This is a genomic window from Chitinivibrionales bacterium, from assembly GCA_014728215.1.
Taxonomy (GTDB): Bacteria; Fibrobacterota; Chitinivibrionia; order Chitinivibrionales; family WJKA01; genus WJKA01.
The window spans coordinates 57,672-115,342 of the sequence record WJLZ01000185.1; the positions used below are offsets into that span (position 1 = coordinate 57,672).

The following is a 57,671-nucleotide window of genomic DNA, read 5'->3' on the forward strand; positions in this document are numbered from 1 at the left end:
ACCTCAGTATGAAACGCTCGACCGTATTGCACGTCATTCAATGCTACCGTCCTTTGCTTACTATACGCAACCCGGTGAGTTGCTTGAACGGGGGCCGTCAAGCGAGGCCGCAGATAAAGTTGTGGGCGTCTTCGCCCGGTCGGTCGCCTCGAATCGTCCAGAGCGGGTTGTCCATTCTGCAAAATCGTGGCTTTGTCATATGGGAATTGACCGGGAAGCCGGAATTCTTCCGTGGCAATCCGATGCTCTCGATCAGCATGACAAATTATCACCGATCGAAGCAAGCGCCTTGTTTCTTGGTTATCTTCGGAGGGTCTGGAATGAAACCATGGCTCGGGACAATGACGATTACCGGTTCGATAACCAACAGATTATTATTACTGTGCCAGCATCCTTTGATCAGGATGCCCAGCGGCTTACTCTTGAAGCAGCATATCTTGCCGGCTTTCCCCGTACGGTCCGTCTTTTAGAAGAACCTCAGGCTGCATTCCATGCATGGCTCGAGCAACATCCCGACAGTGAGGCACTGCAAAAGGCAGTCGGCGCCCAGAAAAGCAATCGTCCCTACCGTGCCCTTGTCTGTGATATCGGCGGGGGGACTACCGATATGAGCCTCTTTTCCATTACCTTTTCCGAAGATCAGCAGCCCAAAATAGAACGCACCGCAGTAAGCGAACATATCTTATTGGGTGGCGACAACGTGGATATTACCATTGCGCAATTGATGGAGAACAGAATCAGCAGCGAGCAGAAAGCCCCGGCATCCTACCGTTTCTGGCAAAGTCTGATCAACCGCTGCCGAGAGCTGAAAGAACAGGCTCTGGCAGATACGGGCAGAGAAGATGCCGAATTCAAGGTGGCCGTGGCCGAACCCGGCGCCTCGCTTTTTACAGAAACCCGCCAGGCAGTGATCAGCCGCAGCGAAATACTCGAAATTGTTAATGAAGGCTTTTTTCCTCGATGTGAAATTTCCGACCGACCACGGGCCCCCGAAGGCGGGTTGCGGGAAGCCGGATTACCCTATGCCCATGATCCTGCGGTCACGCATTATATTGCCGATTTTCTTAGTAACCGCCTTCCGGTAGATGTTGTTTTATTCAACGGGGGAACATTAACGCCACTCCATTTACGTGACCGGCTGATAGACCAGATCGCCCATTGGCAGGAGGGGCAACGCCCTTCAGTGCTGGAAAACAGCGAACTCTATTTTTCAGTCGCAAGAGGCGCGGCTCATTTCGGGCGTGAAATTGCCCTGGGGGAATTCAGACTCATAACTGCAGGTGCCTCCCACGGCTACTATCTGCAAATCAACCCAGAACAGGATAAGGAAGCCACCTATCTTGTGTGCATCCTTCCACTGGGTACCGATATCGAATCTCCCGTACGTGTTCGCAAGCTCGACCTGCACCTCCTGGTTAATCAACCGGTCGAGTTCAAAGCACACTCGACGGTTAAAAGGACGAAAGACCATACCGGGCAGCTTATCAAACATAACGAGCAGGAGTTTACTCCCCTTCCACCGCTCCAGACCATAGCCCGTCTGGATGCCCGGGCCTACAAGCTCAGATCACCAACAATTCCTGTGGATATCGAAACCCGTCTGAACGCTCTTGGCCTGTTGCAGGTCTACCTGGTTAGTGCCACAAAGGCAATTGCTTCCTCACAGCACTGGAAACTCGAATTCAATATTCGGGCCGGGGCGCCAAAAGAGCGCACGGTTCGAGCAACAGCCCCCCTTCCTGAGGATATCAGGGAAAAGGCTTTCAAGCTGCTCGAGTCCCGATTCGACCTCTCATTAATCAAGCAGCTCGAAAAAATCACCCGGAGCAGGAAAAACAAGTGGAGCCCCGGTTGGCTCCGAGAGTTCTGGAAACCGCTCTCTGAAACGGTGGCCCGTCGTAAGCAGGGAGAAGAATACGAAGCGGCGTGGCTGAATGCAGCAGGTTTTTTTCTCCGCCCGGGCTATGGGGTTGCCCTCGATGATTTCCGGATGGACCAGTTCTGGGCAGTCTATGATCTCGGTCTCGACTACCCTTCGGTTAAAAGCGTCCGCGAACAGTGGTATGTCATGTGGCGCAGGGTAAGTGGCGGTCTCGATTCCTCCCGTCAAACAATACTCTATCGCGATGTCAAAGAGCTTCTCACCAGCCATATTAAAGCTGCCGTCGAGGCATTCCGGATGGCGGCCTCTTTCGAATATCTATCCTCTGGTGAAAAACGGGAGCTTTTTTGTATTCTCATGGAAGGCGTTCAGCACAAACGACCCAAATTACGGGGGCCTTATCTCTGGTCGCTCGGAAGACTTCTTGGGCGGGTTCCCCTATACGCCGGGGAACAGGCCGTGATGTCTCCCGAACTTGTTGAGCAGTGTTTTACCACGATGAAAGAATGGGACTGGCGGGAGCCGGGTATGGAATACACCTCAACCCTTTTCGCCCTGGCCTGCCGGAAAACTGCCCGACGCGAACTCGACGTTTCCCAGGATCTGCGCAATGCTGTAGCCGACAAAATGCGCCATGCAGGGGCACGGGAAGAACTGGTCCGGCAGGTTATCCAGTTCATTCCCCTCGAAAACGAAGACTATAAAGTCATCTACGGCGAAAGTCTCCCGGTGGGACTTGCTATACGTGAGTTTTCCTAAAGTCGCCGGATAAGTGTATGAGGGTTCAGGGTAAAAAATAGCGTTTCCTCTCATTTGTCGTAATCGTTGTCTTTAGCTTTTGTCTTTTTCTTACCTTTTTTCTTCCTCATCAATATTGATCGTTCTCCTAATCGTTAAGCTGCTTTTCTCTAACCTTCGCTTTTTTTATCCCCTCATTTCACCGCAATATGATTCACCACATCCCTGACTCCAGCCGTGTGGTTGGCAATCTGCTGTGCAGCGATTTTGTCGGCCCAGATAGGAACCGTCCCTGAGAGAATGACCACACCGTTTTCCACGCGGACATCGATGAACTCTGCATCAAGTGAGGGGTTCCGTTCAAGGGCACTGACAATGTTGTCTGAAATTGCCTTATCGAGATGGTTTCCGGTGGGTACCACGGCGAGTTCATTGGTGATACCGATAACACCCCGTACATCGGCAGCCAGATCCTCCGCCTGCATTTTCTTCCAGTAGGCGGTAACCGAACCACGCAGGGTAACCCATCCATTGTCAACGGTTATTTCTATTTCCGCGGGGTCGACAGTGCCGTTCCATTGGAGAAAATCTTTGATCCGGGATTTGATCTCTTCATCGGACGGCACTTCGGGCGGAGAAAGCGGCTTGACATCAATATTATTGTCCACCACATGGACTCCGGCCACGCTGAATGCATCCGCATAGGCCGCTTTTCGAGCTTGATAGGTGGGTACCGAACCGGTCAGTTTTACCTTGCCGTCACTCGCTTCAACCTGCACCTTCGATGCATCCACCGTATCATCCCAATAGAGCGCATCAAAAACATTCTTTTTGATTTCTTCACTTACAGACATAAAGACTCCTTTCGGTGCAAAATTCGAAATTCGAGATAGTACAGGTCTCTCTCTTCTGGTCTCTGGATTTTGAATCCATCATCCTCATCTAACAGAAGTCAGCGGTTGGCAGTCAGATCCATTATCCTAATCCACTCCTCACACATCCAGCACCACCGTGGCCGTCCATGCATTGTCTGTATGCTCCACCGCAAACCGGTGGAGGGTTACCGCCTTGACATCCACGTTCATAGCGTGCCGGTCAAGGTCCATTTCTTCTCCGTATGCTTCGGCTTCAAGCCGCAGCTTGTTTCCGGTTTTTATGATATGCACATTCCGGAGACGGAACAGGAGTTGATAGGCATCTTTGAGAAAGATCTGTTCCTGCAGTGCTCCAAACAGCAGCATGTCCTCACGCTCGTCTTCAATAACGACCCTGCGATCTTCTTTTTCGGTTATACTGGTGAGTTCATCGACCATGACATTCATGAGTGCATCACCGGATTCGACAACAAGCTGCTCGAGGGTCGATGCGCGGGCTTCAAAACCGATATCCGCGGTGGCGATATCATCTAAATAACGGTACGACACAGGTTCACCCCTTAATATTTCCCACAGGAACAAGTTTTACCACAGCTTTACTTATCCCGGCCAGGGTCGCAGCCTCGACCACGGCATCGATATCCTTGTACGCTGCCCCTGCCTCTTCGGCCAGGCCTTTTGATGAAGCGCTCCGGATATAAATCCCCCTGCTGCGCATGCTGTCCTGAAGTTGCCGTCCGTAAAACTGATGTCTTGCCTTACGTCGGCTCATCACCCGGCCACTTCCGTGGGCAGTGGAAAAGAACGTCGAGTCGCCGGTTTGCGTACCGGCTAAAAGAAAGGATCCCGTTTCCATGCTTCCGCCGATAATCACCGGTTGACCGGTTTTTAGATATCGTTCCGGAAGTTCAGGATTTCCCGGACCGAATGCCCGGGTTGCCCCTTTGCGGTGCACCAACAGTTCCTTCTGTTCGCCGTCAACGGTATGCGTTTCGAGCTTTGCCGTATTATGGGCAACATCGTACACCTGATCCATGCCCAGCGATTCCTCACTTTTTCCCAGCACCTCCGCAAAAACCTCACGAGCATGGTGGAGAATTACCTGACGGTTGGCAAAGGACATATTGATTGCACATTTCATGGCGGCAAAATAATCCCGGCCGTCCTGCGAGTCGAAGGGTGCGCAGGCGAGGTCCCGGTCGATAACCGTGATGCCGTATTTGGGGCCCATGGCCTTGACAAATTTCTGAACATAATCGGTTGCCACCTGATGACCGAACCCGCGACTGCCGCAATGAAACATCACCACAATCTGGTTGGGTTTGGTAATACCAAACGCCCGCGCCAGTTGGGTATCGAAAATATTCTCTTCTCTCACCACCTGTATCTCGAGGTAGTGATTCCCCGAGCCCAGGGTCCCGATCTGATGATATCCCCGCTCTATTGCTCTTTCGCTTATTGTGGAGGCGTCCGCGCCTTCAACGCAACCACTCTCTTCGGTGCGCTCAAGATCCTCGGGCCGTCCCATACCGCGCTCCACGCACCATGTGGCGCCGCGTTCGATTACTCGACGAAACGTATTTTGCGAAATATCTAAAAGACCTTTTCGCCCAACCCCGGCGGGAATTCGTTCGTACAGACGGTCGACCAGACGGTTCATCTTTGGCTCAAGTTCATCGTAGGTAAGATTGGTAACCGCCAGCCGCATGCCGCAATTGATATCAAACCCAATCCCACCGGGAGAAATTACGCCGGTCGAGGGGTCCATCGCGGCCACCCCACCGATCGGAAATCCATACCCCCAATGACCATCAGGCATACAAAATGAGTACTTGGTAATTCCAGGAAGCGTCGCTACGTTGACAGTCTGATCGAACACCCCTTTATCCATGGCTTCAAGAAGCTTATGGGTGGCAATGATACGAGCCGGTACCCGCATTCCGCTCTTATGCCCCCTGTCCAGCTCCCAGACCGCCTCGGATATCTGCTTGATATTTTCAGGTACTGCCATGACAAACGCCTCCATGGGTATGATTTTTCAAAAATCAATGTAGCGTAAACGCCTGAACTGAAGTTCAGGCCACACACTATTATCAGACACACAACAGTATCATAAAACAATTAACAATCAACCGCTACCAGTTGTTGATATTCCAAACGGCCTGCTCAGCTCGTGTGCCCGGTACTTCAGTGCCGGTAAGGGTAGTTCTCAAGCAACGGTAAACCCCTGAACTGAAGCGCCACACTGAGCGTGTCGAAGGGTCTGTTGCCTCTTTTCTTCCCCCTCAACCTCACCTTTAGCTTTAAACCTTAAACTAATTCACTCCTCACCACATTCTTCATTCATCTCCGAATCTTTTCTGATTTTCTTTTCGAACCGGTGAAAAACGAGCAACACAATAATCCCCAGCAAAGCGATACCGCCTCCCAGGATAAACTGACCCGCGCCTATCGCAATACCGATACCGCCCGAAAGAAGAAGACTGACCATGCTGGTAAGCCCCTTTACCGTGTAGGTGCTTTTATCACGGATAATTGCCCCCCCGGCAAACACGCTGATCCCCATGATTAACCCCTGCATGATCCGCATGGGATCCATATCAATCGTGTTAACGGCGTTGAGTCCCGCAGCCATCTGATACCGATGAACAAGAAGGTCACTCAGTCCCATCAGCAAAGCCGATGCTGCGGCGATAATCATGTGGGTCCGTAGACCGGCCTGCTTTCCTCCCAGTTCACGTTCCAATCCAATAAGGCCCCCGAAAAACATGGCAACGGCAGTCTTTCCTAGAACAATCAGTTGCGGCATAAAATCCATAATCCATAATCCTTTACACTACAATTTTATCTGCAAATTCAGGTTAAAAGAAGCAAAATATGTGCCGGGAAGATGATATGTCGGGGCAAATTTTATTTCTTTGGCATTCTTTTTGCAAAAATATTTACGTATTACATTTAATAAACTGACGGCATACGCTTTACAGAAAAGGTCTATTTCCAATGATTCACAGCAACCATCTCTCGATTTTCCTCTGTGGTGATGTCATGACCGGTCGCGGAATCGATCAGGTCCTTCCCCATCCCGGCGATCCACGAATATATGAATCCTGGATCAAAGACTCCCGTTCCTACCGTGATCTGGCACAAAAGACAAACGGCCCGATACCTGCACCGGTCTCCTTTGACTATATATGGGGAGCAGCTCTGGATGAACTGCAGCAACGACGGCCACATATCCGGATTGTCAATCTCGAAACCGCCATTACCACATCGATGAAATACTGGCCCGGTAAAGGTATCAATTACAAGATGCACCCCGGGAACACGCCTTGTTTGACCACGGCCGGGATCGACGCCTGCGCGCTGGCCAATAACCACGTGTTGGACTGGGAGTATGAAGGGCTTGCTGATACACTCGATTCACTGCACAGTGCTCAAATCAAAACCGCAGGCGCCGGCGCGAATATCAATGATGCTCTCGCGCCAGCGATAATACCCATTCCCAAAAGTGAGAATCATGTATTGCTCTTCTCCTGCGGATTCATGTCCAGCGGTATCCTGTCTCAGTGGGCGGCAACCGACAATCGTGCCGGCATAGTGCTCATGGATGAGTCTACCCGATTGAAACCCGATCATCTGCGCGCCTGGGTCAACCGGTATCGAAAACCCGGCGATTATACGATTTTTTCAATCCACCGCGGGGGAAACTGGGGATATGAGATCCCTCAATCTCATCGTGATTTCGCTCACATGCTGATCGATGAAGTCGAGGTTGACATCGTACACGGTCATTCATCGCACCACCCCAGGGCAATCGAGATGCATGAGGGCAAGCCTATTTTCTATGGCTGCGGCGATTTTATCAACGATTATGAAGGCATCTCCGGCTATGAAAAATACCGTGATGATCTCCGTGCCATGTATTTCGTGACAATCGATACAGATACACGGACTATTACCCAGCTCGATATCATCCCCCTGCAGGCCTGTCGGTTCTCTCTTCGGCGGCCCAAACCGGAAGATACCACTTTCATGACAACACTCTTTGCCCGTAAAGAAAAGAAATTCGGATGCGACGTTCGTATGAATGATAATGCCGGCATAAGCCTTCTCTGGAAATGACATTCCCACGATCAGCTACATTGCTGGCATATTCTTTGCATCAATGTTTTTGCACGAAGAGCAATGAACAGGAAATTCTTTATCTTTATTTTTAAGGTTCGATCATTTTTTCACAGAAGGAGTTTTTTATGGCCCAGACTGCCGAGGACATTCGCAAAAGTGTAGTAGAGCAACTTTTATGGGACGGCCGCATTGAAGGCGCTGATATTGATGTTCGGGTTGATGATCATTTCCGGACCACCCTTACCGGCACGGCGCCGTCGTACATGGTAAAACAGGCGGCGGGTGAAGATACACTCCGGGTATCGGGAGTATCACGGGTCTATAATCAGATCAATGTACTGTCTGAAGACGGCGGTCCGAGGCGCAGCGGCGAAGACCTGCAGAAAACCATACACACCCTGATCTCACTCTATCCCAATTTTGCAAAAGATTCGGTTGATGTATCGGTTGGAGACGGCAAGGTTGTTCTTCAGGGGTCGGTCGATTCCTACTGGAAAAAATTGCGGGCCGAAGAGATCGCCTTTGATGTCAAGGGCGTACAGCAGGTAGTGAACGACTTGACCGTTGTTCCCGGCCACAAACCTCTGGATGAAGAAATTGCCGAATCAATCCAGAACGCGCTCAAGCGGACCGGCATTATCGATCCTGCCAATGTGGGAATTAAAGTCGAAGGCGGCCGGGTTACCCTCTCGGGAACAGTCGACTCCTGGAGCGCCTACAGCGCAGCCCATACCGCAGCAAAATATACCCGCGGCGTGGTCGACCTTACCAACGAGCTGGTTATCCGGGAATCGGAGGCAGGGAAAAACAGATGAGGAAGTTAGGGCCCCTGCCAAATAAAGCCCGGTTAAAGACACTGATACCCCGACGTATGCGTCGGGGCCACGATTGACATTTTGGTTGTTTTCCAGGAGAAAGCCAATTCCGCCGCCCCAAGCGGCAATACAGGGAGACGGTTCACCGATAATGTCGATTATTTTGCTGGAAATGTTCTATCCATCTATAAATCATGATAATTGCCGGTAATCTGCATAAAAAACACCGGCCTCACAGATACTCGTCAAACCATTTCCCGGCAAGTTCCGCCACTTTTTCCAGCGCGCCGGGCTCTTCAAAAAGGTGGGTTGCGCCCGGAATAATATCCATGCGCGAGGTACAGTGCAGTTTTTTGAGGGCAAATTTATTCATATCGATAATGACCGGATCATTGCCGCCAACAAGGAGCAGGACGGGGGCTTGTACCCGGGGTAAAAAATTGGCCGGCATATCGGCCCTGCCCCCGCGGGAGACGATCGCCTTGACATTTTCAGGTTCCTGCGCCGCGGCCATCAAAGCAGCTGCCGCTCCGGTGCTGGCGCCGAAATACCCAATATTTAGGTCCTTAAGCTCCCCCTGGTTTTTTACCCAGGAAACGGTTTCTTTCAATCGGTCGGCAAGTAAATCTATATCAAAACGGAGTTGTCCTGTCATGTTGTCCATGACTTCTTCCTCCGAGGTCAACAGATCGAACAGCAGGGCTCCGATCCCGCGCTCTACCAGGGAACCGGCAACAAAACGGTTTCGCGGACTATGCCTGCTGCTGCCGCTCCCATGGGCGAAAAGCACAATGCCCCGTGCACCTTCAGGGACAGAAAGGTTCCCATGCAATGTCACCTTCTCCAGACCAATATCAACTTCCCGCTCACCCGCCGATACCGTCTTTGTTTTGTCAGCCTTCATGATTCCACTCCCTTCCTGTTATTTGAACGTTTGTTGTTTTCTGAACTATCTATGAAATACGAAGACCGGCCGGCACTGAAGTACCGGCCACACGATTTTGGTGCCACACGATTTTGGCGTGACATGTATATATTGGTCTACCTGCTATCGTACTGTACCAAAGCACCTACCACAGGAGATACTATTAACCTGCTTTTCCTGCACCACAATATGCTGACGCCTACACCTATCGGCGCCATGCACAATTGACGGCACGTTTGCGGACCATTCAGGAAGCTCCTGTCGGCTGCGTTTGCAGGTTGTCTATTTTTGACGCCAGAATAAAATCGTTCTCCGAAAGACCGTCTATTTTATGGGTCGTAAGTTCGATAATTACCTTATTATAGGAAATATGCATGTCTGGGTGATGATTCTCTTCATTGGCGAGGTCCGCAACTTTTTTAACAAATTCCATGGCCTCTTTGAAATTATCAAAGGTAAACTTTTTCTGAAGAGTATGGGTACCCTCCCGGTTGAGTTCCCATTCTTCGATCTCATTCATCAATTTGTCTTCATCCTGCTCCTTAAGCGGTGGTGTTCCGCCTTCACAAGGGGTGCAGTGTTTTTCGTTGATAGCCATACTGTGGTCCTTTCGGTTAAATGATACATTGTTGCGAGTTAAAATAAGCTCTGTTTTTCCGGTCGATTATATCGCCCTGTTCATTACAGAGTGAAACCGACAGAGGCATGTGTCCTACGGCATGGGTAGCACAAGAAAGACAAGGATCGTAGGCCCGTATAGCAGCTTCGATATGATTAAGCATGCTTTCGGTTATTTCAGTACCCTGAAGATATCGTCGGGCAACATATTCCACCGCCCTGTTCATGGGCTCATTGTTCTGAGTGGTCGAGACGATGATGTTTGCCATGGATACCTGATCGTTACGGTCGACCCGGTAGTGATGGAACAGGGTCCCCCGGGGCGCTTCAATAACCGAAATGCCTTCATCCTTTCGCTTACCTTTCACGACCAGTTCGTTTCTCAGCAGATCGGGGTCCTGGAGCAGCAACTTAATTTTTTCGGCGCCGTGAATAATCTCGATTATCCGTGCCCAATGATAGGCCATTGTCAAACCCGAAGCTTTTCCGCCAAGGGCCTCGATCATTTCACGACGGGCTTTTTCCGCAAGGGGCGTATCGATATAATCGCAGGCTGTTACTCGGGGTAACGATCCCACACTGTACCACCCCTCTTTTGGACCGAGTTGCCGAATAAATGGAAATTTCATGTAGGTCCAATTGCGAACTTCCTCGGCCACATGTTGAAGGTAATTGACTACCGGTTCATTTTCGAAAATGATTTTATCCTGTCTATCTACCGCCCGTAAGGTGCCGTCATATAAATCCATCGCACCATCCGAATCAAGAATACAGAGACGGTTGCTGGTAAATGCCCCTAAGGCTTCAGCATCATCCTGATGTTTTTCCATGTATTTTTTGATAAATTCAAGTGCATCACATGCATCCTTGATTGCCTGGTCGGCATCTGCAAGCAGCCGGTCCCTTTCCACCGGGGTGAGATTTTTATTGATCCCGCCCGGAATCGCGCCCGTGCCGTGGATCCGTTTTCCTGCCGTTGTTTCGATTATCTTCTGACCATACTTACGCAGCCGTACTCCACGATGGGCCATGTCCGGATGCTCCATTACCACCCCGCCTGCGTTCCGCTTTTGCATGGGGGCATCGAAACCGAAAAGCAAATCGGGTGATGCAAGGTAGAAAAAATGGGTAGCATGGGACTGGACTATCTGTCCGTAGTGCATCAACCGCCGCATTTTTTCGGCTGTCGGAGTCAGCTCATCGGCGCCCACGATCATATCCATTGCCTTGGCCGCGCCCAGGTGATGGCTTACCGGGCAGATACCGCATAACCGCTGCACAATGACCGGAACTTCCCACAGAAGTCTTCCCTGAATAAATCGTTCAAAGCCGCGGAATTCGACAATATGTAACCGGGCCTGCTTTACTGCGCCCTCATTGTCAAGGAGTATGGTAACTTTCCCATGCCCTTCAACCCGTGTTACCGGATCGATAACAATGCGACGCATATCAGTGTCGGTTTTTGTTTCCTGTATTTTAGTCGTATTAGTCATATTTCAGTATCTCGTAGGGCAATTGTACCGGTTTATTATGGAGTAATGCCTGCAATGCTTCCCAGAGTGCATCCGACCGCGGCGGACATCCGGGAATAGCGGCATCGATTTTAACAATATCATGACACGGATGAACCCGGTTGAGAAGAAGCGGCAGCTCCGGATCGTTGGGGATATTGTGGGTCGGATTCCACGTGGATACCGTGTTAAGATATGCCTCTTCGATACACTCCCGCAGAGGGATGGTATTACGCAGAGAGGGGATATCACCCATAATTGCACACTCCCCCACCGAAATCAGAAAATCGCAATGATCCCGCAATGCCAGGAGCACTTCAACATTTTCCTCGGTCACGCAGCCGCCTTCAATCAAGCCGATATCGCTCCGCTCTTCAAATACTTTCCGGTCAACCAGAGGCGACTTATATATTTCGACAATATCCACCAGCTCGATTATCCGTTCATCGATGTCAAGGAGTGACATGTGGCACCCAAAACATCCGCCAAGAAAAACGGTGCTCAATTTCGGTTTCGCCATGCTATTCCTTTCCTTGCTTTCCTACATGTTCTTCAATATCACTGCCGATCGGCATGAGATCAAACAGCCGTTTACCGATCGGTACACTGTAGCCCACGTGTTTTCGCATGAGTGTTCCTACCGGACACACCGACAACGCTTTGTCATCAGGCGAAACATTGGTATCCCGTGCTCCCTTTGCCGATGAAACCGCGAGTTTTTTTGCCGTTCCCCGGCCCACAAAACCAAAGACATGTTTATGATCAACATCCCGTGATGCCCGCACGCACCGGGCGCAAAGAATGCATCGGTCATGGTCGATAAAAATATCGGGATGGGTGGCATCCATGGTCCGACGGGGATACTGATAGGGAAATTTGGGCCGGGTAATTCCGAAGCGGTATGCAAGGGCCTGGAGTTCACAAAACCCGCTCTTTTCGCAGAACATGCAGTAATGATTGCCTTCGATAAAGAGCATATCGAGAATGCTTTTTCGTATGTTAAAAAGTTGGGGGGTATCATTCTGTATCTCCAGTCCGTCACTTGCCGGATGGGTACATGCGGTCTGAGGCTTTCCATTAATGAGAACCGTGCACATCCTGCAGGCACCGAATGGTTCCAGGTCGGGATGGTTACACAAACGGGGGATAAATATCCCGGCATCATCTGCGGCATTCAGGACTGTCTGCCCTTCCTGTGCCCTCACCTTTTGGCCGTCAATGATAAATGATATTTCTTTCATTGGTTGTATTCCTTACTCGAAGGGAAAATGGTCGATTCTCTCCCAGCCAGCATCTCGGCTTCACTGAGTTCACTGCGAATATCAAAGGATGGCATACGCGGTCCACGGGCCGACTGCAGTTTCTTTTCATAGAGGGAGCGAAAATTACGCAGGGAAGACAACACCGGGTTCGGTGAGGTCTGCCCGAGGCCACAACGGCTGGCCAGGCGAACGCTTTCGCATAACTCCTCGAGATACTTCAGGTCATCAGTAACACCCCTCCCCTTGCGTATGATATCGAGACGCTCCTTTAAAAGCACATTCCCGACCCGGCAGGGTGTGCAATAGCCACAGCTTTCATCGATGAAGAATTCCATGAATTTAGCCACCACCTGCAAAAGATCACGGCTCTGATCGAAAACCATAACAGAACCACCGGTAGGAAGGTCCTGATAATCGATACTACGGCCAAAATCGCCGGAACCAACAAGCTCTCCTGCAGCTCCTCCCATCTGGACCGCGGCGGTATTTTTTGCGCCGCATAAATCAAGCATCTCTCCAAGAGTTTTTCCCCAGGGTATTTCGTACACCCCGGGCTGATCGCAGTCTCCGCAGATACTGAGCAGTTTGGTCCCCGTACTGTTGGTGCTTCCGATCGATGCAAACCATTCAGCGCCTTCCTGCATGATTGCCGTAACGCAACTGAATGTTTCGACATTATTAACCACCGTTGGAAATCCCCGGTACCCGCTCTGGGTAGGAAACGGCGGACGGGTTTTAGGATCGCCCCGACGGCCTTCACAGGAACTGAGCAAAGAAGTTTCTTCTCCGCATATATAGGCACCTGCGCCTATTTGAATTCGTATATCGAAATGAAATCCCTTTTTGCCGGCCACATCCTCTCCTAAAAGACCGTCGTTACGCCTTGCGGCAAGAATCTCTTCGAGATACCGATGAAGGTATTTATATTCGGCTCGCAAATAAAGGATACCTTCATGGGCACCAACAGCATAAGCGGCGATAGTCATGCCGTCAAACAAGCCCTCGGGATACTCGGTCAGGAGGATCCGGTCTTTGAATGTTCCGGGTTCGCCCTCATCACCGTTGCAGATAATATACCGCCGTTTCTTTTTTATTTTGCGGGTGAAATCCCATTTCATCCCGGTTGGAAATCCCGCGCCTCCGCGGCCTCTGAGACGGGATTCTTTCATCGCCTTGATTATATCATCGGGCGATTGCTGCAACGCCTTTCGTAAAGATGCCCCCGGCTCACGGTCGACCAGAAGGACCTTGTCCCGGAGCCGGATATTGTTTGTAACCATCGCCTTTACCAGGGGATGACCATTGTTACCGTCGCCATACGTATCCACCAATTGCGCAGGATCTCTATGATGACGCAGGGCTCTTATTATCGACGGCACCTTTTCTTTGGAAAGGTTGGTGACGATGGTATCGTTAATCAATACAGCCGGAGCCTGGTCGGACATACCGATCGAGGGCGTCCGATGAAGTGAGAACATTCTGTCGGCGCTGGTTTCTCCGAGGCCGATACCAAGCATTTCCGTAAACCGCCTTGTTACTTCATCACCGCCCGACAGCTCATCGATAATATCATCGCACAGACGGATTATTACTTCCCCTTGGGGAACAGTTGAAAAAAATGCGTAAAACGTGGCCGGACTTTCAACCAGCACACGGGGAACCGAAAGGCAGCGAGCAATCTTATCGATCGCTTCGGGAGAAATGTATCCTTCCAACGATTGCACATCATGAAGAATATCCATCAAGCGAATCGGATCGTTATGGAAGGTACGGCATATCGACTCAACGGTTTTTGCCTGAGTGTTATTCATATAGTGGGGGCCTTTATAGTGAAGATACCAGAGAAATCATTTTACTTCATCGCTTTCAGATTCTTTTGAAGAATACCTGCGTGCCGCATTTCTTCACGGATAATCGTTTCAACTTTTGTTCGCCCCTGTCCTTCGGGCACATAATCTTTAAGAAATGTGTAAAAATAGACAGTCTCCTTCTCCGCATTCAGGGCGATCTGCAGAATATCTTTGGCATTTTCTGGTGTTTTTATGCCAAAACGTTCGGCGATTTTGCTTTCCCATGCGTGAAGGTCCTGCATGCCTTCAAGATAATAAAACATCTCATTACCCGGATCCAGGGGCTGTACTTTCTTCTCATCTTCCGAAAGCCCTTCCCGCAATTCTCTGAATATCCGGCTATGCTCTTTTTCCATATCACTCAAATACCCAAACAGCCCCTGCATTTCTTCATTTTCAACATTTTCGGCTGCACTGCGATAAAATGCACAGGCCTTGTTCTCAACTTCAATGGCCCTCCCTAATACATCATCGGCGCTGAATGTCATTACCGGCATAATCACATTTCCTTTATACGTTGTTATAACTCCCGTAGTATCACGGAAAATAACGCAAACACCATACCAGCCCGGAACTGCCGTTACCGCATCCCCTTCTCTCAAGATTGAATTAAAATTTTCCAGAAAATGAGAAGCCTTTTGTCAAAAATGAGAATTCATACTCCATAAGCCCATCATGCCCTGAGCAAACCTCAATTGGCGTGGTATTTGCTATTTCTTCTACCACAATGATTTTTCAAATGTCGAATTTCGAGTTTAAAATTCATTACCATATTGTTTCGAGTTTACCCGAGGGAGGTTCTATGTTACTCAGTACCAACCACATTCTGTCCCTGTTGGTTAATGCCAAAGACGGCGGTATAGGCCGGGCTATTGATTGCTATTTTAACGATCAGACCTGGAAATATGATTACCTGGTGGTAGATACCGGCACGTTGATTTCAGGACGGAAAGTTTTAATCGCTCCGCAGGACATAACCGGCGTAGAAGTAATCGCCGTTACGGTGAATTTAACAAAAGATAAAATCAAGCAGAGTCCCGATATTTCCCACGCCCTCCCGATCTCCCGTCAACACGAACACGATCTGAGATTTTACTATGGATGGCCGGTTGAAGAAAACCTGGAAAAGAAAGACAAAACCGAGGTCTCCGAAGAAGAGTCTCATCTGCGGAGTTATAACGAACTCCATGGATATCATATTCAAGCCGAAGACGGCGAGATCGGTCATTGTGATGATTGTATTGTAGATGATGAACTCTGGCGTGCACGCTACGTTGTGGTTGATACGGCAAACTGGCGCCCGGCAAAAAAGGTACTCATTTCCACCGAATGGATCGACAATATTGACTGGAAGAATAAGAAAATATGTATTGACCTTACTCGGGAACAGATCAAAGACAGTCCGGAATACAAACCTGATGAGCCGATAAACCGGGTGTATGAAAAAAGATTGTACGACTATTACGGAAGACCCAAATACTGGGAGAATGTACCTGAACGGCATGGGGTAAATGAATAATTATCGAACTAAATATTTATGTGATATCGGGATATAGAGGAGCTGGCGAATGATTCTACTCGAAATGTTGACAGCCCTTTTCTTTGCAGCCTTCTTTACTGCACTTTTCAGCTTTGCTTTTCGTCTTGGCCCGGGAAGAGAGATGTTATTTCTTTTTATCATCATTTTTCTTCTCACCTGGGCTGGCGGGCTCTGGCTGACACCATTCGGGCCCTATATATGGGGAGTCCAGATATTTCCATTTCTCTTTTTTGCGCTGATGGTTGCCTTGCTTATCGGCGCCTTTTCCCGTCCATGGTTCCGGCCACGTACGAAGCGGGAAGCGACCCAGGAGGCGGAAATCCGCCGGGAAGAACGCATTATTGTTAATGGGATGATCTGGGTTTTTATTGCTTTCCTGATATTTGCGATTATCGTGCGCTACCTTTTCCCGCTCAGGGTTATGTCATAGAATGCGAAAACAATGAAACGAACCGAAAACACAACTATTACCTTAATTGGAAAAATCCACTCGGTCAAAGGGAGTGTTGTCGAAGTTGTATTTGAAGACGAGGTTCCTAAAGTTAACGATCTGATGAAATGCAAGGATGTCAATTTAGAGGTGAGTGCTTTGACCGGTTCTGCAACGGTCCAGGCCATTGCCCTTAACTCCACTGAAGGTCTTGCGCGGGGGGATCGTGTCGAAAGCTCACGGCGTTCTATCGAGGTCCCGGTTGGTGAAGCAACGCTGGGCAGGATGTTCAATGTATTCGGTGAAGTGATCGATAAGAAAGAACCGCTGCATGATATCGAGCGGCGGGGAATCTATCGTTCTCCACCTCCTCTTTCCCGTCAGGAAACCCGAACCGAGGTTTTGCAGACCGGCATAAAAATAATCGACCTTCTCGCTCCCCTCGAACGGGGCGGCAAGGCCGGTCTTTTCGGCGGTGCAGGCGTTGGAAAGACCGTTCTTATCATGGAAATGATCCATAATATGGCAGGCGCCCACAAAGGGGTGGGAATTTTCTGCGGGATCGGCGAACGCTCCCGTGAAGGCCAGGAATTGTATCAGGAGATCCAGGATGTCGGCGTGCTCGACAAAACAGTTTTGGTTTTCGGACAGATGAACGAACAGCCGGGCGCCCGGTTCCGTGTTCCTCACAGTGCTCTGACAATGGCGGAATATTTCCGTGACGACCGGCATCAAGATGTTCTCTTTCTGGCAGACAACATATTCCGTTTTGTTCAGGCCGGTTCTGAAGTTTCGGGGTTACTTGGACGACTGCCCTCCCGGGTGGGATATCAACCAACCATGGCATCCGAACTGGCCGAACTTGAAGAGAGGATCTGCAGCACCCAGGCTGCGGCAATAACCTCGGTCCAGGCGGTCTATGTTCCGGCCGATGATTTCACCGACCCCGCAGCAGTCCATACCTTCAGCCACCTCTCGGGCACGGTCGTGCTCTCGAGAAAACGGGCCAGTGAAGGCCTCTATCCTGCAATCGACCCCCTGCAATCCCAGTCAAAAATGCTGGCACCTCACATTGTAGGAAAAAAACATTATACCATTGCTCAGCAGGTACGCAAAACACTCGCACAATACGAAGATCTTAAAGATATCATCGCCATGCTCGGTATGGAAGAACTCTCACAGGATGACAAAAAAGTGGTCAACCGCGCCCGGCGACTCGAACGATTTCTTACGCAACCTTTCTTTACCACAGAACAATTTACCGGAACCCCGGGTAAACAGGTCGATCTCGAAGATACCCTGGAGGGATGTGAACGGATTCTCAACGATGAATTCTATGAAATCTCCGAACGGAGCCTGTATATGAAAGGAACAATAAAGGAGGTTGAAAAGTGAAATTGACAATTATGATACCGACAGGAGTCATCTACGATAAACAGATCAAAAAAGTAACGGTTGAAACAAATAACGGCAGATATACACTCCTTCCCAATCATATCGATTTTATTACACTGGTTGTTCCGGGAATAATCGACCTGGAACAGGAAAACAATTCTCATGTCTTTATTGCTGCTGATGAAGGTGTTCTGGTGAAACAGAAAGATAATGTCTGGGTATCACTGCGTAATGCGGTCAAGGGAGGAGAACTGGGTTCTCTCCAGACGACTGTCGATGAACATTATCGCACGATCAGCGAAAAGGAACAGAAAAACAGAACGTCCATTGCCCGTTTGGAACGTGACATGGCACAAAGCATTTATGAATTTGAGAAAGCAAAATGAACAGGGAAAATGCGAAAATGCCCCGGCACAGAAAAACCGGCGCTTCGGATACCGATCCTTTGAAAGCGCCCGAAGACAAGTCGATGCGCGAACGATTCAGAGAGAAGATCGCTCGAAGTGAAAAAAGCCGGCTCCGGGCGCGCAAAAGAGGAAAAAATTCCCTCTGGTTTGGTTTCGGCTATTTCGGAGTTGTCGGATGGCTGGTGATGATTCCTATCATAATCTGTCTTGCAATTGGAATATGGCTCGATACTCAAACGGAAGGAACCATATCCTGGACTCTGACCTTCTTTTTTATCGGGCTGGCAATCGGTCTGGCGAATGCCTGGCTATGGATCAGCAGACAACGTAAAGATATCGAAGAAGAAAGGAAAGAACAATGATTCCACATTTTCTTTTTCTAGCAATCGTTCCCATGATAGGTGGTGTAATACTCGGCGGTGTTTATTTCTACATGATGTGGTTGAATGTTAATGCGATATCACATGCAAAACATCCGCGCCTCGCTCTCGCAGCAGGAAGCATCAGCCGGTTACTTATGGCGTGCGGTGCCTTTTTCTTTATTTTGCAATGGGCAAAATGGTATTCCCTTATCGCAGCGCTTATCGGTTTCATTATGGCAAGATACGGTGCAGTCAGTTTTGCTAAAAAGGAAAGTAAATATCTGTAATTATGGAAACTATCAATATTACCCCCGATACCATTACGATGTTCAAGATCGGCTCCTGGCCTGTCAGTGCGACAATTTTTTACACCTGGGTGATCATGGCGCTGCTTATTTTCGGATCGCTGATTATCACCTCGAGATTATCGACCGGAAAGAATATTTCACGATGGCAACATATGCTTGAGGTGATTGTTAAAATTATCCGGGATCAGATACATGATATTACCCAGCAAAAACCCGAGAAATATCTGCCCTTTTTAGGAACATTGTTTCTCTTTATTTCGCTGTCGAATTTTTTGATTTTTATTCCCGGTTATTATCCGCCTACAGGATCGTTGAATACCACCGCAGCACTGGCCTTGTGTGTTTTTGTTGCCGTTCCGGCATACGGCATAGCCGAATCCGGTCTTCTGCAATATCTGAAACATTACATCGAGCCGGTCGTTTTCATGCTGCCTTTCAATATCATCTCCGAACTGTCACGGACTCTCGCTCTTGCTGTCCGTTTGTTCGGAAACGTAATGAGCGGCATGCTTATCGGCGCAATTCTTATTTCGATTGTTCCCTTTTTCCTTCCCGCTGTCATGAATCTGTTCAGCCTTCTGATTGGTCAGATTCATGCCTATATATTTGCCGTACTGGCAGCAGTATACATTGCATCGGGAACACGGGTACAGAAGAAGACAACGCAAAAAGGTAAAGGTGAACGCAAGGAAAATGAATAGATTTTTCTGGTATCACCTGATTACCGCCATGGCCTGGAAAGCCACGGCACATAAGGTTGAGTTGAGCACTATAGGTGCGGGAGCGTTTTTTTGCAGAATAATGAATATATAAATAGAAATAAGCAAAATCAATGTGGCATGGGTATCCAGACCATGCCTTCATAACCCTGCGAAAGGAGCTGAAAATTATGGATTCTGTTTCTATTGTTGCAGCATGTTCGATATTGAGCGCCGGTCTGGCGATGGGCCTTGGCGCTATCGGACCTGCTATTGGTGAAGGTCTCGGACTGGCCCGCGCCCTGGCGGCCATTGCACAACAACCCGATGAATCAAACACGATTGTCAGAACGCTGTTCGTCGGAATGGCAATGGTGGAATCAACCGCCATCTACTGTCTGGTGGTCGCTATCATCATTTTGTTTGCCAATCCATTCTGGAACTATGTTATCCAGCAGGCAGGAGGATAAAAAATGGAAATTGATATCGTTACGATTGTTGCGCAGATAATCAATTTTCTCATTCTTGCAGCAGTTCTCTATTTTGTCCTCTTTCGTCGTATCGTAAAGGCCATGAAAACCAGAGAAGAAAAAATCAACCAGCAAATCGATGAGTCTCGAAGAAAAAACCAAGAGGCAGAAAAGCTTAAACAGGAATATGAGACAAAAATGAAGGAATTTGAGAAAAAACAATCGGATTTATTGACATCCGCAAAAGAGGATGCCTCCAAAAAAGGTGAGGAAATGACACAAAAGGCCCGTGAAGAAGCCGAACGTCAGAAAAAGCAATGGATACAGGACTTTCAGAGTGAATGGGAACAGTCGCTGGACCAGGTAACCGGGCAAGCACGGGAAATGCTGTTTGAACTCAGCGCAAAGATGGTGACCGCCCTTGGCGGTGAAGACATGCAGAAGGGAGTTATGCATGCTTTTGTAAACCGTATGACACAGAGTAAAGATACAACGGTCAAAGAATTTTTAGAATCAGCCGATGGCCCAATTAACATTGTGTCCTCCCATCCATTATCGAAAAAAGAAAAATCCGAAATTGAAGAAGCCATTCGAGCGATCACCGAAAACAAACCATCACTCTCATTTACCACCGATGAACATATAAAGCTCGGTATTGAAATACGCAGTGACGGCAAAAAAATCGGATGGAGTATCGACGAATATATTCGTGAATTTCAGGAACACTTGAGTGGTTCGGTAAGCCGGACCGGTGGCAACGAAAATATCAATGAGGAAACAGAGAATGACACCACGATCGCCAGTCACGACAGAACCTGAGGGTACTGCAGCACCGGAAAAGACAATCGACCGATTAACATCGTCGATGCAGAATATCACCGGAAGCCTTTCGGACTTTTCTTTTGTGCCGAAAGCCCGGGAGTATGGACAAATTGAATCGATAAGCGCGGGTATTGCACGTTTGTCGGGTCTTCCAGGCATTCAGCATCAGGAACTGGTCGAATTTGAATCCGGTATTACCGGTATGGCCTTCAATCTCGACGCGGAGGGAGTATCGGTTGTTATTCTCGATAAAGGCACGGCAGTCCGTGCCGGGGAGTATGCCTACGGCACCGGGCGGACAGTTGATATCGGCGTAGGAAATGGTGTTATATCCCGGGTTATGGATCCCATCGGAAGGCCCCGTGATACGAAAGGAGCAATCCGCACAAGTAAACGGCGACCGGTCGAAAAAATAGCACCGCCGATCATGGACCGGAGTCCGGTTACGGTTCCCGTGCAAACCGGAATCCAGGTTGTCGATGCACTCATTCCTGTGGGACGGGGGCAGCGCGAACTGATTCTGGGAGACCGCCAAACCGGTAAAACTGCAATTGCTCTGGACACAATTATCAACCAGAAAAACAAAGACATGATCTGCATTTATTGCGCAATCGGGCAACGGTTGTCTGCCATAGCCCGGATTATACGCGATTTACAGGATTATGGCGCCTTTGAGTATACCACAGTCGTTGCGGTTACCGAAGAAGATGCTCCCGGTTTGCGTTTTCTGGCGCCCTATGCGGCAACCGCAATCGGGGAACATTTCATGGAACAGGGCAAAGATGCACTGGTTGTCTATGACGACCTTACCAAACATGCGCGGGCATACCGGGAGATATCGCTCCTTCTCCGCCGCCCCCCTGCACGGGAAGCCTATCCGGGTGATATCTTTTATATCCATTCCCGTCTGCTTGAACGGGCAACCCACCTGCGTGAGGATGCCGGCGGAGGATCACTCACCGCCTTACCGATTGTCGAAACGCAAGCCCAGAATGTCTCGGCCTATATACCGACAAATCTTATCTCGATTACTGATGGACAGATATATGTTAATCCATCAATGTTTCAGCAGGGAGTATTACCCGCCGTTGATGTTGGAAAGTCTGTTTCCCGGGTGGGTGGCAAAACTCAGCTTCCCGCCTATCGGGCCGTCGCCTCAGACCTGCGACTCCAATATTCACAGTTCGAAGAACTGGAAGCATTTTCCCGGTTCGGCACCAGGCTCGATGAAGAGACCAAAAAGGCGCTTGAACGGGGTAGACGCGTAAGAGAAATTTTCAAGCAGTCACAGTATGATCCGGTCCCTGTTGTCGAACAGATAGCGGTGCTCCTCTCAACCTCCGAAGGTGTGTTCGATCCGGTACCTCTGGACAAAGTCGGTGATGCCAAAAAGCGTATAAGGGAGATTGCCCGGGAAAAATTCGATGACCTTTCCGGAAAAATCACAAGCGGAGAAAAACTCAGTGATGATGATAAAAAGCGTATTCTTGAAGAAGCGCGCAAAGCGACCGGGGATTTCATAGAAGATACCAAAGAAGAAGAAAACGATGAAAACGAAGGGGAATCATGAATATCGGAATTTTAATATATGGCTCAGCTTAACAATTTAAAACGACAGATTGCCGGCACCGAACAGATGGGAAGTGTTGTCGGTACCATGAAAGCACTTGCTGCAGTAAATATTCATCATTACGAAAAAGCAGCCGAAGCGGTGGATCGATATTACGATACAATCCTGCGAGCCCTGCAGGGAGTTTTCAAATACTACCGCCACCTGCTTCCGGGCGCACGGACACTCCGGGAAGAAAAATCGGCATTTATTATCTGTGGAGCAGAACAGTCGATGGCGGGACCTTTCGATGAACAACTACTGCATTATATCGAAAAGAGAATGGAAGAAACCGCACTTACAAAACAGCGACTCGAATGCTTTGTCTTTGGGGAGCGTATGACCGGTCTGCTTGGTACCAGCGGCTTTTCGATCAGAAAATCGGGTGAGTATCCCGGTTCCTTATTGAATATTTCAGACAGTGTTTATAATGTTCTCGGGACAATCGATGCATGGCGCGAACAGAGTATTATCTCCCGCGTTGAAATCTATTTTAACCGTCCCGTATCCGGAGGATCTCATACGTCTGACCATGCAACCCTTTTTCCTGTCGACAGATCACTCGTCCGGGAATTGCAAAACCGTCCCTGGGGTTCCTCAGCCGTGCCACAGTTAAGCGGTCCGTGGGAAGACATTTACGGGGGGCTCTTGCGTAATATGATTTTCACCGGTGTCATTCGTGCTCTGATCAATACACTGGCAGCCGAAAATGCCGCCCGTCTGGCTGCCATGCAGGCAGCGGAAAAATATATCTCCGAGCGACTCGGTGAATTAAATATGGTCTATAATCGTGAACGGCAAAGTTCGATTACCGCAGAATTGCTCGATATCGTTGCCGGAGTCGAGGCATTGAAACAATAAAAACGAGGATTATCTCAAAATGACAAAGCAAAAAGTAAGAATTGTTACATTAACAATGAATCCGAGTATTGATATCAGTATGAGTGCCGACAGTGTCGTTGCGCAACATAAGATCCGCTGTTCAACGCCCCGGTATGAGTCTGGGGGAGGGGGAATTAATGTTGCCCGGGTAGTGATCTCACTGGGCGGTTCGGTCCATGCGGTTTTTCCTTCGGGTGGAAATGAAGGCGCTATGTTGCAAGACCTTGTCAAAAACAGCGGAATCGAATACTCGAATATTTCGACAGAAAAATCGACACGGATGAGTTTTGCAGTCTACGATAAATCCAACGAAAACCAGTTCCGTTTCAATGCACCAGGTCCGTCACTCACCAAACAGGAATGGCGGCAATGCCTCGATTATATCGAAGGTTTCGAACCGGCACCGGATTATATCGTTGCAAGCGGCAGTTTACCCCCCAATGTTCCCGATGTATTCTATGAACACATCGCGCTATGCGCAAAAAAGAGGAACATCCGTTTTATTCTCGACACCTCTGGAACCGCTTTGAAAAAAGGTGCCAGAAAGGGTGTGTACCTGCTAAAGCCCAACATGCGTGAAATGAGAGCCTTATCAGGAAAAGAACTTGATCACGAGCAGGAAATTATCGACACACTGAAGGAACTCATCGATAAGGGTACGGCCGAAGTTATTGTATTGTCACTCGGCGCCGGAGGCGCTTTTTTGGCAACCGATAAGACTGTCAAGCGTATGCATACACCGACCGTGCCGATTCGCAGCGCGGTTGGGGCGGGTGACAGCATGGTTGGTGGAATCACCGTTGCTCTCTCACAGGGGAAAAGCATCTCCGATTCAGTCCGCATGGGTCTTGCTGCGGGAGCTGCAGCTGTTATGACTCCCGGAACCGAACTCTGCAGACGGGATGATGTGCTGTCGTTATATGATAAAATCAGCACTGAACTTGAGTAAAATCAGCAGTATTTGGTATTTCAAATTTCGGATTTCGAATTGAATAATTCCCCTCCCTGGTCCAGAGAGGGGATGAATGCAACTTAGGATTCCCCAATTGTATCCAGTTTCATTATATCTTCATCCGACAATTCAAAACCGAACAAGTCGATATTTTCGCTTATATGTTCTTCCTTTGAAGAGCGGGGGATTACGATTGTTCCTTTTTGTAAGGCCCATCGCAGCATTACCTGGATAATCGACCGTCCATATTTGCCGGCGATAGATTCCAGACGGCTGTCTTTGCCGTATTTCCCCTGGGCTATAGGTGAGTAGGCCTCAACGGCAATATTATTTTCAAAACAGTAATCGGTCAATTCCCTGGGATATTCATAAACGTTGAATTTAATCTGATTTACGGATGGAACCACCGATGTTGCCTCGACAATCTGGTTGATATGATCCTGCTCGAAATTGCTGACACCGATAGAACGGCATTCGCCGCCGTTTGCCAACTCGATAAGGGACTGCCAGGTTTCAACCAGCGCACCGCTTTCGGGCCAGTGAATCAGATAGAGATCGATATAAGACGTCTGCAGCGCGTCAAGACTCCGCTGAAACGCTTCCTTCGCCTTATTCCGGCCATGAGCATCATTCCATAATTTGGTGGTCACAAAAATCTCTTCACGGGGGATTCCGCTTTTGCGAATTGCTGAACCGACCTCTTTTTCATTATTGTAAATTGCGGCGGTATCGATCAATCGATAGCCGTGTTCGAGTGCCAGCAAAACCGAACGCTCGGTTTCTTCACCGGGCTCCAGTTGAAAAGTACCGAAGCCGATGATCGGCATTTTGATGCCGTCGGCAATTACAAAACGGGTATCGGGCTGGAGTGTCGTCCCTGTAGTTGCTGGGATTTCCATGCGTTTTCCTCCTGTTGCTAGTTGGTTGAAAGATACATTAGCTTAAAAAACCGAGAAATCAAAGTATTTTTTCGGATTTTCCTGAACATCGGTTACTAAAACATTGATACTTCTTAAGGTAGATCTCAGATCCTGAACCAGGGTATCAGTCTGTCCCAGGCCAAAAAGACCGTCTCCGTTTTCCATGCGTCCGATAAGCATTGATACCCGTTCGAAAGCTTCGGTTGCATTGGCATACAACTGGGGATCCTGAGTCAGCCTGTTAATTGTACTCGAGGTATCATTTAGGGAGCGGCTGAATTTACGCAGTGAAGATGTCGTTGCAAGGAACTGATTATAGAGAGCCGGACTTTCAACAAGCTTTTTGAATGTTCCTTCGGATTCCTGAACATTCCCCAGAATGCTGGAGAGGCTGTTTACGGTACTATAGAGTTCCTGATAGAATTCAGGATTTCTAATCAGTTTTGCAATGCTTCCTTCTCCCTTTTCAATATATGCCACGATACTGTCGAGACGGGATAAAAAGCTCTGCACTTCTGCAATCGACTGGGTACTTGTCTGAAGAATATCTTCAAACTCAACAGCCTCTTTCCCCTCGATTCTCTGCCCTGGATCCACAAGAGGGGCTTCCCTGCTCCCCGGGTTGATTTCCACATATTTGTCGCCCAGAATACCGATAGTCCGGATATAGGCCTCTGCATTTGCGTGAATATAGTTGAACGCATTACGGTTGACAGAAAATGTAATCAGTGTCTGTCCGTTACTGAATTTGATATTTTCGACGGTGCCGATTTCAACGCCCAGGAGCCACACCGGAGATCCCGGACGAAGGCCGCTGGCATTCTCGAACAGTGCCGAAATTTCATCCCGTGGCGTAAACAACCTGCTTGCAACACCGGAAAAAAACACTGCCGAAAAAAAGATCAAAATGCCGAGACTGATGATTATCCCTACTTTAAGGGCCGACCATGCAATAATTTTTCGACGATCAAAGAGATTTCGTTCTGTTTGTGCCATAGTAGTCTTTCCCGGTTTAGTATTTAAGCGCCTGTTCGACAAACTTTTTTACCGACTCCTTCTGTACATTTTTCAGACTGCTTTCATTGCCGTCAACAACAATCGATCCCTTTTCTAAAAAAAGAAACCGTTGTGCAGTCAACAGAGCATCAGACACACTGTGCGTTACAATAATAAAACCTCTCCCATGGGAAGAAAGATCATTGATGATATTCCTGATAATTTCAGCATTCACCGGATCGAGATCTGCAGTCGGTTCATCATAGAGAAACATTTTTGATCGCTCGGTAGCCAGTGCTCTGGCTATCGACACGCGGCGCCGCATTCCTCCGCTCAACTCTTCGGGCATGTACTCGATCGCATGTTCAACACCCACCGTCCCAAGCAGCTTTCTCACTTTTTCTTCCAGTTTGACAGGATCGTTCATCCCTGCCTCCCGCAAAGGGAACGCGATATTATCCCCAACCGTCATTGAATCGAATAAGGCGCCCTGCTGAAAAACAACTGCAAAGCTCCGCCGTATCTTCTGCAATTCTTCCTCGCTTTTATCGTTTAATATATCGTTACCAATACGAATAATGCCGCTGTCCGGCCTTTGAAGCCCAATTATCAGGCTGAGTATCGTGGTTTTTCCTTCCCCACTGCCTCCAAGAACAGCCACCCGTTCATCAAAGGCAATTGAAAAACTCACCCCATCCAGTATTGTACGATTACCGCGAGCGAAAACTACTTTGTCAAAAACTATCATCAAATACTTCCCAACAAATAAAGAATCAGTTTGGTGATGACAAAATCGAGAAGAATAATTACGATTACCGAATTAACAAAAGCACGAGTAGTCGCCCGTTGTAATCCGGTTGCTCCTCCTGTTGTTGTAATGCCGGTATAGCAGGAGATAAGCGAAATACATAATCCAAAAACCGCCGGCTTAATTGCACCCGGCAGTATCCATCGTGGGTGAAGTGTTACGATAATCTGATTCCAGTACACAACCGGGCTCTGATCGCTCATAAATACTGCAACATAGGCGCCGCCGATCAGGGAGGTTATATCACCGATAAAAGTCAAGGCAGGAAGAATAATTACGCCGCTTATTACCCGGGGAACCACCAGTTTCTTCAGCGGATCAACGCCATATACCCGTAACGCATCAACCTGCTGATTTAACCGCATCGAACCCAGCTCCGAGGCAATTCCCGCCCCAACTCTTCCTGCATACACAATAGCGATAATAACCGGGCCGATTTCACTGATTATTGCCGTACCGACAACCTGACCGGTATACATTTTCAGCCCCATAACCGATAATTCGGTGATAATCTGTAATGAAAGCGCCATGCCGATAAATGCAGAAATGATCACGACAATGAAAATCGATCCTGTTCCTGCATTATCCATATGCAATAATGTTTCGAAAATATAGGAAGGGCGTTTGAATATTCCGGCAATCGAATAAAAAGTCATTATATAAAAATCTTGAAGCTGCCCAATAAATTTTTTTAAAGAAGCCAGTTTCATTGACTTTACATTCACAGTTCGGGTTCCCCTTTACTATTCGGTTGCATTCGATCCCACCGGCTGGTGAACTGCTATTTCCTGTCCCCAGACTCCGGCTATTTCATGGTTACACGAAGGACACGATGAATTATGGATGTTGTTTTCCACAACGGTATCGCCTTCCCGCTTAATAAGCAGTGTGTTACAGTTGGGACATAAGGTATTTGATGCTACCAGTGCATTACCGATATAGACATACTTGAGCCCGGCTTCTCTCCCGATCTGCTGTGCACGTTCGAGTGCATGCAGTGAAGTCGGCTGAACATCCATCGCATTATAATCGGGATAAAACCGGTTGACATGCCACGGAATATCCTCCGATATGCCGGCAATGAATCTCGCAATGTCCTTGATTTCTTCTTCACTATCATTCTGTTCCGGAATTATAACCGTCGATATCTCCAGCCATAACCCGAGTTTTCTCATATGCGCAATAGAATCGAGCACAGGCTGCAGCTTGGCACTACACACCTTGCGATAAAAATCATCCCTGAAAGATTTCAAATCCACATTACAAGCATCGAGAAACGGAGCAATTGTATCAAGCGCCGGAGTGGTCATGTACCCGTTGGTCACAAAAATGTTCTTCAGATTCCGCCGTGATGCCATTCGAGCAATATCAAAAGCATATTCAAAAAATATTGTGGGTTCGGTATATGTGTAGGTAATGCTTTTACAACCATTTCTTTTCGCATGCCGTACAACGGCCTCAGGAGTTAACGGAGTGCCGGCAATTTCACCATTGTGCTCCCCATGCAAAGAAGACTCAAGGCTTTGACAATAGGTACACTTGAAATTGTTTCCCTGCGCAGCAATCGATGCTGTTTTTGTTGCAGGAAGAAAATGATACATCGTTTTCTTTTCTATCGGGTCGATATCCCGTGCAATTACCTCACCATAGGCATAGGTAATCAAATCACCGGAAATATTCTGACGCATCTCGCAGAAACCATACTTCCCCGGTTTGATCAGGCAATTGTGGGCACACAGAAAACATTGGGTTAGCGAGCCGTCTTGTTTTTCATACAGCATTGCCTCGTGATCCATAATGTTTCTCCGGTTTAGTGTGGCAAACTCAAGCAAAATTTCTGTGTATCCCGCTGCAAAAGGTGAAAAAACTATACCGATTTAAGACCGCAAAGACTATGCCATAAAATCGATGCGCTCAGGCAAATTCATTGTATTACAGAAAAACAATAATAATCCGGCAAAATTCCCGGTTTTGACAAACTTATTTCGCATCTGCAAAATCATTTTCACTGATTTTTGTATGCATTACCATACTAACCGGGTCATTAACAACAAACGGCGCAGTTCTCTTGAGATTGGTACAATTATTGATGTTTATTAAGGATTGCAAAAACAGGAATATAACCTATATATATCCGTATTTTCATAAAGCTTTGAAGTATGCGATAATTAAAAACGAAAAAATAATGCACGGAAAAATAAACACTCTCTTATTCCATTTCAAGTGGCTCCGGCGTCTTCTCAAACGCCGTTCTCCGGCCGGACGTAGAAACCCGCCGGGATTGATACTCATCCAGGTTGACGGTCTTTCGAAAAGCCAGTTTGAACGGGCTCTGCAAAACAAACGGATGCCCTTTATCAGCAGACTGCTTAACCGCGAGGACTATCACCTCTATTCTCATTATTCCGGTCTTCCTTCAAGTACCCCCTCAGTCCAGGGCGAGCTTTTTTATGGCGTGAAAACATCGGTCCCCTCCTTTGGATTCAAAGACAGGGAAAAGAAGCATATAACGTCAATGTTCACCCGTAAAACAGCGACCGCGGTCGAAGAAAATATTGCCCGGAAAGGCGAACCGTTGCTCAGTGACGGGAGTTCTTATGCTGATGTTTATACCGGAAGTGCACGGGTGAGTCATTTTTGTCTGAGTTCATTTCATCAGGGGCCAAAAGAATTCATAAATTCAATCCCGGGAATGTTCCGCTCACCTTACAGCATGGTTTTGTATGTCGCCGCTTTCGCCCGGGCTGCCGTTCTAACCGTAATTGAGACCGCTCTGGCAGTGATGGATTTTCTTCGTGGAGTGCTGACCCGCCACAGTTTTGTAAAGGAACTTTCATTCATTCCCCCTCGAATCGCCATTTGTGGCATTCTTCGTGAATTTGTAAAGGCTCATGTAATGAGCGACATTTCCCGGGGCATTCCGATTATTCATGCCAATTTCCCCGGCTACGATGAGCAATCTCACCGACGAGGCCCATCATCATCTTTTGCCCACTGGACATTACAGGGCATCGATGCATCGATAGGTGCAATCTGGCATAAAGCACACGCATCGTCAAAAAGAGAATATGATGTCTGGATCTATTCGGATCATGGTCAGGAGGATACCATACCCTATGGAAAACTCCACAATCGAAATATATTGGAATCTGTCCGGGATGCAGCGGCAATAGCCGGTTTCGGTGCCGACTTTTCCCATAACCCTTTTCAGAGTATCATGCGAAAAAGGACTGTTCTTTTGTATCCCGGAACCGAACAGCAGAATGTAACGGCAATTTCGGGGCACAACAGCAATGCATTGGAGATGGCCGGACTGGGACCTTTAATGCATATCTATTTTGAAAAGGAAATCGATCAGACTGCAATCAAAAACTTTGCACACGCATTAATCGACCATGCAGCCATCCCGCTTGTTCTGCAAGGGAAAAACAGCAACAGAATCACGGCTCTGAACAGCACCGGTGAATGGCAATTGCCAAAGGATATCGATCGTGTTATCGGCCAGGATCATCCTTTCAAAGATGAGATTAAATATGATCTGATACAACTCGTTCACCATCCAAATGCCGGAGATCTGATTATGTGCGGCTGGCAACCCCATTCCCAGGCAATCAGCTTTCCTCACGAAAACGGTGCACATGCAGGACTGGGTACCGAAGAGACCCATGGTTTTTGCTGTACACCAGCCTCTGTACCCTTTAATGAAATTACCGGGCGCTCCTATCTCCGACCCCTTGACATACGAAAAGCGGCATTGCAGCATCTTGGCCGTGCACCGCTTATTCGTAAAAAAGACGCAGTCTCGGCAACTGATTCACACTTGCGTATAATGACTTACAACATCCACAGCTGTATCGGTATTGACGGCACCGTATCACCCGAACGGGTCGCACGTGTCATTGCCCGGTATAACCCGGATATCGTCACTCTGCAGGAACTCGAATGTAATCGTAACTATACGGGTAATGTCGATCAGGCCGATACCATAGCACGACTTCTGGATATGAAATTTCATTTTCATCCCGCAAATGTGTTTGAGGATGGCGTTTACGGCAATGCTGTCCTCAGCAAACGCCCAACCAAAAAAGTCCGCACAATATCTCTTCCCGGATGGCATAAAACCGAACCGAGGAGCGCCCTTTATATAAAGCTCAACCATGGAGGAAAAGAATTGTCGGTTGTCGCAACCCACATGAGCTTTTATCCTGCCGAACGCCACCAGCAGTGTGAGTATTTGCTTTTCGATCAGAAAATCGGGGAACTCGATGCCTGTGTGGTATGTGGGGATTTCAACATGGTACCCCGATCCAAAACATACCGGATGATCACACAGGTTTTTCGGGATGCCCACACGGCATCCTATTCGGGAAAGAATCGTACCTGGATGGGACTTACGTGTCTTGATTATCTCTTTGTGAGTAAAGGAGTGGAAGTCAAAAGTATTACCGTTCCCCGCGATTCATTTATACGAAAAGTTTCAGATCACGCGCCGGTGATAGCCGACATAATCATTCGATAATGAAACATGTACCGAAGTGACCAGTTTAAAGAAAAAAGGCCTTACTTACCGAAATTTCGCGGTGGATGTTATGAATTACCCGGGCGAAAGTATGGGTAAGAGAATGAATATGAAAGCCGTGCAGTGAAGAAAATTTTTCTGTTGGTGGAATACTGTCGGTAACAATACAGCACTGCATCCCGTTCTGTTCGTGCATACGCTCAAGAGCTTCATATGCCTTTGGAGCGTAGAGACAGTGAGAAATGCATATGTAGATTTTTGTAATTCCTAATTCGCCGGTTAGTTTCTGAACGACTTTTTCAATTGTCTGTCCGCTGCTGATTATGTCATCGCATATAATTGCTGTTGTTTTGTTGCTGAAATCACCGATAATCTCGGCATGCTCGACTTTTTCGGGCCCCGGGCGGCTTTTTGATGCTATGGCATGAGCAACATGCAGACGTTCACTTATGGCGATTGCCATTTTGGCCGCACCGGCATCCGGCGCCACAACCGTTACATCATCCCGTCCTTTCATATCCTTGAACTGATTGACAAAATATGTTAATGGTTCGAGCTCATTGACCGGTGTGTTACCATAGAAACCATGTATTTGTCTACTGTGAGGATGCCAGGTGACCACCCGATCGATTCCCGCCCTCTGGGCAAGATTCGCCATGAGCGCGGCGGTTGTGGGCTCGCGTTTAAATCTGGTTGGTTTATCCTGCCGGGAATAGGCAAGATAAGGAAGCACTGCTGTGACATGCCTTGCTCCATGTTCCCGAAAAGCACGGGCAGCAATGAGCAGGGCACAGTAATTGTCATTAATATCGGAACCATCCGTGGGATTTTTCAAAGACTGAAAAAGAAACACATCACACCCGCCTACATGTCGCTGCAATCGGACATAGGTCTCCGAATCGGAAAAGGAAGAATCGATATTCTTTAGGTAGGCAATTTCTCCTTCAGAAAACTCATTGTCGTACAGCCGGCGATAAGCATTGTAAACACCTTCGGTAAAAACCTCCCCGGAACGACATCCTGCCAAAAGCAGCTTGCCACGTGGAGGAAACCAAGGTTGCTCTTCGGCAGTTCTCTCCTGTTCCTTGTCACGCATTCGACTTCTGTCTCCCAGTAATAGAACAGATATTAATCACCTCCGCCATAGGAATAAATGATATTGGCCGATTCGTTATCAAAATCGAACTCTTCATTATAATGCCCGTCATGACCCAAAGTCGCCACATTCGGTTCGAAAACGACTTTGGGGATTACATGCATCTGCGTTCCATTAGAGGCTTCCATTTCACCAAGCACCTCTGCAACATTTCTTTCCATTGAGCGGGGAGACTTGCTTAAGCGACGTTGCCTGATATTTTTTTGTTTTAATTTTGTACCTGCAGCCATACCATCATCCTTTCGAGTCTTATGTAATGGAAATGCAATCAACAGGACAACCATCCGCAGCTTCCTGAGCGCTCTCCTGAAGATCTTCAGGGATGTCGTCCTTCACCGTTTGTGCTTTGCCGTCATCATTCATCTCAAACACTTCGGGGCATGTATTCGCGCATAATTCGCATCCAATACATGTATCCTGATCAACCACTGCTTTCATTGAGTAGCTCCTTTCTGCAAGGATTATAATAATTGCATTATCTTTGCAATTTGCAATTTATGAAAACCCTATAAATTGGTAACTATACTGCTGCAATCATCATGCCAAATCGATCTTTTTATTCACAAACGGCCTATTCAGATTTGCTGCCTTTTACCGCTGACTGCATCGATTTGGCCATATTCGACATCAGTTCCCATTCTGCTTTAATCAGACGTCGGCTTTTGTCCCAGACGGACCCTTCAATACGTTTTCCATATCGTTTTTCCGCCAGAAGCCGTTCGTACAATTGCATTGCCTTTCGGGCACAAGCAGGCAACGTAAAACGCCGGGCGGTGTCCAGTGCTTCCTGCCGCATGGAATGTATCTTTTCTGAGTCATGCCTGAAAAAATTCTGTAGCGATTCAACAAAAACGGCAATCTCCTTTTTATGTACAACCAGGCCATTTCTGTCATTCTCAACTACATCACGAATTCCCGGACCATCAAGTGCAACAACCGGAACGCCGCAGGCCATGGCCTCGGCAAGTACCAGTCCCTGGGTTTCGGTTTGCGATGCAAAGGCAAACATATCCATTGCATGATAGCAATCGACAAGTTGCTGGCCTTTGAGTGTTCCAGGCGCATGAACCCGATCGCCCACCTTGTGCCGGCTAAATATTTCCAGAAGTTCATCCCGTGATGGTCCGCTGCCGGCAACAATGTAATGGGCATCCCTGTCCATCTCAAGATATTGTGCAACGGCTTCACCCAGAAAATGTATGTTTTTTTCCGGCGCCAGCCGGCTTACAAATCCAATCACCTTCTTATCGGCGCCAATCCCTTCTTTCGCACGGAAACGATTACCGTTTCCATTACTGAAAAGATTGAGATTGATACCGGTAGGAATTACCGATATGGGGGTAACAACCCCTCTTCCCGCCAGATCTTTACGCACGCTGCTTGACGGTGCTATTATGTGAGAGCATAAATTCGCATATCCAATGGCAAGGGATGCCGCAAAGCGTTGCAAGGCCGGCGAATCACCGGGAACATAATGAGTGTAACGCTCATAGTAGGTGTGAAAGGTAAATACAATAGGAATGGCATACTCTGCAGCGGCCCGTAAAGCGGTATCCCCGACCAGATAGGGATGGTGCGAATGAATTATATCGGGCCCAAAATCATTGAGTTTCTTTCCAAGAATTCCGGGTATCGGTAATTGAACCGAAAAATCGGTGCCGTTAAAATTCTGTATGGCGGGTAATCGAACTACATTTTCTTCATGATCGGGCATATTTTCAAAAACGGGAGCTACGATAAGGACTTCATGCCCGTGTTTGCGATACTCTTCGCTGAATCCTTTTATCGATTTTTCCACACCTCCTACAAAGGGTGCATAGGTATTGGTCATCATTACTATTTTCATGTATTATTCCTTTATATTAATCGTTTTGACCACGTTCGGAGATAAGATTTACACTCCTTCCTCTTTGATGTCAACCTGTGCAGATCCGGCTGTCTTGGAAATAACCGTTCCCCATATTGGAGCAACTTCTACCTGAGGAATTACTCCCCGCCATTCACCTTTCCATTGGATCTCTACACCATCTTTACTACGGTGGAGATGAACGGTAACTGGTCCAAAGGATGTTGCCGTGGGGCCGAAGGAACAGTGCGCTCCTGGTTTAACCCAGTCGCGAAGTACTCCTGAACAGAGTACGAGTTTTCGTTCTCCGTATTCTTCTCTGACAAACAGATTCCGGACCATGATTGCCCATTCGGCAGCAGCCCACACATGCTGGCCGTCACCCATACAGCCGGTTTCGAGTTGCGGATGAATGGCTTCCGGCCACTGCCCGGTATCGGATGCCAGCCTGGCGATTGTTTCCATACATTGGGCGTAGCGACTGTCTCCGGTCCGTAAAAATGCCTGAGCGATATGAAGCGTCAGGTAGGCATTAATACCCGAATGGCTGATATCATGAAACAGTGCATTATTAACAGTACAAAAGTCATACAAATATTCTGCGGTATCGAGTATTCGTCTGTCATCAGGTGCGAATACCTGCAGCGGATAGGCCGCGGCAAGTGACCCTACCGAAGCACTGTCCGGACGACGATACGGAGAGACAGGCATGATGTTATTTCCCGATGCCTGCGATACTCTTGCAAGGCTTTGAATTACCGCTTTATAGACACTGTTGGCCTGATTTTCATAATTCCGGGCCCGTTCCGAATCTCCCAGCGCCTCCATCATCCGTGCCGCGCCGCGTAAACCGGCTATTGCCCAGAAATCATCCCAGTAGTAGTAATCGTTGGGCCCGAAATGCTCGGCGCTGAAACCGGCCGGCAGTAATCCTCCATGGAGCGATTCTTTTTTGCCCTTCACAATCTTACGGCATATCCAGTCGGCGCCGTATATTATGCTCTTTCTTAAATTTTCATTGGGTGCTTTTCCTGCAAGACGGCCCGCCATATCAAAAATCCATAACACCTGACCGTTGGCATCCCATTCACCTTCCTGTGAAACAAAATAGCCAAGGGCATTCTGACGTTTTGGAAAGCGCGCAAGCGCAGAATCAGCCGTGCTCTCAAGACCGCACAGATACATGGCATGGGCAATTAAAACCGCATCGCGAAACCAGAATCTTTTGTATGTATACGGCCCGGCAACGATATCATCCCAGGAATGTAATAACATCGTCCGAAGCGAATTTTCGTAAAGAAACTGATAATGCTTATCAGGTATCTCGATTTTGCATGCACCCTCAAGACGCTCACGCCATGGTTTTTCTTCTTGACCCTTATCAAGGGAAAGTACTATCGGAGTTTTTGATTTGCGCTGTTGCAGCGGAACCGTAACAACTACCTCCCGCTCCTTATCGGAGGTCAGATCGAATTGAGCGGCGGCAGTGGCCATGCCAATCTTACACCCTGCTTGCTGCTCTTTTCCATTAACGCCCGTGCATATTTTCTGATATACATCACCCTGACGATAATCGGAATACCACATCATCTCGGGACGAACATCGAAATGGAGCTGGTGTTTGCCGTTGAGCAGCCATCCACTTGCCGTGCTTAACGGTTGTATCGATTCCAGCAAACTTATTCCTTCAGGATTATAGGGCCGTACCGAGATCATGAGCCGAACACCCGGTGATCCGGTTTGAGCAGCTGCACGGATAACGCAAACCGGCATGCCGTCAACCATACATGCTTCGGTGGTAACACGAAGTCGATTGCTTCCCAGGGAGCTTTCGGTGATAACCTGCAATGGATAGGTATGGTGAATTTTCTGGTTAACTTTCTTCATGCGTGATGGGATCAAATTATCCCCGTCATTATCCAATACCCAGCAATCGATCGACCAGCTGTCGAACAGGGGAGTTACCAGACCCCGGGGATCAACAATCGGTAAATGTTTCATGCCGGGGATACCTACCGCAGTCCAGTTTCGGTGCGTAAGATTTATATGCGTAATGGCAAAGGCACGAGGAATAAATGAACTACTTGTGGGACTGAACTGCTCCGAAACCCAGTAAGGCCATACCCAGTCGAGATTATGTTGTATTGCCTGACTGTTGAGCAACCCCCTTGCGTGTAAAACCGCTCCGGCACGCATCAATTCTGTTGGTGCAACCATCTCTGCAGGTTGAGAAAAGCGATTAAAACTTGCCAGTAAAGCCAGGGGATCGATAAAACCGTGAGCTTTTGAAAGACGTTTAAGAAAAAACTTCCATGGAAAAAATTTAGTTAACATACAGAATACTTTCTTTCTAAAGGAATAAACATACCCTGAAATGACGTAGATGAAACCGTAGTCCTACTAAAAAAGCAACTACAATGCCATTACCCCTATTTCAGAGACTCTAGGGTATTATATCCAGTATTCAGGAGTTTTATTCTCAAAAACGACAACAGTTTTATCAATTATGCGAAATTTTTTATTCGTTTTTCTGATAGTTCTTAGGCATAATGCGTGAGCATGAAACAAATATCCCCGCACTAACAGGAGTTCTGGCATGTTTTTCGCATTGAAGTAAAGGTACAATTTATTAATCACTTTCAGTACTCTGGTCGTCGGAACACATTTTTATCGGCCCTGTTTATACCTACAGGAAACTTTAATTGCAATCGGACAGATTATGAAAAAAAATGTATTGATTATTCACGAAGATACGATTTTATGCGAAAGATACGTTCATCGTTTAAGAGCAGAAAATTACACCGTAGCTGTCGCTCATACTCCGCAGGAAGGATTCAAACGTGTCATAAAATCGAGGCCCGATTTCATTTTTCTTGATGAACTCATGGCTATGGGAACAGAAGATTTCAACATAGTCGACAAATTGCAGCACAACAAAAAAACCGCCTCCATTCCCATTGTTCTCATTAAAGGACTTATGCGCCAGTCGGCGATCGATATTAAAAAGGATGTGGAAGACAAGGGAAGCCGAGTTATTGGAGAAATCAGCGTCGAAGAAAGCGATTCCGAGGTGGTGAATGCAATCAAGGGAAAATAAAAAACCCGAAAAATGAATAACCGATAATCCAAAGCAAGTATACAACAATGGGTGAACTTCTATTCAAACTGAAAGCCTTAAAAGACTTTATCGGAGAAGTTATTAAAGAATGGGGTAACGATAAAGGATGGCTTCTTTCGGCGGCACTGGCTTTTTATTCACTATTCTCATTGGCCCCTCTTCTGATTATCACCATTGCCATAGCGGGTATTATCTTCGGCCAGTCCAACGCTGAAGATGCCATAATTTCTCACCTACAGTCGCTTGCCGGGGAACGCGGAACGCGGGCATTGAAAAACATTGCCTTTGAGATCAGCCTTGCCGGTAAAAGTATTCCGGCGATGCTGGTCGGTTTTGCCGCGCTTTTCATCGGCGCTTCGACTCTCTTCTTTCAAATGCGTCATTCATTAAATGAGATCTGGAAGGCTGAACAACCAAATGAAAAATTCTTTATCGGCTACATTAAAGCGCGGGTAACTGCATTTATCATAGCGGTGGGAGGAGGGATATTAGTGCTTGTCTCACTGATCAGCAGCTCCCTTCTTTCGGCACTGGCCGAACAACTGGAACCGGCTTTCGGTCAGCTTATTATTCTCTGGAAAACACTTGACTTTGTGCTCTCCTACGCTGTTTTGACTGTGTTGTTCGCCATGCTGTATAAATATGTTCCCGATGCCCATATCAAATGGAAGGACGTGTGGGTAGGAGCAATCACCGCATCCTTACTCTATAATGCCGCTAAATTTCTGATCAGTCTGTATCTTGGACATAGCAGTGTCGGTTCGGCCTATGGAGCCGCAGGCTCTCTGGTCGTGCTTCTTGTCTGGATTAACATTTCGGCTCAAATATTTCTTCTTGGCGGTGAAGTTGCTCAGGTTTACGCCAGACATAAAGGCCGTATTATTGCGCATTAATCCAAGTTACTTTTTCGCTCAGAAGAGATTAAGAAAAAACGTGAAGCCCCAACTGTATCTCATATCATAGTCATTCTCTCATTTTTGAAAAAGCTTTTTCATATCCGACAAAAATATTTCGCATTAAGCAATTAAACTCCCACTAAAATAGTACAGATCCCCCTTGGCATACATTTCGCTTATTAAGATCGCAGACAGATATAATGAGAACAAAAATATTGGAGCGGCATATGTTTGGCAGACGGAAAAAATTATTTAACCTATTCGGATTTGATGTGAAAATTGATATAAGCTGGTTAATCATAGCTTTTCTAATCACCTGGTCATTGGCTACCGGTGTATTTCCTTATTATTATGAAGGCTTGACTACCGGCGCCTATTGGATAATGGGGCTGCTTGGCGCGATCGGACTCTTTGCCTCTATTATCGTCCACGAATTCTGCCATTCCTTTGTAGCCAAGCGATTTGGTTTACCGATGAAAGGGATAACACTTTTTGTTTTCGGGGGGGTAGCGGAAATGGATGAAGAACCTCCGAGTGCGAAGGCCGAATTCATGATGGCGATAGCGGGGCCGATCGCAAGTATCGTTATCGGCGGCGTCATCCTCCTGCTTCTTAATCTTATCGGCGCCGGTCTGCTTACTCAACCGGTGTACGGTGTGCTTCAATATCTGGGAAGTATTAATCTGCTGCTCGCAGCATTTAATTTACTGCCAGCATTCCCCCTTGACGGGGGCCGGGTTTTACGTTCGGGCTTATGGGCCTGGAAAAAGGATCTCCGTAAAGCAACCCGGATTGCATCGTACAGTGGTAATGTCTTCGGGTTTATACTGATCGGCCTTGGAGTATTCAGTATATTTGCCGGCGCCTTTATCGGCGGCATGTGGTGGATACTGCTTGGAATCTTTCTCTGGCAGGCAGCACAGGTTTCCTACCAACGGCTGGTTATGCGGCGGGCCCTCGAAGGCGAGCCGGTCATGCGCTTCATGAACGACCACCCCGTAACCATCAATGAAAATACCACCATCGATCAGTTCGTTCATGATTATGTTTACCGGTATCACTACAAAATGTTTCCGGTCACTCAAAGCGATGAATCACTGAAGTGTATAACCACTCGAGATGTAAAAAATGTAGAACGCGATCAGTGGGGATCACACACCGTTGGAGAGATTGCTCATCCCTGTACCACAGAAAACACACTCACTTCCAACACCGATGCTGTGGAAGCACTTGCCCGAATGCACAAGTCCGGGGTGAGTAGAATGATTATCACCGATGAAAACGGTCATCTTCAGGGAATAATCACCCTCAAAGACCTTATCGCTTTCCTCTCGGCAAAACTTGACCTTGAAGGAGAGGATTCCAATACTGACGTTAAAAGCCGGATAGAGGAAATGAAGAAATAAAAAATTCGATTCAGGTTTCCGTCTTTTTCAACGCAGCAATCACATTTTCATCCCGCAGACGTTCTAAAGCCCGATCACGCAACTGCCGTACCCGTTCACGGGTCAGACTCAGCTTTCTGCCGATCTCATCAAGCGTAAAGGTTACATCATAGCCGAAACCATAATACATGCATAAAATCTCACGCTCCCGTAAGGGCAGAACATGCAGGATACCGGCGATTCTATCAAATTTCGATTCCCGCTCGATCACCTCATCGGGAGATTCCGATTCATTGTCGGTGATCAAATCGATATACTGGCGGCTCTGATTTGTAGCAACAGGAGAATTCAACGACAGGGTCTTGTCCAGAAGACGCAAGCTTTCGGCTACACTATCTTCTTTTGCACCAAGCGATTCTGCTATTTCCTTTCGGCTTGGTGGACGGCCAAGCTTCTGCTGCAGTCGGGTGCGTTCCCGGTCGACATTCTGTATCTGTCCCACTTTATTGACCGGCAGTTTTACCGCGCGCGAATGATCGGCGAGAGCTTTTAAAATCGACTGCCTGATCCACCATACTGCATAGGAGATAAAACGGAAATTCTTGGTGTCGTCAAATTTATATGCAGCCTTGATAAGCCCCAGATTACCTTCATTAATCAAATCTGCAAGGGGCAACCCCTGATGTTCATAGGTACGAGCGACACTCACGACAAATCGTAAATTTGATTTTATCAATTTAGCCAATGCAGCTTTATCATCACGCTTGATACGCCGCCCCAACTCCGCTTCTTCGGCTGTAGCAAGCGGCTTGTACTTCGCTATCTCACTTAAATAAATCAGAATCGAATCGTCATCGACGATCGGCATCTTGCTTGCCAGTTTTTCTCCTTTTTTCACTTCTCTTTCCCCTCTTTTACTCTTTCCGGTTCCAGCAACATTTGAAAGGAAATAATCCGAATTGCTGCCGCTCACAGAAAAACTTGGTTATAAGAATTATAACTTGCCTTTGAAGCATTTCATAATACACTACTTACACTTGTTTCCTTGAGGGTAATACGATGTAGCACGGTCATTTATTACATATATATTAGAAAGAAACGTATCTCAAAACCCTGCAAGAAAAGATTCCGTTTTTTAATCCTTTCCGGTTGGCATGCAAGTTGCACCTCTTTAGAGCAAAGTTGTTGTACCTTTAACCTTCGTAGTGAAAGGAGACGCTTATGCGTTTGAATAAAAGCTTATCTTTGCTTTTTTTCTCATCTATAGGATCGTGCAGACTCACTCTCCATTTAACCGTACTGATCGGTATTATTACGGTCGCCTCTGCAGTACAGGCTGCACCGCAAAAAAAGGAGATTGAAGACAGCAAAATAACACAGGCAATTGAACAGGCATTGAGACGTGACGATGCGGTGTCATCACACCTGATCAGCGTGGTAACAACAGACGGCATTGTAACGCTTGATGGTTCTGTGAGCAATATTCTTGAAAAAAACCGTGCAGAAGCTATGGCAGGCACGTTCAAAGGAGTGAGAAGTATTGTTAACCGTATCGATGTGCTTCCGGTGATGAGGAGCGAAACGCAGATACGTACTGATGTTCTCAGCGCTCTTGCAGCCGATCCTGCTACCGAATCCTTCGAAATTGATGTTGATGTCGATGCCGGCACAATAACACTAAAGGGCAACGTTGATTCTTATGCAGAAAAATCTCTGGCATCAAAGGTCATTAAAGGTGTCAAAGGGGTTAAGAACATAGAAAACAAAATAGAGGTCGCCTTCAAGGATGGCAGATCGGACCATGAAATTCAAGAAGAAATCGAACGGCGCCTCGAATTCGATCCATATATTCCGGCATCACTGATAACGGTCGATGTTCTTGAGGGCGAAGTAACGTTAAAAGGAACCGTAGGAACGGCCAGGGTTAAAACACTGGCTTATAATAAGGCCTGGGTTGCTGGAGTGGAAGATGTCGATCACAGCAAGCTTTCCGTCGACTGGTGGGCTGCAGCAGAATTAAAACGGAAAGATCCTACTCCTGAAGTAACCGATAGTACGATTAAAGCTGCAGTTAAAGATGCTCTCCGGTATGATCCCCGGACAGCCTCCTTTAATATAAACGTGAAAGTTGATAATGGCACTGTTTATCTGAACGGGAAAGTAGAAAACTATGAAGCCAAACGGGCAGCGGAACAGAACGCCCGTAATACGGTTGGTGTTAATGAGGTCGACAATTATTTATTCGTCAAAGTTGTTTCTCCGACAGATAAAGAGGTTAAAAGTGAAGTCCTTGCGGCACTTGCCCGTGATCCGGTTCTCGAACGGCATGAAATCAGGCCGGTAGTGCGGAACAAAAAGGTATACCTTTACGGTGAAGTAGACAGCTATTATGAAAAAGTACATGCCGAAAATGTCGTTTCCCGCGTAAACGGTGTGGCTGCAATTCAAAATACGCTGAATGTTCCCAAGGGTTGGACATGGGAAAGCGATCAGGCTATCATGCAAAATATAAAAGATGAATTTTTCTGGAATGGAAACGTCGATCGAAAAGACATCGATGTCAGCGTAGAAGACGGCATAGCGACACTCAAAGGTAAGGTGGATAATTGGTCTGAATATCATGCGGCTATTACCAATGCCTTTGATGCCGGCGCTCGAACCGTAGAGAGTGAACTGGATATTGCCGGAAAAAATATAGTCGACAATTCGACCTTCTATTTCGACTATTATTACTATAATCCTGATATGGGAATGTACTAACCTGATATTCGGTACAATAGAGCCCCGGCAGGTGCGCATCGCCCCCGAGCGCACCTGCCGCATAATTCAATATATCCGACCGATTTTCCCACAAATGAAAAGGTGTTTTGCGTTTTTGCGAAAACATGGAACATATTATAATTGTCGGCAAGAAGTATAATAACCAAAATTATTAAATACCGCAGGGTGATACTATGCTTGCTATAGCTTCGTTACTCGTCATTCTGGCCTTATCCCTGCTGATAACCCGGGTTGCAACAAGTGCGTTATCACATACCGGTCTATCCAAGGAATCGGCCCGTTTTCAAGCGCGTTCTGCCTTTACCGGTGTTGGATTCACGACCAATGAGTCCGAAAGCGTCGTCAATCACCCGCTTCGGCGGCGCATACTCATGACCCTGATGCTTCTGGGCAATGCCGGAATTGTAACATCCGTATCTTCACTTATGCTGGGCTTGATCAAACCTCAGGGAGATGGCCTCGTTGTTCGTCTTCTTGTCCTGTTTGCCGGAATTGTGGCTTTAATGATAATTGCACGGAGCAAATGGATAGATAAGCACCTTTCGAGGGTTATCGACGCCGCCTTAAAACGCTACAGCAAAATGGACATCAAAGATTATGCAAGTATTTTGCACCTTGCATCAGGTTACACCATTTCAGAGCTTAAAATCGAGAAAAAGGACTGGCTTGCCAATCGTACGCTCGCAGAATCACAAATGAAAGATGAAGGCGTTAATGTATTGGGTATTCAACGCAAAAACGGTCCCTATATCGGTACCCTGGAAGCCGATACTCTTATCAAACCCGATGATACACTCATTCTTTATGGAAGACAGGGCTTGCTGAAAAATCTTGATAGACGAGGTAAAGGTATTCATGGTGATATCGAACACAATAAAGCGGTAGCCGACCAAAAAGCCGAAGCCGAAAAGGCACGGAGTGCCGATGAAACTAATTTACATAAGAAAAGTGACGATGAAAGCGCAAAGCAACAAATATAAAATGGCCTGATTTTTGCGTAATAATAATTTTGCTGCGCTGCTCGTCATGTTTTGCACAATGTTTCTTTATTGATTTATCTTATCTATACTATGTTTAAGACTTAAATACCGGCAATTCCGGCGATTCCATAGAAGCAGCAATACGATGAACCACTCTGGGAGGACTAATAATATTCTATGATACGCAAAAACCCTCGCCTGCTTATTGTTGAAGACGATGAATCTGCACAATTCGGCTATCAGCGTTACTTATCGAAGGTTGGCTATGAACCGCAGGCAGTTTCGACGCTTAAAGAAGCGAGAGATATTGTTGCTCAAAAAACATTTGATGCCATTTTACTCGACCTGAAGCTTCCCGACGGTAACGCGCTGCAGTGGATACCGCAGATCAAAAACACCTATCCGGGTGTTCCGGTTCTGGTGCTAACCGGGCTCGGTGATATTCCTACCGCGGTCCAGGCCACCAAAAGCGGGGCGGATTATTTTCTTACCAAACCTATCGATATGGATGAACTCAAGGCAAACATCACCAAAAGCCTTGAATATCATGCCTTGCGCAGAAAAAATCTCGTAAATCAACGTCTGAAACGAAAAAATGAGCCATTTTTCGGTAACAGTGACGCTGTTAGCAAGCTTCTCAGGTATGCGGAAGTTGCAGCGGCAAACGAAACGGTCATTCTGATTCAAGGAGAAACCGGTTCAGGAAAAGGTGTGCTTGCGCGCTGGATCCACGATTATGGTCAGCGGGAATCGGAAGCATTCGTTGAACTGAACTGTTCCAGCCTGAAAGGTGAATTGCTTCGAAGCGAGCTTTTCGGACATGTTAAAGGATCATTTACCTCTGCAATAAAAGACCGCGAGGGTCTTGTTGAAGTTGCTGACGGTGGTACGCTTTTTCTCGATGAAATCGGCGATATGGATATGGAAGTACAGGCTCAGTTGCTGAAGACAATCGAAGAAAGATCTTTCCGCCGAATTGGTGAGAATAAGCTACGCACCAGTGATTTCCGGCTTATCTGTGCCTCAAACAGAAACCTTCGTCAAAAAATAGAGGAAGGGGAATTTCGTAAGGATCTCTATTATCGGATATGCGTTTTCCCGATTTCGGTGCCCTCACTCAGCGAACGCAAAGAGGACATTCCCGGTTTGTCGGAGCACCTTCTGGCCGAATTCGGATATTCTCATTTACCCCTTGCGCCCGATGTAATCGAACTGCTGAAACGGTATTCCTGGCCGGGCAATGTGCGGGAACTCCGCAATATGCTCGAAAGGGCCATGCTGCTGGCGAGTGGTGAAAATATTGCCACCAGCCATTTTCCCGGCATGGACGCCAACGTACCTGTTGTGGAAAGTAATAATGAGAACCTGAGTCTTGATGATATTGTAAAACACCATGTGGTAAAGGTACTTCAGTCGTGCAATGGCGATAAAAACCAGGCGTGTAAAATCCTTGGTATTTCCTTATCTTCACTCTATCGCCGCTTAGGAAAGATCAATTAGAGCCGCATTAAAAAATGTGCCGGGCTTGTATATAATTAACCGGGCAGTTGTTTCTGCCTTGCAGGCTTCGGAGTTTGATCCCCCGTATTTAGCACATTTGCAAAATCACTTCGCATGTATGCAAAGAACGTGTACCGCAGAAGCGTTTATAGCAACATTTTCATTGGCATAATGTTAGCTATATTATAGAGATAGACAAAAATACGCAGGGCGTGTATTTTTTCCGATTCTCTTCGGGATTTCTATGGACAGTGTCCATTGATTGTTCCTGTCCTGAACTTCTAATCTCAACTTTCAGAGTTTGAAATTCAGGGGTGGAACCAAATCAAAGCAGACAGATCCCGAACAGACAATTGTTAATTGGTTTAGGATAGTTACAAAATCACTATACCGGTGTTATAGAGAACTTTATTGACAAAGGGATTTTGTTTTAGGTTATATACAAAGGATCGATTTCATGGCTCCAATAAAACGTATTTTAATTGCCGATGATGATGAGGCGTTACTTTTCGCTTTTCAACGATTATTCAGTGGAAGCGAATTTCGTATCGATGCGGCTGAATCGGTGGCTCATGCGCGAAAATTAATCGAAAAACATCCCTACGCACTGGTAATAAGCGATTTGCAGTTTGGTGATGAAGGTGGTGAAACGGGGGCTGATATTATTGCTTATGCGCTCCGTTTTAATCCTGATACAAAAACAATACTCTGGACCGCTTATGGTGATGCAACCATAAAAAAGAGCCTCAGTAATGTTAAACCAGACCGCGTACTCTCCAAACCGGTCCCATCGGAAATAATACGCGATATGATGAAAGAGATGGGGCTGCTGTAATCAGCTTCACATGAACCAGACAACTATGAAAATTCACAATGACAATCACCAGCGATACGCAAAGCAGAATTATTCGCAAGCAAGGGATTGCTATTGCCGGAGGTATTGCCTCGGGCAAATGCTGGCTCATATCCCGTCCGCTGCACCCGCTAAGTGAACGACGGACCGTTCCGCGGCGCTTTCATGAAAGGGAAGAGAGCAAGATCCGACACGCGCTTCAAATCATGAGCTTCGTAATGGAGCATGCTATTGAAGAAGTGCGCAAGCGAGCGAATAAGGAACATGTCCGCATGTTTGTGGTCCTTAAAGCAATGGTCCACGATCCCATGCTGTTAAAGTCCATTGTCGATGTTATCAGAAAGAAAAATTATTCAGCCTATGCGGCGGTGCAGGAAGTTTTTCGGGATTTCAGAAAACAGCTTCAGGACAGCAACCTGGCCCTTATTCGTGAACGGGCAAACGATCTGGTCGAGATTGAAGAAGGGCTTCTGGATGCACTGGTTAATCCGCTCTCACTTGTCAGAGACAATCATGACCGTCACGGCATTGCCGGCCGAATTGTTTTGACCCGTATCCTTACTCCCCGCTTTGTTCTTGAAATGAGGGGCAGAAATATCAGAGGGATAATCGCCCAGATCGGTGGCCCGACTTCTCATGCGGCAATACTGTGCAGAACACTCATGATCCCCTGTGTCAGCGGAATAGCAGGGGTATACATCAAAGATTTCGGGGCGATGCACTCAGCAATAAACGGCGCAACCGGAGAAACTCTTTTTTCCGAGCAGGGTAAAGATAATCTGACCGAATATTTTCACACCCGCTCCCGCATACATCACATCAGCCAGAAAAGACACTTGCCCGAAATTACACTGTACGCTAATCTGAATATCTCCGATCATGCTTCCCGGGCACTGGCTGCAGGTGCACAGGGTATCGGCCTCTACCGGACTGAACTGGAATTTCTGGCAGCGGGCAAACTGCTTTCATCACGACAGCAGGAAACATGCTACCGTAACGTAGTCATGACGATGATGGGCCTTCCGACAACAATCAGGGTCCTCGATGTACGTCGGGACAAGTTTCAACCTATTGTTGAACCTATGAAACGCCCCTTCCGGCTTGATCTTGAAGGCGCTGCATTTCTCCTTTCTCATCCGGGAATGCTGAGAGCACAGGCCAGAGCGATCGGCAAGGCAGCTCTTATCGGCCCGGTTCGTCTGCTCTACCCCCTTGTTGAAAATACTCAGCAATTCATCGAGCTCAAGACAATCGTCCATGAGATTATCGATGAGATTGCTCAACTGGAAATACCCGACGGCGTTATGTTCGAACTAGTGGGAGCCTGCCGGAAAGCACAGGATTTATTTACTGAAGCCGATTTCGGGAGCATCGGCACCAACGATCTGCTTCAGGATCTCTTCGGTACCGATAGAGAAACAGCAGTCAAAGCATTGAGCAGCAAACGACAGGTCCTGGAATTCCGCGACCTGATAGAACATGTCTCCAACGCAGCACAGAAAGCAGGGAAATCACTGACCGTGTGCGGTGAACTGGCTTCAGATCCCCGCTGGATCCGCCGGTTCGTCGATATGGGCATAACAAAATTCAGCGTAGATATCCATCAGATAAAAATTCTGAGACCCCTCCTACAACCAGCCCAGGAAAAAGTAACCGTCAAATAAAGCACCGATTTACACTTCTTTACCAATTATGAAATTTTGATTTGCAAACTTGCCAATTATACGACAATTCCCGGAGATAATAAAAAAATTGATAAAGTACCCCATCCCCGGTGTGTGCCATTAAATGATTGAATTACTTGGTTTTGCAAAACAACCCATCCCCTCTAAATGCACTACCATTACCGTCGTTTGCCTCATCAGGATTAATGGCACTGTATTTGCATAATATCCTGACTAAAGATCAGTATTAGAAAAGTATTTTCAGATTTTTATTATTTTATGGTGCTCAGAATTTATCCCATCGCACATCATGCATAGCTTTGAGAAGGAGGAATACGACGATGGCTCTCTCAAACGGATCAAAGCATTTATTGCTCGTTGATGACGAAGAAGCGATCATATTTGCTTTGACCAGAATTCTTGATCGTCCCGGAGTAAAAATCGATTCTGCAGGCAGTCTTCATGACGCCGAAAAGTTGCTGCATGAAAATGAATACGATGCTGTAATTGCAGATATGCGGCTTTCAGGTTCAGGTAATATGGAGGGATTCCAGGTGGTGGATTATACCAGAAAACATCAGGATAATTGTAAAATCCTTGTTATAACTGCCTATGGTGACAATAGTATTCGAGAGAAAGTTTTTAAACTCGGGGCAGATATTTATCTCGAAAAGCCGGTCTCCCCAAAAAAGATCAGTGATATTCTTGAATCGATAGGAGTTCTCGATAATGTCTAGGGGAGTGTTCTGCCAAACCGCCTGTTACTCACGAGCGATTTCAGACATTCAGCCGGACTTTAAATCCCTGCCTTTATGCGTTAGTCTTCATCCACAACAGGCAGGTAGACTTCGACTGTTGCACCGGGAGGGGGGATATTGTTGCAAGCAGAAACTGTGCCCCCATGGCTCTCAATAATGTATCGCACAATGCTGAGTCCAAGGCCGGTACCGCCTTTACGGGTAGTAAAGAAGGGCTCAAAAATCTGTGGAATATTCTCAGAATCAAATCCCGTGCCTTCATCGGAAACCATAAAGCAAACCATATCAGGCCAGCATTCTTCTACACTCAGGACTATTCGCCCACCGGAAGGAGAATGATTACAGGCGTTAGCAAACAGATTAATAAAGACCTGCTCCATTTTAACAGCATGTACCTTGATAATCTTGTCTTTTAATGAAGGGGATAGGTGAACCGAAATGGTATAATCCGGAAACTCATTACCTAAATTCCACGAATCGAGTGCATTATTTATCATCGATTTGATTGTCACAGAATGAAAATCGGACTTTTTAATGGAACGTCCAAGCATAAGCAAATCTTCCATAAGTGCTGAAAGTCTGCCTACCTGCGCCTGGATATGCTTTTTATAAGGGTCAATTTTTGGTTCGCTCCCAAGCTCTCTGAACAATGCCTCAGAAACAGCCATAATGCCGTTAAGTGGATTGCGAACTTCATGAGCCACGCCGGAAGTCAATTGTCCGAGTGTTTTGAATTCTTTTGCCTGCAGCAATTGCTCTTCGAGTCTCCGTCGAGTCAGTTCATGTGATATATATCGCGCAAATATCTGTATCAGATGTATTTCGTAGGCACTGAATTTTTGTTCTCTGTAATCCATAACACAAATCATACCCAGATCTTCAGATTTATGATTCGTAATGGGAATAGTTATAAAAGATTTAAATGGCTCACATTTAAAGCATTCGGCATTTTCAAATAGTTCATGAAGATTTCCACTAAATTGCCGAACCTGCTTGTTCTGGAGTGTCCGGCAGCATGTCGAGCACGGAACTGCAAGGTTGTCTTTGTGATATAAGCGATTCTTAAAAAATTGAGAAATCCTGCAAATAGTTCTTCCCTTTATTTCATATATAAGCGTATGTGGAACTTTGAGAACATGGGCAACGGTAACAGCCACCTGGTCAAATGATGTATCCATGGATGAATCGAATGCTGTTGCCATAGCATAAACCGCTTCCAGTGCCTGAGCGCGTTCGTCCAGTTTCCGTTCTGCAATAACCCTGTCTTTTATCTCCTGGGTAAGAATATTCTGTGTATCTTCAATCTCCACCGACTTATCCAGAACCATTTTTTTCAATAGATGCCCTGCGCGATGAAGTTCATCTTCCATTTCATGACGTTTGGTGATATCAATACCATAGAAATTAATGTAGGGACCATCGAGAACAGGTACTGCAGTGATATGAAACCAGCGGTTGCCCGTTCTGAATTCAAATGCAACATTTTCTCCGCTCTCCAGGGATTTTGTTGCAGCCCGGCGCCATTGATTTCCGACTCTAGCCCCATGCTTTCCCTTCCATTTTCTTATAAGCACTTCACTTGCCTGATTTGCATAGAGCAGCTTTCCCTCAGGGTTAATACGCATTACCGGATAGGGATTTTCTTCAGGAAATCGGGCAATTATCCGGGGCTCCTGATCTTTAGGATAAATCGTTTTCTCGACCATAGGCCAAAATTCCTGATTTTGAGAATTTATTTCCTGATTATGCAAAATTAAGGCACTCACAAAGATCTAATTTCGAATGTAAATGCATAGGCATATATATAATTTGGCATATTTGTTGCATTATTTTATTATGCGTTCCCACAATCATCATAAATCTTGATTCTGTAAACCGAATATTTTTCCTCGCCGGAAATGCGAGGTTTTGATACAGGCGGTGAGTTATGAGCGACATACACGAATTATTTCGCCAAAAGGGCCTCCAATCGGAAGACAGGATTGTTGCGATCAATGGAACGCCCATAAAAAATCGAATGGATCTGCGAAAAGCAATACACAGATTAAAGAACGAAAAACAAATGGGTATCGAGATTGAGCGGGAAGGACAGCGAATGTTATTTTCGGTTTTAATCAAAGAGTGAGATGATGGAAATATAAAGCTATTTTGAGGCATAAGATAAATAACTAATTTCTCATAAGCATGTAATAACGAGATGGGCATACTATTTCAATAAATTAAAATAAAATGAGATGCAAAAATGGGGCCAATAGATACTTTAACCCATTGCGCTCTAGTAATTTACCGTACAATTCATCCGGCGGTGGGGCGGCAAATAAATAAATAACCGAGATTGAATTTGTCCACTTGGTAAAATTTTTGAAAAGAGCGCACACAATGTTTTGAGTGTGCGCCTCCCTCGGGTTACAAATCTTCAGGGCTTCATTTTTGAAGGGGCTTTTTTCTTACGGGTTGATGTTTTTCTGGTTCCTTTGCTTTTACCCTCTTGTGAACCAACTATTTCCCCTTCAGCTTTCAGCCAGTCATCCATTGCATGTCCATCCTCACCTCCCCTTCCGAGGTAAATCTCAAAAGCACGTTGAGAAACCTTTTCTTTTGTTGCAGCTGCTGCCATACATGCCTTCCTTTCTATCTCCATCTTTGAGAATTATAGTTTATCGAAATTCCTGCATTAGTTACCGGACTTTAAAAGCTATGAACAATCTGCTGCCGTCTCGAACAATCGAGAACATTATTGCATCACCCTGCTCTGCTTTGGAAACAATTTTTGCATATTCTTTGCTGTTTGTAATCGTTTTCATTTTCTGATCCCGCAGCTTTACTGCATGAATAACATCACCAGGCTGGATTTTGCTATATGCTTCCGATGAAGACTGGACATTGAGGACGAGTACTCCCTTTACATCCTGTTTAATATTGTGCTTATTACGAAGCTCACTCGAAAGATCGGTTACGGAAATACCGAGTTTTTCTTTGCTTTCTTTCCCCCATTCAGAGGGCTGTTTTTTGCTTGAAGGACGGGCCTGTTTCAGCATCTCTTCATTCCGCTCGGTAATTGTAATGGTAATGGTTTTGCGCTTGCCTTCACGAATTATCTCAAAATCTACCTTTTCACCAGGTTCAAGTTGTGCAACCATGTTCCGTAATTCATTGGGTGTAGTCACCTCTTTATCATTGATTGCCACAACAATATCGCCACGTTCCATTCCTGCTTTATCGGCCGGCTGCCCCTCAAAAACATCTCCGATAAGTACACCATGTACATTTTTGATCCCCATCGCTTCACGACTGGCTTCATCAAGGGGCTGGATGGAAACGCCAATCCAGCCGCGAGTCACTTTTCCTTCATAAATCAGATCTTCGGCAACACGCCGGGCCATATTGATTGGTATGGCAAAGCCAATTCCCATGTATCCTCCGGAACGGGTAAAGATCATAGTATTAATGCCAACCACTTCACCCCGGATATTGACCATCGCTCCTCCCGAATTCCCCGGGTTAATAGCGGCATCGGTTTGTACATAATTTTCGTATCGCTCCGATCCACTCACCGAACGGCCGAGTGCCGAAACAATACCCGCAGTAACAGTCCATGATAAACTGAAAGGATTACCTATCGCAACAACCCAGTCACCGGGCCGCAACTCATCAGAATCACCCAGGTAAGCTGCCGGATAATCATCAATTTCTTTGTTTATCTTCAGCACGGCAACATCGGATAATGAATCGCTGCCGATAATTTCAGCATCAAAAGAACGCTTGTCATGAAAACGCACCTCAATTTCATCGGCTCCGGCAACAACGTGATAGTTAGTTAAGATATAACCGTCTTTGGATACTATCACTCCAGAACCCAGCCCTTTCCGGCGACGCTCACGCTTCTCGACATTTCCATTGTCCTGAAAGAACTCAAAGGGTTCCGGGGAGTCGAAAAACCGGTAAAAAGGATTTTTCCGAAATACAACCGTATCGATTTTCGTTGGGATGACCGATACCACTGAGGGGAGAACCGCCTCTGCAACATTAGAAAATATTGTACCGAATGCTTGAGCTTCACGAGCTAATTTGGGAATATCGGGTTTTTCTTTCGCGCCAAATTGTACACTCCCCTTTTTTGGAGAATTATTAGATTCTGCATATGAGCAAGTACAATCAAAAAGAAATATTGCTGCTAAAGACGCAACAATTACAAGAACACTGTAAACATGCATTTTCCTCGAAAACATTTAGCCGTGTCTCCTTTCAAAATCAAAATATTTAAATAGATTTTACGATTCCGTTCATTCAGAGTCTGGATGAAATGCAACATCTATGCCAACTATAATCACGTTCCAATATTCCTTTACCTTACAAGCAATAAGGAAGATCATGAATGCCCCGGCAATTTCCGGATACGCATAATTTTTTGCAAAAACGACAATCTTGCCGGGCCCACCAGGTCCCTGGAGGCTATGCCCTCCGGGATATGATAACTGGCATTCAATTTGCGTTTAAAATTTTGTAACTGCAATTCCCAAACAGAAATAAGGAGATTTGCATGAATCCATCCGACCGAATTATCATCGTCGAAGACGAAAAAGATATACGGGAACTTTTATTGACAGTTCTTGAGAATGATGGCTATAGTGAAATCGCGGTGTTCGAGAACCCCATAAAAGCGCTTCAGCATATTCATAATGGATGGGTTCCCGATTTGTTTATTACGAATTACAATCTCGAACAGATGAAAGGCGATAAAGTATTAGAGGCGGCGCGAAAAATTTATCCTGAATTACGCGGGCTTATCATAACCGGTGATCCGCTTTCGGTAAGTGAAGCAACGGGGGATTTCCTGATAATTGACAAGGGCGATCTCGAGTTTCTCGAAAAACTGTTACAGGCAATCAGATCGAACATTACCACACATGTGATGCAAGGTAAACCGGACGACCCTCGCGTATCATGAAAGGGCTTTAAATAATGGGCACAGAAACACTTTTTGGCGTTACCTTCGACACACGGCCCACGATGCTGGCAAGCTGGCCCGGTATGGGGAATGTCGGAATTATGTCGGTCGATTATGTACGTCGTATGCTTGGCGCACGACCCTTTGCAGCAATTGACATGAGTGAATTTTTCACGCCCGATAATATTATTGTTGAAGAAGGGGTGGCAAAGGTGCCCCAATTACCAAGCAGCGCATTTTATTATCACAAGAATCCGGATATCATATTCTTTGAAAGCGATACTCAAATCGGGGGTAAGGAAGGCATTACCATACTGCAGGCCGTGCTTGAAATAGCCCGTCAATTGAGGGTTGTCCGGATTATCACTGCTGCGGCACTGGCCGAACCGATCAGCCATACCGCACCGTCTCGTGTATATTGCGTGGGAAACAACAAGGAGATTCTTGAACAGATGGAAACTCTGGGCACGCAGCCACTTCACGAAGGAGCAATTTCCGGACAAAACGGCGTGCTCTTAAGTGTCGCCCAATCAAAACATATCGATGCAGCCTGTCTGCTCGGAACAATACCCTCCTATGCCGCCAATATCTCCTATCCCAAAGCTGCAATAGAGGTAATCAGTGTTATCAAAAATCTCCTGGGAATTACCCTCGACCTGATTGAACTGGAGTCGGCGGCATCAGAACTGGACGATCGCCTTGACGGTATAGAATCCAAAATCAGGGAACTCTTTCCGAATGCAATCAACGAAACAGAAGAGGGGAACGACAATGAAACCCCCACATACATCATGGAAAAAATCGAGCGGCTTTTTGAAGAGGCACACAAAGACCGTTCACGCATAAACGAATTGAAGCAGGAACTCGACCGGTGGGAGCTTTTTAAACATTATGAAGATCGGTTTCTTGACTTGTTCAAGCCTGAAAACGATGAAAAGGACGAACTATGAACAACAATCATAAAACCACAGGTACCCATTTAAAAAAAGATACCGATCGCAAATCCGAGAACCGGCAGCGAAAGCCTGCTCCCCCACCACCACGCTCACTGTGGCGCAATCCAATTTTCTGGATTCTTCTTATATGGGTTATATTCGCTATTGCAGGAAGTAATTTTTTCAGTAATCTAACCAGGGCCACCATCTCGTATTCGACGTTTAAAAGCCAGCTTAATCAGAATAATATCAAGAGTGTGGTGATTAAAGGCAGTGAAATACGGGGCGAATTTCGTAATGCCTATACTCCCGAAGAAAAGGCTCAGGGTGAAGCCACGCAGGAATATTCCAGCTTTATTACTACCCGTCCCCCCATAGATGACCCCGAGCTTATTACTTTGATGGAAAAAAACAATGTAGCGCTTGAAGCGGAAAGTCCGGATGGAGCCTGGTGGCCGTCATTGATGATAATTCTGTTGCCTTGGCTTCTGATTTTTTTCTATTTCATGTTTATCAGCCGGAATGTCCAAAAAAAGGGACAAAACATGTCGGGACTTGGGGGGATATTCGGTGTTGGTAAATCCCGTGCCCGTCGTTTTCGTGAATCAAAAACCCGCACCACGTATAATGATGTCGCCGGATTGGAAAATCCAAAACGGGACTTGCAGGAAATAGTTTCCTATCTTAAAGATCCCAAAAAGTTTACTTCTCTGGGCGCACAGATCCCTAAAGGGGTATTGCTGATGGGCCCTCCCGGTACGGGCAAGACACTGCTTGCCCGGGCAACCGCCGGTGAGGCCAATGTACCATTTTACAGTATCAGCGGTTCCGAATTCATTGAAATGTTTGTCGGCGTCGGTGCCTCACGGGTACGTGACATGTTTGCAAATGCTAAAAAGGAAGCTCCCTCGATCATTTTTATCGATGAAATCGATTCGGTGGGCCGCTCACGAGGCGCCGGCCTTGGAGGTGGCCATGACGAACGGGAGCAGACGCTTAACCAGATTCTCTCGGAAATGGACGGTTTTGAACCTCACGAATCGGTCATTGTGATTGCAGCCACAAATCGTCCCGATGTTTTAGATTCGGCATTGATCAGGCCCGGACGATTCGATCGCCAGATAACACTCGAATTGCCCCAGAAAAACGCCCGTAGGAACATACTTCAGCTCCATATGCGTCATGTACCTGCCGGCGAGGATGTTGACCTTGACATTACAGCCGCCAGAACCGTCGGTTTCTCTGGTGCAGACCTCCATAACCTGGTGAATGAAGCCGCTTTGCTTGCAGGACGAAAAGACAAGAAAAAAGTGACTGCTGAAGATTTCGATGAAGCGAGTGACAAGATCATCCTTGGCGCAGAACGGGAAGATGTCATTACCGAAGAAGAAAAGAAGGTTATCGCTTATCATGAAGCCGGCCATGCGTTAACCGCCAAGTTACTGCCCGGTACCGACCCGTTACAAAAGGTAACGATCATTCCCCGTGGAAGATCCCTGGGTGCGACACAGCAGATACCCGAAATAGACCGGCACAATTACAATCAGTCATACCTGCAGAACCGCATATGTGTTGCTCTTGGGGGGCGGACCTCCGAAAGACTTATATTTAATGAATTGACTACCGGTGCCGCACAAGACCTCAAGGCTGTCACCCAATTGGTTAGAAAGATGATTTGTCAATGGGGCATGAGTGATAAACTGGGACCTGTAACATATAATCTTGGTGAAGAGCACCTCTTTTTAGGTAGAGAACTCTCACAGAGTAAAAACTTCAGCGAAGATACGGCCAGGGCCATCGATGAAGAAGTCCGGCGTATAATCCACGATATGGAAGACAAAACAATGAATATCCTGAATAAAAACCGAGGGAAACTTGATGTCCTTGCAACCAGGCTGATGGAAAATGAAACCCTCTTTAAAGATGACATCGAACGCATACTGGCAGACGGGAAAGGTCAAGTACAACAGCATTCGGTTTAAATAAAAGTTCAGTTATGCCGCCACGCTCGGCAAAGGTTTGGATTCGTCTCCGTATTTTACGATTGTTGTGCGCTCCGAAGTTCCGTTCTCCTCTTTATCGTCAAGCCACCCTTTCAGATCTCTTCCGATAATCTTTGACAATTTCATTATATCTTCACGATAGTAATTTTGCAGCATGCGCCGTGTCTCTTCTTTCATTTCCATCGGCTCCAGATCACCTTCCCGCACACTTTCGATCACACTGAGAATGGTGGAATCGGATATCCCGCTCAAAGAAAGAAACTTGTAAAGCATGCCTTTAAAACCACTGGCTCTGAATATGAGCCGCCACAATGCACTTCGCATTCGTCCCGAAGCATTTACTTTGAGGGATATCTTCGGATAGAACGATTCCCGGACTTCGAGGAAAGAATAAATATTCTGCATACATGAAACGGCATTAAGGCGCAAATCGTCAAACAGTACTATTTTAACATTCGTGAACGACTGAAAATATGCCTGTACCTGTGATGCATAGAATCCGCATTGCAGATAATACCACAAATATTCCCAGTTTTTCATCATACGATCTGCTTCCGCCTCAAGCGCCTCTTCAAATGACAGTACTTCCCGTCCATCACGCACCATCATCTTATAGGCAGAAAAAGCCCGGTCTACAGGATTCCGTAAAACGATAATTATTTTTGGATCTCCAAGATAACTCTTTATCAGCGGTATGGCAGATTGGTAATAATAGAGGTTTTCGACACTCGCCTCACCAATTGCCTTTTCACGACGAACCCATCGAAAGAGTCGTTGATAGGAACTCATTGTCTTTACCGTAAAGTTTTCAACAAAATCGTCACCTGGTCCCCGGTAAGGGAACTTGATAAACTGTGAGGAAAAAAATTTCGGCTCTTTCATGGGGCTTAGATAAATCTGAGGATGCTGCTCCAGATAGGTAGCAATAGCCGTAGTGCCGGCCTTGGCTGCTCCCGCGATCAGAAAATTAGGTAACTTTTCCATAATATTTTTTACATTGAGAGCCAAAACAAACGTATACAACTGCTTATGTACTACAATATAACAAATTATGTGCCATATACCTCCGCTTTAAAAGTAGCATTTATTGTTAGAGCAATACATACAACAGCGGGTTAAATGAGAAAAA

General features: G+C 46.7%; 55 protein-coding genes (1 of these 55 only partly in view). 29 read left to right on the forward strand and 26 right to left on the reverse strand.

Annotation, left to right across the window (positions count from 1 at the left end; translation table 11 throughout):
• Positions 1 to 2,641, forward strand: partial view of an Hsp70 family protein gene (locus tag GF401_16375; protein MBD3346632.1) — the 3' portion only. It extends 167 nt beyond the left edge of the window; the window shows 2,641 of its 2,808 coding nt (coding positions 168–2,808); its start codon lies beyond the left edge, outside the window; the stop codon is at positions 2,639 to 2,641.
• A 173-nt stretch (positions 2,642 to 2,814) separates the two neighbouring features.
• On the opposite strand, the gene GF401_16380 is transcribed toward GF401_16375, so the two are convergent.
• The 4 genes from GF401_16380 to GF401_16395 all read right to left on the reverse strand — a co-directional run bounded on the left by GF401_16380 (position 2,815) and on the right by GF401_16395 (position 6,313).
• Positions 2,815 to 3,474, reverse strand: coding sequence for a BON domain-containing protein (locus GF401_16380; protein MBD3346633.1), 660 nt, complete (start codon positions 3,472 to 3,474; stop codon positions 2,815 to 2,817).
• A 138-nt stretch (positions 3,475 to 3,612) separates the two neighbouring features.
• A complete protein-coding gene (locus GF401_16385) occupies positions 3,613 to 4,044 on the reverse strand; it encodes an archease (protein ID MBD3346634.1) in 432 nt (143 codons plus the stop codon).
• A 4-nt stretch (positions 4,045 to 4,048) separates the two neighbouring features.
• The gene (locus tag GF401_16390; GenBank protein MBD3346635.1) at positions 4,049 to 5,506 is read right to left on the reverse strand and encodes an RNA-splicing ligase RtcB; all 1,458 of its coding nucleotides are present in this window, start codon (positions 5,504 to 5,506) and stop codon (positions 4,049 to 4,051) included.
• 309 nt (positions 5,507 to 5,815) lie between these two features.
• On the reverse strand, positions 5,816 to 6,313 hold the full coding sequence (locus GF401_16395; protein MBD3346636.1) for an MgtC/SapB family protein: 498 nt from the start codon (positions 6,311 to 6,313) through the stop codon (positions 5,816 to 5,818).
• Positions 6,314 to 6,495: 182 nt separating this feature from the next.
• Here GF401_16395 and GF401_16400 point away from each other — a divergent pair, with 182 nt between their 5' ends.
• Positions 6,496 to 7,617 carry a poly-gamma-glutamate biosynthesis protein gene (locus tag GF401_16400; GenBank protein MBD3346637.1) on the forward strand — a complete coding sequence of 374 codons (1,122 nt, stop codon included), beginning with the start codon at positions 6,496 to 6,498 and terminating at the stop codon, positions 7,615 to 7,617.
• A gap of 128 nt (positions 7,618 to 7,745) precedes the next feature.
• The gene (locus GF401_16405) at positions 7,746 to 8,435 is read left to right on the forward strand and encodes a BON domain-containing protein (GenBank protein MBD3346638.1); all 690 of its coding nucleotides are present in this window, start codon (positions 7,746 to 7,748) and stop codon (positions 8,433 to 8,435) included.
• A gap of 232 nt (positions 8,436 to 8,667) precedes the next feature.
• Here GF401_16405 and GF401_16410 read toward each other — a convergent pair whose 3' ends face one another.
• The 7 genes from GF401_16410 to GF401_16440 all read right to left on the reverse strand — a co-directional run bounded on the left by GF401_16410 (position 8,668) and on the right by GF401_16440 (position 15,098).
• Complete coding sequence (locus tag GF401_16410) at positions 8,668 to 9,339, reverse strand: alpha/beta hydrolase (protein ID MBD3346639.1); 672 nt, start codon at positions 9,337 to 9,339, stop codon at positions 8,668 to 8,670.
• A 268-nt stretch (positions 9,340 to 9,607) separates the two neighbouring features.
• A complete protein-coding gene (locus GF401_16415; GenBank protein MBD3346640.1) occupies positions 9,608 to 9,958 on the reverse strand; it encodes a 4a-hydroxytetrahydrobiopterin dehydratase in 351 nt (116 codons plus the stop codon).
• A gap of 16 nt (positions 9,959 to 9,974) precedes the next feature.
• Positions 9,975 to 11,471: a Ni/Fe hydrogenase subunit alpha gene (locus GF401_16420; protein MBD3346641.1), complete on the reverse strand. Its 1,497-nt coding sequence runs from the start codon at positions 11,469 to 11,471 to the stop codon at positions 9,975 to 9,977.
• Positions 11,464 to 12,009, reverse strand: a complete 546-nt coding sequence (locus tag GF401_16425; protein MBD3346642.1) for an NADP oxidoreductase — start codon at positions 12,007 to 12,009, stop codon at positions 11,464 to 11,466. The genes GF401_16420 and GF401_16425 overlap by 8 nt, the downstream gene beginning before the upstream one ends.
• A gap of 1 nt (position 12,010) precedes the next feature.
• Positions 12,011 to 12,730: a 2Fe-2S iron-sulfur cluster binding domain-containing protein gene (locus GF401_16430; GenBank protein ID MBD3346643.1), complete on the reverse strand. Its 720-nt coding sequence runs from the start codon at positions 12,728 to 12,730 to the stop codon at positions 12,011 to 12,013.
• On the reverse strand, positions 12,727 to 14,562 hold the full coding sequence (locus GF401_16435; protein MBD3346644.1) for an NADH:ubiquinone oxidoreductase: 1,836 nt from the start codon (positions 14,560 to 14,562) through the stop codon (positions 12,727 to 12,729). The genes GF401_16430 and GF401_16435 overlap by 4 nt, the downstream gene beginning before the upstream one ends.
• Positions 14,563 to 14,603: 41 nt before the next feature.
• Positions 14,604 to 15,098: a hypothetical protein gene (locus GF401_16440; GenBank protein ID MBD3346645.1), complete on the reverse strand. Its 495-nt coding sequence runs from the start codon at positions 15,096 to 15,098 to the stop codon at positions 14,604 to 14,606.
• Between the two features lie 305 nt (positions 15,099 to 15,403).
• Between GF401_16440 and GF401_16445 the strand changes: the two genes are divergently transcribed.
• From GF401_16445 to GF401_16500, 12 genes are all read left to right on the forward strand, one after another.
• Positions 15,404 to 16,120 carry a PRC-barrel domain containing protein gene (locus GF401_16445; protein ID MBD3346646.1) on the forward strand — a complete coding sequence of 239 codons (717 nt, stop codon included), beginning with the start codon at positions 15,404 to 15,406 and terminating at the stop codon, positions 16,118 to 16,120.
• 49 nt (positions 16,121 to 16,169) lie between these two features.
• Positions 16,170 to 16,571, forward strand: coding sequence for a hypothetical protein (locus GF401_16450; protein MBD3346647.1), 402 nt, complete (start codon positions 16,170 to 16,172; stop codon positions 16,569 to 16,571).
• Positions 16,572 to 16,583: 12 nt separating this feature from the next.
• Positions 16,584 to 17,966: a F0F1 ATP synthase subunit beta gene (locus tag GF401_16455; protein MBD3346648.1), complete on the forward strand. Its 1,383-nt coding sequence runs from the start codon at positions 16,584 to 16,586 to the stop codon at positions 17,964 to 17,966.
• Complete coding sequence (locus GF401_16460; protein ID MBD3346649.1) at positions 17,963 to 18,352, forward strand: F0F1 ATP synthase subunit epsilon; 390 nt, start codon at positions 17,963 to 17,965, stop codon at positions 18,350 to 18,352. The genes GF401_16455 and GF401_16460 overlap by 4 nt, the downstream gene beginning before the upstream one ends.
• Complete coding sequence (locus GF401_16465; protein MBD3346650.1) at positions 18,349 to 18,735, forward strand: ATPase F0F1; 387 nt, start codon at positions 18,349 to 18,351, stop codon at positions 18,733 to 18,735. Before GF401_16460 ends, GF401_16465 begins: the two co-directional genes overlap by 4 nt.
• Entirely contained in the window at positions 18,732 to 19,022 is a 291-nt protein-coding gene (locus GF401_16470) for a hypothetical protein (protein ID MBD3346651.1), read from the forward strand. The genes GF401_16465 and GF401_16470 overlap by 4 nt, the downstream gene beginning before the upstream one ends.
• Positions 19,023 to 19,024: 2 nt before the next feature.
• Positions 19,025 to 19,744, forward strand: coding sequence for a F0F1 ATP synthase subunit A (locus tag GF401_16475; GenBank protein MBD3346652.1), 720 nt, complete (start codon positions 19,025 to 19,027; stop codon positions 19,742 to 19,744).
• Positions 19,745 to 19,932: 188 nt separating this feature from the next.
• Positions 19,933 to 20,211, forward strand: a complete 279-nt coding sequence (locus tag GF401_16480; protein MBD3346653.1) for a F0F1 ATP synthase subunit C — start codon at positions 19,933 to 19,935, stop codon at positions 20,209 to 20,211.
• Between the two features lie 3 nt (positions 20,212 to 20,214).
• A complete protein-coding gene (locus tag GF401_16485) occupies positions 20,215 to 21,030 on the forward strand; it encodes a hypothetical protein (GenBank protein MBD3346654.1) in 816 nt (271 codons plus the stop codon).
• Between the two features lie 46 nt (positions 21,031 to 21,076).
• Complete coding sequence (locus GF401_16490; protein MBD3346655.1) at positions 21,077 to 22,603, forward strand: alternate F1F0 ATPase, F1 subunit alpha; 1,527 nt, start codon at positions 21,077 to 21,079, stop codon at positions 22,601 to 22,603.
• A gap of 18 nt (positions 22,604 to 22,621) precedes the next feature.
• Entirely contained in the window at positions 22,622 to 23,503 is an 882-nt protein-coding gene (locus GF401_16495; GenBank protein MBD3346656.1) for a hypothetical protein, read from the forward strand.
• A 19-nt stretch (positions 23,504 to 23,522) separates the two neighbouring features.
• Positions 23,523 to 24,473 (forward strand): hexose kinase, encoded by a 951-nt coding sequence (locus GF401_16500; protein ID MBD3346657.1) that lies wholly within the window; start codon positions 23,523 to 23,525, stop codon positions 24,471 to 24,473.
• An 83-nt stretch (positions 24,474 to 24,556) separates the two neighbouring features.
• On the opposite strand, the gene GF401_16505 is transcribed toward GF401_16500, so the two are convergent.
• From GF401_16505 to amrS, 5 genes are read right to left on the reverse strand one after another with little or no spacing between them, the layout of a single operon-like run.
• A complete protein-coding gene (locus GF401_16505; protein ID MBD3346658.1) occupies positions 24,557 to 25,375 on the reverse strand; it encodes an aldo/keto reductase in 819 nt (272 codons plus the stop codon).
• Positions 25,376 to 25,417: 42 nt separating this feature from the next.
• Positions 25,418 to 26,392, reverse strand: coding sequence for an MCE family protein (locus tag GF401_16510; protein ID MBD3346659.1), 975 nt, complete (start codon positions 26,390 to 26,392; stop codon positions 25,418 to 25,420).
• A gap of 16 nt (positions 26,393 to 26,408) precedes the next feature.
• Entirely contained in the window at positions 26,409 to 27,140 is a 732-nt protein-coding gene (locus GF401_16515) for an ATP-binding cassette domain-containing protein (protein ID MBD3346660.1), read from the reverse strand.
• Positions 27,140 to 27,910 (reverse strand): hypothetical protein, encoded by a 771-nt coding sequence (locus GF401_16520; GenBank protein ID MBD3346661.1) that lies wholly within the window; start codon positions 27,908 to 27,910, stop codon positions 27,140 to 27,142. Before GF401_16520 ends, GF401_16515 begins: the two co-directional genes overlap by 1 nt.
• A gap of 33 nt (positions 27,911 to 27,943) precedes the next feature.
• Positions 27,944 to 28,996, reverse strand: a complete 1,053-nt coding sequence (gene amrS, locus GF401_16525; GenBank protein MBD3346662.1) for an AmmeMemoRadiSam system radical SAM enzyme — start codon at positions 28,994 to 28,996, stop codon at positions 27,944 to 27,946.
• Positions 28,997 to 29,268: 272 nt separating this feature from the next.
• Between amrS and GF401_16530 the strand changes: the two genes are divergently transcribed.
• Complete coding sequence (locus tag GF401_16530) at positions 29,269 to 31,719, forward strand: hypothetical protein (protein ID MBD3346663.1); 2,451 nt, start codon at positions 29,269 to 29,271, stop codon at positions 31,717 to 31,719.
• A 25-nt stretch (positions 31,720 to 31,744) separates the two neighbouring features.
• Here GF401_16530 and prs read toward each other — a convergent pair whose 3' ends face one another.
• The 5 genes from prs to GF401_16555 all read right to left on the reverse strand — a co-directional run bounded on the left by prs (position 31,745) and on the right by GF401_16555 (position 37,055).
• Entirely contained in the window at positions 31,745 to 32,815 is a 1,071-nt protein-coding gene (prs, locus tag GF401_16535; GenBank protein MBD3346664.1) for a ribose-phosphate diphosphokinase, read from the reverse strand.
• Between the two features lie 32 nt (positions 32,816 to 32,847).
• Entirely contained in the window at positions 32,848 to 33,105 is a 258-nt protein-coding gene (locus GF401_16540; GenBank protein ID MBD3346665.1) for a hypothetical protein, read from the reverse strand.
• Positions 33,106 to 33,124: 19 nt separating this feature from the next.
• Positions 33,125 to 33,313, reverse strand: a complete 189-nt coding sequence (locus tag GF401_16545; protein MBD3346666.1) for a 4Fe-4S dicluster domain-containing protein — start codon at positions 33,311 to 33,313, stop codon at positions 33,125 to 33,127.
• 133 nt (positions 33,314 to 33,446) lie between these two features.
• On the reverse strand, positions 33,447 to 34,721 hold the full coding sequence (locus GF401_16550) for a glycosyltransferase (GenBank protein MBD3346667.1): 1,275 nt from the start codon (positions 34,719 to 34,721) through the stop codon (positions 33,447 to 33,449).
• A gap of 48 nt (positions 34,722 to 34,769) precedes the next feature.
• Positions 34,770 to 37,055, reverse strand: coding sequence for a hypothetical protein (locus tag GF401_16555; protein ID MBD3346668.1), 2,286 nt, complete (start codon positions 37,053 to 37,055; stop codon positions 34,770 to 34,772).
• A gap of 385 nt (positions 37,056 to 37,440) precedes the next feature.
• On the opposite strand from GF401_16555, the gene GF401_16560 reads away from it, so the two are divergent.
• From GF401_16560 to GF401_16570, 3 genes are all read left to right on the forward strand, one after another.
• Positions 37,441 to 37,818, forward strand: coding sequence for a response regulator (locus GF401_16560; GenBank protein ID MBD3346669.1), 378 nt, complete (start codon positions 37,441 to 37,443; stop codon positions 37,816 to 37,818).
• A 47-nt stretch (positions 37,819 to 37,865) separates the two neighbouring features.
• A complete protein-coding gene (locus GF401_16565) occupies positions 37,866 to 38,732 on the forward strand; it encodes a YihY family inner membrane protein (GenBank protein MBD3346670.1) in 867 nt (288 codons plus the stop codon).
• Between the two features lie 230 nt (positions 38,733 to 38,962).
• Entirely contained in the window at positions 38,963 to 40,141 is a 1,179-nt protein-coding gene (locus GF401_16570; protein MBD3346671.1) for a CBS domain-containing protein, read from the forward strand.
• 10 nt (positions 40,142 to 40,151) lie between these two features.
• Here the strand turns inward: GF401_16570 and GF401_16575 are convergent, their stop codons facing one another.
• Positions 40,152 to 41,018, reverse strand: a complete 867-nt coding sequence (locus GF401_16575) for a sigma-70 family RNA polymerase sigma factor (GenBank protein ID MBD3346672.1) — start codon at positions 41,016 to 41,018, stop codon at positions 40,152 to 40,154.
• 323 nt (positions 41,019 to 41,341) lie between these two features.
• On the opposite strand from GF401_16575, the gene GF401_16580 reads away from it, so the two are divergent.
• The 6 genes from GF401_16580 (at position 41,342) to GF401_16605 (ending at position 48,635) form a co-directional block, all read left to right on the forward strand.
• A complete protein-coding gene (locus tag GF401_16580) occupies positions 41,342 to 42,880 on the forward strand; it encodes a BON domain-containing protein (GenBank protein ID MBD3346673.1) in 1,539 nt (512 codons plus the stop codon).
• Between the two features lie 194 nt (positions 42,881 to 43,074).
• The gene (locus GF401_16585) at positions 43,075 to 43,881 is read left to right on the forward strand and encodes a potassium transporter TrkA (GenBank protein ID MBD3346674.1); all 807 of its coding nucleotides are present in this window, start codon (positions 43,075 to 43,077) and stop codon (positions 43,879 to 43,881) included.
• 177 nt (positions 43,882 to 44,058) lie between these two features.
• A complete protein-coding gene (locus GF401_16590) occupies positions 44,059 to 45,381 on the forward strand; it encodes a response regulator (protein MBD3346675.1) in 1,323 nt (440 codons plus the stop codon).
• 457 nt (positions 45,382 to 45,838) lie between these two features.
• A complete protein-coding gene (locus tag GF401_16595) occupies positions 45,839 to 46,216 on the forward strand; it encodes a response regulator (GenBank protein ID MBD3346676.1) in 378 nt (125 codons plus the stop codon).
• A 38-nt stretch (positions 46,217 to 46,254) separates the two neighbouring features.
• Entirely contained in the window at positions 46,255 to 47,898 is a 1,644-nt protein-coding gene (locus tag GF401_16600; protein ID MBD3346677.1) for a hypothetical protein, read from the forward strand.
• A gap of 341 nt (positions 47,899 to 48,239) precedes the next feature.
• Entirely contained in the window at positions 48,240 to 48,635 is a 396-nt protein-coding gene (locus tag GF401_16605; GenBank protein MBD3346678.1) for a response regulator, read from the forward strand.
• Between the two features lie 80 nt (positions 48,636 to 48,715).
• On the opposite strand, the gene GF401_16610 is transcribed toward GF401_16605, so the two are convergent.
• Positions 48,716 to 50,362, reverse strand: coding sequence for a GAF domain-containing protein (locus GF401_16610; GenBank protein ID MBD3346679.1), 1,647 nt, complete (start codon positions 50,360 to 50,362; stop codon positions 48,716 to 48,718).
• Positions 50,363 to 50,583: 221 nt separating this feature from the next.
• On the opposite strand from GF401_16610, the gene GF401_16615 reads away from it, so the two are divergent.
• Positions 50,584 to 50,781, forward strand: coding sequence for a PDZ domain-containing protein (locus GF401_16615; GenBank protein ID MBD3346680.1), 198 nt, complete (start codon positions 50,584 to 50,586; stop codon positions 50,779 to 50,781).
• A 291-nt stretch (positions 50,782 to 51,072) separates the two neighbouring features.
• On the opposite strand, the gene GF401_16620 is transcribed toward GF401_16615, so the two are convergent.
• Positions 51,073 to 51,297 (reverse strand): DUF2934 domain-containing protein, encoded by a 225-nt coding sequence (locus GF401_16620; protein MBD3346681.1) that lies wholly within the window; start codon positions 51,295 to 51,297, stop codon positions 51,073 to 51,075.
• 37 nt (positions 51,298 to 51,334) lie between these two features.
• On the reverse strand, positions 51,335 to 52,885 hold the full coding sequence (locus GF401_16625; GenBank protein MBD3346682.1) for a Do family serine endopeptidase: 1,551 nt from the start codon (positions 52,883 to 52,885) through the stop codon (positions 51,335 to 51,337).
• A gap of 311 nt (positions 52,886 to 53,196) precedes the next feature.
• Here GF401_16625 and GF401_16630 point away from each other — a divergent pair, with 311 nt between their 5' ends.
• From GF401_16630 to hflB, 3 genes are read left to right on the forward strand one after another with little or no spacing between them, the layout of a single operon-like run.
• On the forward strand, positions 53,197 to 53,604 hold the full coding sequence (locus GF401_16630) for a response regulator (GenBank protein ID MBD3346683.1): 408 nt from the start codon (positions 53,197 to 53,199) through the stop codon (positions 53,602 to 53,604).
• 14 nt (positions 53,605 to 53,618) lie between these two features.
• The gene (locus GF401_16635; GenBank protein ID MBD3346684.1) at positions 53,619 to 54,554 is read left to right on the forward strand and encodes a hypothetical protein; all 936 of its coding nucleotides are present in this window, start codon (positions 53,619 to 53,621) and stop codon (positions 54,552 to 54,554) included.
• Entirely contained in the window at positions 54,551 to 56,521 is a 1,971-nt protein-coding gene (hflB, locus tag GF401_16640) for an ATP-dependent zinc metalloprotease FtsH (protein MBD3346685.1), read from the forward strand. Before GF401_16635 ends, hflB begins: the two co-directional genes overlap by 4 nt.
• A gap of 12 nt (positions 56,522 to 56,533) precedes the next feature.
• On the opposite strand, the gene GF401_16645 is transcribed toward hflB, so the two are convergent.
• Complete coding sequence (locus GF401_16645; GenBank protein ID MBD3346686.1) at positions 56,534 to 57,526, reverse strand: sulfotransferase; 993 nt, start codon at positions 57,524 to 57,526, stop codon at positions 56,534 to 56,536.
• Between the last annotated feature and the right edge of the window lie 145 nt (positions 57,527 to 57,671).

Coding starts and splice junctions, on each gene's coding strand:
- GF401_16610 (MBD3346679.1), bottom strand. CDS start 50,362: ATGGTCGAGAAAACGATTTATCCTAAAGATCAGGAGCCCCGGATAATT.
- GF401_16580 (MBD3346673.1), top strand. CDS start 41,342: ATGCGTTTGAATAAAAGCTTATCTTTGCTTTTTTTCTCATCTATAGGA.
- GF401_16520 (MBD3346661.1), bottom strand. CDS start 27,910: ATGAAACTGGCTTCTTTAAAAAAATTTATTGGGCAGCTTCAAGATTTT.
- GF401_16615 (MBD3346680.1), top strand. CDS start 50,584: ATGAGCGACATACACGAATTATTTCGCCAAAAGGGCCTCCAATCGGAA.
- GF401_16400 (MBD3346637.1), top strand. CDS start 6,496: ATGATTCACAGCAACCATCTCTCGATTTTCCTCTGTGGTGATGTCATG.
- amrS (MBD3346662.1), bottom strand. CDS start 28,996: ATGGATCACGAGGCAATGCTGTATGAAAAACAAGACGGCTCGCTAACC.
- GF401_16420 (MBD3346641.1), bottom strand. CDS start 11,471: ATGACTAATACGACTAAAATACAGGAAACAAAAACCGACACTGATATG.
- GF401_16515 (MBD3346660.1), bottom strand. CDS start 27,140: ATGATAGTTTTTGACAAAGTAGTTTTCGCTCGCGGTAATCGTACAATA.
- GF401_16565 (MBD3346670.1), top strand. CDS start 37,866: ATGGGTGAACTTCTATTCAAACTGAAAGCCTTAAAAGACTTTATCGGA.
- prs (MBD3346664.1), bottom strand. CDS start 32,815: ATGCGTGACAAGGAACAGGAGAGAACTGCCGAAGAGCAACCTTGGTTT.
- GF401_16405 (MBD3346638.1), top strand. CDS start 7,746: ATGGCCCAGACTGCCGAGGACATTCGCAAAAGTGTAGTAGAGCAACTT.
- GF401_16550 (MBD3346667.1), bottom strand. CDS start 34,721: ATGAAAATAGTAATGATGACCAATACCTATGCACCCTTTGTAGGAGGT.
- GF401_16505 (MBD3346658.1), bottom strand. CDS start 25,375: ATGGAAATCCCAGCAACTACAGGGACGACACTCCAGCCCGATACCCGT.
- GF401_16555 (MBD3346668.1), bottom strand. CDS start 37,055: ATGTTAACTAAATTTTTTCCATGGAAGTTTTTTCTTAAACGTCTTTCA.
- GF401_16570 (MBD3346671.1), top strand. CDS start 38,963: ATGTTTGGCAGACGGAAAAAATTATTTAACCTATTCGGATTTGATGTG.
- GF401_16490 (MBD3346655.1), top strand. CDS start 21,077: ATGCAGAATATCACCGGAAGCCTTTCGGACTTTTCTTTTGTGCCGAAA.
- GF401_16645 (MBD3346686.1), bottom strand. CDS start 57,526: ATGGAAAAGTTACCTAATTTTCTGATCGCGGGAGCAGCCAAGGCCGGC.
- GF401_16625 (MBD3346682.1), bottom strand. CDS start 52,885: ATGTTTTCGAGGAAAATGCATGTTTACAGTGTTCTTGTAATTGTTGCG.
- GF401_16590 (MBD3346675.1), top strand. CDS start 44,059: ATGATACGCAAAAACCCTCGCCTGCTTATTGTTGAAGACGATGAATCT.
- GF401_16500 (MBD3346657.1), top strand. CDS start 23,523: ATGACAAAGCAAAAAGTAAGAATTGTTACATTAACAATGAATCCGAGT.
- GF401_16620 (MBD3346681.1), bottom strand. CDS start 51,297: ATGGAGATAGAAAGGAAGGCATGTATGGCAGCAGCTGCAACAAAAGAA.
- GF401_16510 (MBD3346659.1), bottom strand. CDS start 26,392: ATGGCACAAACAGAACGAAATCTCTTTGATCGTCGAAAAATTATTGCA.
- GF401_16495 (MBD3346656.1), top strand. CDS start 22,622: ATGGCTCAGCTTAACAATTTAAAACGACAGATTGCCGGCACCGAACAG.
- GF401_16545 (MBD3346666.1), bottom strand. CDS start 33,313: ATGAAAGCAGTGGTTGATCAGGATACATGTATTGGATGCGAATTATGC.
- GF401_16585 (MBD3346674.1), top strand. CDS start 43,075: ATGCTTGCTATAGCTTCGTTACTCGTCATTCTGGCCTTATCCCTGCTG.
- GF401_16435 (MBD3346644.1), bottom strand. CDS start 14,562: ATGAATAACACTCAGGCAAAAACCGTTGAGTCGATATGCCGTACCTTC.
- GF401_16445 (MBD3346646.1), top strand. CDS start 15,404: ATGTTACTCAGTACCAACCACATTCTGTCCCTGTTGGTTAATGCCAAA.
- GF401_16635 (MBD3346684.1), top strand. CDS start 53,619: ATGGGCACAGAAACACTTTTTGGCGTTACCTTCGACACACGGCCCACG.
- GF401_16595 (MBD3346676.1), top strand. CDS start 45,839: ATGGCTCCAATAAAACGTATTTTAATTGCCGATGATGATGAGGCGTTA.
- GF401_16475 (MBD3346652.1), top strand. CDS start 19,025: ATGGAAACTATCAATATTACCCCCGATACCATTACGATGTTCAAGATC.
- GF401_16560 (MBD3346669.1), top strand. CDS start 37,441: ATGAAAAAAAATGTATTGATTATTCACGAAGATACGATTTTATGCGAA.
- GF401_16630 (MBD3346683.1), top strand. CDS start 53,197: ATGAATCCATCCGACCGAATTATCATCGTCGAAGACGAAAAAGATATA.
- GF401_16390 (MBD3346635.1), bottom strand. CDS start 5,506: ATGGCAGTACCTGAAAATATCAAGCAGATATCCGAGGCGGTCTGGGAG.
- GF401_16470 (MBD3346651.1), top strand. CDS start 18,732: ATGATTCCACATTTTCTTTTTCTAGCAATCGTTCCCATGATAGGTGGT.
- GF401_16465 (MBD3346650.1), top strand. CDS start 18,349: ATGAACAGGGAAAATGCGAAAATGCCCCGGCACAGAAAAACCGGCGCT.
- GF401_16430 (MBD3346643.1), bottom strand. CDS start 12,730: ATGAAAGAAATATCATTTATCATTGACGGCCAAAAGGTGAGGGCACAG.
- GF401_16415 (MBD3346640.1), bottom strand. CDS start 9,958: ATGGCTATCAACGAAAAACACTGCACCCCTTGTGAAGGCGGAACACCA.
- GF401_16455 (MBD3346648.1), top strand. CDS start 16,584: ATGAAACGAACCGAAAACACAACTATTACCTTAATTGGAAAAATCCAC.
- GF401_16450 (MBD3346647.1), top strand. CDS start 16,170: ATGATTCTACTCGAAATGTTGACAGCCCTTTTCTTTGCAGCCTTCTTT.
- GF401_16380 (MBD3346633.1), bottom strand. CDS start 3,474: ATGTCTGTAAGTGAAGAAATCAAAAAGAATGTTTTTGATGCGCTCTAT.
- GF401_16605 (MBD3346678.1), top strand. CDS start 48,240: ATGGCTCTCTCAAACGGATCAAAGCATTTATTGCTCGTTGATGACGAA.
- GF401_16600 (MBD3346677.1), top strand. CDS start 46,255: ATGACAATCACCAGCGATACGCAAAGCAGAATTATTCGCAAGCAAGGG.
- GF401_16540 (MBD3346665.1), bottom strand. CDS start 33,105: ATGGCTGCAGGTACAAAATTAAAACAAAAAAATATCAGGCAACGTCGC.
- GF401_16485 (MBD3346654.1), top strand. CDS start 20,215: ATGGAAATTGATATCGTTACGATTGTTGCGCAGATAATCAATTTTCTC.
- GF401_16480 (MBD3346653.1), top strand. CDS start 19,933: ATGGATTCTGTTTCTATTGTTGCAGCATGTTCGATATTGAGCGCCGGT.
- hflB (MBD3346685.1), top strand. CDS start 54,551: ATGAACAACAATCATAAAACCACAGGTACCCATTTAAAAAAAGATACC.
- GF401_16395 (MBD3346636.1), bottom strand. CDS start 6,313: ATGGATTTTATGCCGCAACTGATTGTTCTAGGAAAGACTGCCGTTGCC.
- GF401_16425 (MBD3346642.1), bottom strand. CDS start 12,009: ATGGCGAAACCGAAATTGAGCACCGTTTTTCTTGGCGGATGTTTTGGG.
- GF401_16440 (MBD3346645.1), bottom strand. CDS start 15,098: ATGCCGGTAATGACATTCAGCGCCGATGATGTATTAGGGAGGGCCATT.
- GF401_16410 (MBD3346639.1), bottom strand. CDS start 9,339: ATGAAGGCTGACAAAACAAAGACGGTATCGGCGGGTGAGCGGGAAGTT.